Annotated in this window: 56 protein-coding genes and 2 pseudogenes (1 of these 58 running past the window's edge); 21 read left to right on the forward strand and 37 right to left on the reverse strand. The window is 67.8% G+C overall.

All coding sequences use genetic code 11. From position 1 onward, the window contains the following. The 12 genes from AC1D2E_RS14150 to AC1D2E_RS14205 all read right to left on the reverse strand — a co-directional run. Positions 1-655, reverse strand: a 655-nt coding sequence (locus AC1D2E_RS14150) for an ATP-binding cassette domain-containing protein (RefSeq protein WP_478197980.1), incomplete at its 3' end; no start/stop codon positions are given. A 5-nt stretch (positions 656-660) separates the two neighbouring features. After that, positions 661-1,653, reverse strand: coding sequence for an ABC transporter ATP-binding protein (locus tag AC1D2E_RS14155; RefSeq protein WP_478197981.1), 993 nt, complete (start codon positions 1,651-1,653; stop codon positions 661-663). 8 nt (positions 1,654-1,661) lie between these two features. Beyond that, entirely contained in the window at positions 1,662-2,537 is an 876-nt protein-coding gene (locus tag AC1D2E_RS14160) for an ABC transporter permease (protein WP_478197982.1), read from the reverse strand. After that, positions 2,534-3,493, reverse strand: coding sequence for an ABC transporter permease (locus AC1D2E_RS14165; protein WP_478197983.1), 960 nt, complete (start codon positions 3,491-3,493; stop codon positions 2,534-2,536). Before AC1D2E_RS14165 ends, AC1D2E_RS14160 begins: the two co-directional genes overlap by 4 nt. A gap of 367 nt (positions 3,494-3,860) precedes the next feature. Then, complete coding sequence (locus AC1D2E_RS14170) at positions 3,861-4,937, reverse strand: tartrate dehydrogenase (protein WP_478197984.1); 1,077 nt, start codon at positions 4,935-4,937, stop codon at positions 3,861-3,863. A gap of 447 nt (positions 4,938-5,384) precedes the next feature. Beyond that, positions 5,385-6,362: a formylglycine-generating enzyme family protein gene (locus tag AC1D2E_RS14175; RefSeq protein WP_478197985.1), complete on the reverse strand. Its 978-nt coding sequence runs from the start codon at positions 6,360-6,362 to the stop codon at positions 5,385-5,387. Between the two features lie 255 nt (positions 6,363-6,617). Then, positions 6,618-7,169 (reverse strand): OmpA/MotB family protein, encoded by a 552-nt coding sequence (locus AC1D2E_RS14180; RefSeq protein ID WP_478197986.1) that lies wholly within the window; start codon positions 7,167-7,169, stop codon positions 6,618-6,620. A 183-nt stretch (positions 7,170-7,352) separates the two neighbouring features. Beyond that, positions 7,353-8,381 carry a 2Fe-2S iron-sulfur cluster-binding protein gene (locus AC1D2E_RS14185; protein WP_478197987.1) on the reverse strand — a complete coding sequence of 343 codons (1,029 nt, stop codon included), beginning with the start codon at positions 8,379-8,381 and terminating at the stop codon, positions 7,353-7,355. After that, positions 8,378-9,379, reverse strand: a complete 1,002-nt coding sequence (locus AC1D2E_RS14190; protein ID WP_478197988.1) for a PdxA family dehydrogenase — start codon at positions 9,377-9,379, stop codon at positions 8,378-8,380. The genes AC1D2E_RS14185 and AC1D2E_RS14190 overlap by 4 nt, the downstream gene beginning before the upstream one ends. Further along, a complete protein-coding gene (locus AC1D2E_RS14195; protein WP_478197989.1) occupies positions 9,376-9,840 on the reverse strand; it encodes an aromatic-ring-hydroxylating dioxygenase subunit beta in 465 nt (154 codons plus the stop codon). The genes AC1D2E_RS14190 and AC1D2E_RS14195 overlap by 4 nt, the downstream gene beginning before the upstream one ends. A 19-nt stretch (positions 9,841-9,859) precedes the next feature. After that, positions 9,860-11,098: a Rieske 2Fe-2S domain-containing protein gene (locus tag AC1D2E_RS14200; protein ID WP_478197990.1), complete on the reverse strand. Its 1,239-nt coding sequence runs from the start codon at positions 11,096-11,098 to the stop codon at positions 9,860-9,862. Positions 11,099-11,102: 4 nt separating this feature from the next. Beyond that, positions 11,103-12,071: a Bug family tripartite tricarboxylate transporter substrate binding protein gene (locus AC1D2E_RS14205; RefSeq protein WP_478197991.1), complete on the reverse strand. Its 969-nt coding sequence runs from the start codon at positions 12,069-12,071 to the stop codon at positions 11,103-11,105. Positions 12,072-12,155: 84 nt separating this feature from the next. Between AC1D2E_RS14205 and AC1D2E_RS14210 the strand changes: the two genes are divergently transcribed. Next, complete coding sequence (locus AC1D2E_RS14210; protein WP_478197992.1) at positions 12,156-12,956, forward strand: IclR family transcriptional regulator domain-containing protein; 801 nt, start codon at positions 12,156-12,158, stop codon at positions 12,954-12,956. Here AC1D2E_RS14210 and AC1D2E_RS14215 read toward each other — a convergent pair. After that, positions 12,931-14,388: an MFS transporter gene (locus tag AC1D2E_RS14215; RefSeq protein ID WP_478197993.1), complete on the reverse strand. Its 1,458-nt coding sequence runs from the start codon at positions 14,386-14,388 to the stop codon at positions 12,931-12,933. The genes AC1D2E_RS14210 and AC1D2E_RS14215 overlap by 26 nt on opposite strands. Before the next feature lie 89 nt (positions 14,389-14,477). On the opposite strand from AC1D2E_RS14215, the gene AC1D2E_RS14220 reads away from it, so the two are divergent. Continuing rightward, positions 14,478-15,449, forward strand: a complete 972-nt coding sequence (locus AC1D2E_RS14220) for a LysR family transcriptional regulator (RefSeq protein WP_478197994.1) — start codon at positions 14,478-14,480, stop codon at positions 15,447-15,449. A gap of 103 nt (positions 15,450-15,552) precedes the next feature. On the opposite strand, the gene AC1D2E_RS14225 is transcribed toward AC1D2E_RS14220, so the two are convergent. The 8 genes from AC1D2E_RS14225 to AC1D2E_RS14260 all read right to left on the reverse strand — a co-directional run bounded on the left by AC1D2E_RS14225 (position 15,553) and on the right by AC1D2E_RS14260 (position 23,112). Continuing rightward, entirely contained in the window at positions 15,553-15,858 is a 306-nt protein-coding gene (locus tag AC1D2E_RS14225; RefSeq protein ID WP_478197995.1) for a Dabb family protein, read from the reverse strand. Between the two features lie 9 nt (positions 15,859-15,867). After that, a complete protein-coding gene (locus tag AC1D2E_RS14230) occupies positions 15,868-16,173 on the reverse strand; it encodes a YciI family protein (protein WP_478197996.1) in 306 nt (101 codons plus the stop codon). Between the two features lie 66 nt (positions 16,174-16,239). Continuing rightward, entirely contained in the window at positions 16,240-17,211 is a 972-nt protein-coding gene (locus tag AC1D2E_RS14235) for a sugar ABC transporter substrate-binding protein (RefSeq protein ID WP_478197997.1), read from the reverse strand. After that, positions 17,208-18,221, reverse strand: a complete 1,014-nt coding sequence (locus AC1D2E_RS14240) for an ABC transporter permease (protein WP_478197998.1) — start codon at positions 18,219-18,221, stop codon at positions 17,208-17,210. Before AC1D2E_RS14240 ends, AC1D2E_RS14235 begins: the two co-directional genes overlap by 4 nt. An 8-nt stretch (positions 18,222-18,229) precedes the next feature. Then, positions 18,230-19,216, reverse strand: coding sequence for an ABC transporter permease (locus tag AC1D2E_RS14245; protein WP_478197999.1), 987 nt, complete (start codon positions 19,214-19,216; stop codon positions 18,230-18,232). Continuing rightward, positions 19,209-20,738 (reverse strand): sugar ABC transporter ATP-binding protein, encoded by a 1,530-nt coding sequence (locus tag AC1D2E_RS14250; RefSeq protein WP_478175276.1) that lies wholly within the window; start codon positions 20,736-20,738, stop codon positions 19,209-19,211. The genes AC1D2E_RS14245 and AC1D2E_RS14250 overlap by 8 nt, the downstream gene beginning before the upstream one ends. Beyond that, a complete protein-coding gene (locus AC1D2E_RS14255; protein WP_478198000.1) occupies positions 20,735-22,189 on the reverse strand; it encodes an amidohydrolase family protein in 1,455 nt (484 codons plus the stop codon). The genes AC1D2E_RS14250 and AC1D2E_RS14255 overlap by 4 nt, the downstream gene beginning before the upstream one ends. Then, positions 22,189-23,112 carry an intradiol ring-cleavage dioxygenase gene (locus tag AC1D2E_RS14260; RefSeq protein WP_478198001.1) on the reverse strand — a complete coding sequence of 308 codons (924 nt, stop codon included), beginning with the start codon at positions 23,110-23,112 and terminating at the stop codon, positions 22,189-22,191. Before AC1D2E_RS14260 ends, AC1D2E_RS14255 begins: the two co-directional genes overlap by 1 nt. Before the next feature lie 359 nt (positions 23,113-23,471). Here AC1D2E_RS14260 and AC1D2E_RS14265 point away from each other — a divergent pair, with 359 nt between their 5' ends. Next, a complete protein-coding gene (locus AC1D2E_RS14265) occupies positions 23,472-24,446 on the forward strand; it encodes a LysR family transcriptional regulator (protein ID WP_478198002.1) in 975 nt (324 codons plus the stop codon). On the opposite strand, the gene AC1D2E_RS14270 is transcribed toward AC1D2E_RS14265, so the two are convergent. The 8 genes from AC1D2E_RS14270 to badH form a co-directional block, all read right to left on the reverse strand. Further along, a complete protein-coding gene (locus AC1D2E_RS14270) occupies positions 24,436-25,308 on the reverse strand; it encodes an NAD(P)-dependent oxidoreductase (protein WP_478198003.1) in 873 nt (290 codons plus the stop codon). The genes AC1D2E_RS14265 and AC1D2E_RS14270 overlap by 11 nt on opposite strands. Before the next feature lie 395 nt (positions 25,309-25,703). After that, on the reverse strand, positions 25,704-26,015 hold the full coding sequence (locus AC1D2E_RS14275; protein ID WP_478198030.1) for an SWIB/MDM2 domain-containing protein: 312 nt from the start codon (positions 26,013-26,015) through the stop codon (positions 25,704-25,706). A 100-nt stretch (positions 26,016-26,115) separates the two neighbouring features. Continuing rightward, positions 26,116-26,892, reverse strand: a complete 777-nt coding sequence (locus AC1D2E_RS14280) for an enoyl-CoA hydratase (RefSeq protein WP_478198004.1) — start codon at positions 26,890-26,892, stop codon at positions 26,116-26,118. Positions 26,893-26,903: 11 nt separating this feature from the next. Then, complete coding sequence (locus AC1D2E_RS14285; protein ID WP_478198005.1) at positions 26,904-27,896, reverse strand: Bug family tripartite tricarboxylate transporter substrate binding protein; 993 nt, start codon at positions 27,894-27,896, stop codon at positions 26,904-26,906. Between the two features lie 45 nt (positions 27,897-27,941). Beyond that, entirely contained in the window at positions 27,942-29,585 is a 1,644-nt protein-coding gene (aliA, locus tag AC1D2E_RS14290) for a cyclohexanecarboxylate-CoA ligase (RefSeq protein ID WP_478198006.1), read from the reverse strand. Between the two features lie 42 nt (positions 29,586-29,627). Then, complete coding sequence (gene aliB / locus AC1D2E_RS14295) at positions 29,628-30,779, reverse strand: cyclohexanecarboxyl-CoA dehydrogenase (RefSeq protein ID WP_478198007.1); 1,152 nt, start codon at positions 30,777-30,779, stop codon at positions 29,628-29,630. Between the two features lie 80 nt (positions 30,780-30,859). After that, the gene (gene badI / locus AC1D2E_RS14300) at positions 30,860-31,642 is read right to left on the reverse strand and encodes a 2-ketocyclohexanecarboxyl-CoA hydrolase (RefSeq protein ID WP_478198008.1); all 783 of its coding nucleotides are present in this window, start codon (positions 31,640-31,642) and stop codon (positions 30,860-30,862) included. 40 nt (positions 31,643-31,682) lie between these two features. Further along, positions 31,683-32,450, reverse strand: coding sequence for a 2-hydroxycyclohexanecarboxyl-CoA dehydrogenase (gene badH / locus AC1D2E_RS14305; protein ID WP_478175266.1), 768 nt, complete (start codon positions 32,448-32,450; stop codon positions 31,683-31,685). Positions 32,451-32,589: 139 nt separating this feature from the next. On the opposite strand from badH, the gene AC1D2E_RS14310 reads away from it, so the two are divergent. Next, entirely contained in the window at positions 32,590-33,093 is a 504-nt protein-coding gene (locus tag AC1D2E_RS14310; RefSeq protein WP_478175265.1) for a MarR family winged helix-turn-helix transcriptional regulator, read from the forward strand. 94 nt (positions 33,094-33,187) lie between these two features. Here the strand turns inward: AC1D2E_RS14310 and AC1D2E_RS14315 are convergent, their stop codons facing one another. Together AC1D2E_RS14315 and AC1D2E_RS14320 are read right to left on the reverse strand one after the other, a co-directional pair. Further along, complete coding sequence (locus AC1D2E_RS14315) at positions 33,188-34,819, reverse strand: long-chain fatty acid--CoA ligase (protein ID WP_478198009.1); 1,632 nt, start codon at positions 34,817-34,819, stop codon at positions 33,188-33,190. Positions 34,820-34,931: 112 nt separating this feature from the next. Further along, positions 34,932-35,639, reverse strand: coding sequence for a TetR/AcrR family transcriptional regulator (locus AC1D2E_RS14320; RefSeq protein WP_478198010.1), 708 nt, complete (start codon positions 35,637-35,639; stop codon positions 34,932-34,934). A gap of 169 nt (positions 35,640-35,808) precedes the next feature. Here AC1D2E_RS14320 and AC1D2E_RS14325 point away from each other — a divergent pair, with 169 nt between their 5' ends. From AC1D2E_RS14325 to AC1D2E_RS14405, 17 genes and pseudogenes are all read left to right on the forward strand, one after another. Next, positions 35,809-36,675: a fumarylacetoacetate hydrolase family protein gene (locus tag AC1D2E_RS14325; RefSeq protein ID WP_478198011.1), complete on the forward strand. Its 867-nt coding sequence runs from the start codon at positions 35,809-35,811 to the stop codon at positions 36,673-36,675. Between the two features lie 3 nt (positions 36,676-36,678). Continuing rightward, entirely contained in the window at positions 36,679-37,491 is an 813-nt protein-coding gene (locus AC1D2E_RS14330; protein WP_478198012.1) for an alpha/beta fold hydrolase, read from the forward strand. Continuing rightward, positions 37,479-38,768 carry a metal-dependent hydrolase family protein gene (locus tag AC1D2E_RS14335; protein ID WP_478198013.1) on the forward strand — a complete coding sequence of 430 codons (1,290 nt, stop codon included), beginning with the start codon at positions 37,479-37,481 and terminating at the stop codon, positions 38,766-38,768. The genes AC1D2E_RS14330 and AC1D2E_RS14335 overlap by 13 nt, the downstream gene beginning before the upstream one ends. A gap of 10 nt (positions 38,769-38,778) precedes the next feature. Next, positions 38,779-40,062 (forward strand): metal-dependent hydrolase family protein, encoded by a 1,284-nt coding sequence (locus AC1D2E_RS14340; RefSeq protein ID WP_478198014.1) that lies wholly within the window; start codon positions 38,779-38,781, stop codon positions 40,060-40,062. Further along, the gene (locus tag AC1D2E_RS14345) at positions 40,059-41,000 is read left to right on the forward strand and encodes a branched-chain amino acid ABC transporter permease (protein WP_478198015.1); all 942 of its coding nucleotides are present in this window, start codon (positions 40,059-40,061) and stop codon (positions 40,998-41,000) included. The genes AC1D2E_RS14340 and AC1D2E_RS14345 overlap by 4 nt, the downstream gene beginning before the upstream one ends. Before the next feature lie 23 nt (positions 41,001-41,023). After that, the gene (locus AC1D2E_RS14350; RefSeq protein ID WP_478198016.1) at positions 41,024-42,148 is read left to right on the forward strand and encodes a branched-chain amino acid ABC transporter permease; all 1,125 of its coding nucleotides are present in this window, start codon (positions 41,024-41,026) and stop codon (positions 42,146-42,148) included. A gap of 16 nt (positions 42,149-42,164) precedes the next feature. Further along, positions 42,165-43,418 (forward strand): ABC transporter substrate-binding protein, encoded by a 1,254-nt coding sequence (locus tag AC1D2E_RS14355; RefSeq protein ID WP_478175256.1) that lies wholly within the window; start codon positions 42,165-42,167, stop codon positions 43,416-43,418. Positions 43,419-43,542: 124 nt separating this feature from the next. Then, positions 43,543-44,361, forward strand: coding sequence for an ABC transporter ATP-binding protein (locus AC1D2E_RS14360; protein ID WP_478198017.1), 819 nt, complete (start codon positions 43,543-43,545; stop codon positions 44,359-44,361). Continuing rightward, positions 44,361-44,858, forward strand: a pseudogene (locus AC1D2E_RS14365) (ABC transporter ATP-binding protein); the annotation flags it as partial. The gene AC1D2E_RS14360 and the pseudogene AC1D2E_RS14365, both read left to right, overlap by 1 nt. A gap of 495 nt (positions 44,859-45,353) precedes the next feature. Further along, entirely contained in the window at positions 45,354-46,601 is a 1,248-nt protein-coding gene (locus tag AC1D2E_RS14370) for a Tm-1-like ATP-binding domain-containing protein (protein WP_478198031.1), read from the forward strand. A gap of 28 nt (positions 46,602-46,629) precedes the next feature. After that, entirely contained in the window at positions 46,630-47,460 is an 831-nt protein-coding gene (locus AC1D2E_RS14375) for a phosphoenolpyruvate hydrolase family protein (RefSeq protein WP_478198018.1), read from the forward strand. Positions 47,461-47,473: 13 nt separating this feature from the next. Next, the gene (locus AC1D2E_RS14380) at positions 47,474-49,162 is read left to right on the forward strand and encodes a flotillin family protein (RefSeq protein ID WP_478198019.1); all 1,689 of its coding nucleotides are present in this window, start codon (positions 47,474-47,476) and stop codon (positions 49,160-49,162) included. Between the two features lie 3 nt (positions 49,163-49,165). Continuing rightward, on the forward strand, positions 49,166-49,603 hold the full coding sequence (locus AC1D2E_RS14385) for an SRPBCC family protein (protein WP_478198020.1): 438 nt from the start codon (positions 49,166-49,168) through the stop codon (positions 49,601-49,603). 3 nt (positions 49,604-49,606) lie between these two features. Then, positions 49,607-51,082, forward strand: coding sequence for an SRPBCC family protein (locus tag AC1D2E_RS14390; protein WP_478198021.1), 1,476 nt, complete (start codon positions 49,607-49,609; stop codon positions 51,080-51,082). Between the two features lie 26 nt (positions 51,083-51,108). Next, entirely contained in the window at positions 51,109-51,486 is a 378-nt protein-coding gene (locus AC1D2E_RS14395; RefSeq protein ID WP_478198022.1) for a VOC family protein, read from the forward strand. 57 nt (positions 51,487-51,543) lie between these two features. Further along, positions 51,544-51,984: a hypothetical protein gene (locus AC1D2E_RS14400; RefSeq protein ID WP_478198023.1), complete on the forward strand. Its 441-nt coding sequence runs from the start codon at positions 51,544-51,546 to the stop codon at positions 51,982-51,984. A 13-nt stretch (positions 51,985-51,997) separates the two neighbouring features. Beyond that, a complete protein-coding gene (locus tag AC1D2E_RS14405) occupies positions 51,998-52,390 on the forward strand; it encodes a hypothetical protein (RefSeq protein WP_478198024.1) in 393 nt (130 codons plus the stop codon). Between the two features lie 195 nt (positions 52,391-52,585). Here AC1D2E_RS14405 and AC1D2E_RS14410 read toward each other — a convergent pair whose 3' ends face one another. The 6 genes and pseudogenes from AC1D2E_RS14410 to AC1D2E_RS14435 form a co-directional block, all read right to left on the reverse strand. Continuing rightward, complete coding sequence (locus AC1D2E_RS14410; RefSeq protein ID WP_478198025.1) at positions 52,586-53,416, reverse strand: AP2 domain-containing protein; 831 nt, start codon at positions 53,414-53,416, stop codon at positions 52,586-52,588. 65 nt (positions 53,417-53,481) lie between these two features. After that, entirely contained in the window at positions 53,482-54,057 is a 576-nt protein-coding gene (locus AC1D2E_RS14415; RefSeq protein WP_478198026.1) for a hypothetical protein, read from the reverse strand. Positions 54,058-54,119: 62 nt separating this feature from the next. Then, entirely contained in the window at positions 54,120-54,509 is a 390-nt protein-coding gene (locus AC1D2E_RS14420) for a hypothetical protein (RefSeq protein WP_478198027.1), read from the reverse strand. A 665-nt stretch (positions 54,510-55,174) separates the two neighbouring features. After that, entirely contained in the window at positions 55,175-55,420 is a 246-nt protein-coding gene (locus tag AC1D2E_RS14425) for a hypothetical protein (RefSeq protein ID WP_478198028.1), read from the reverse strand. A gap of 15 nt (positions 55,421-55,435) precedes the next feature. Further along, positions 55,436-55,708 carry a hypothetical protein gene (locus AC1D2E_RS14430; protein ID WP_478198029.1) on the reverse strand — a complete coding sequence of 91 codons (273 nt, stop codon included), beginning with the start codon at positions 55,706-55,708 and terminating at the stop codon, positions 55,436-55,438. Next, positions 55,705-56,042 (reverse strand): annotated as a pseudogene (locus AC1D2E_RS14435) (hypothetical protein) (its annotated part continues 943 nt past the right edge of the window); the annotation flags it as partial. The gene AC1D2E_RS14430 and the pseudogene AC1D2E_RS14435, both read right to left, overlap by 4 nt.

A 56,042-nucleotide genomic window follows, 5' to 3' on the forward strand; every position in this document is an offset into this window, starting at 1 on the left:
GTTGCTGCAGGTCCTGCATCAGGTTGAGCACCTGGGCCTGCACCGAGACGTCGAGCGCGCTGACCGGCTCGTCGGCCACGATCAGCTTGGGCCGCGTGATCAGGGCCCGCGCGATCGCGATGCGCTGCCGCTGGCCACCGGAGAACTCGTGGGGGTACTTGTCCATGTCGGTGCTGCGCAGGCCGACGGCGGCGAGCGACTCGGCCGCGCGCTCGCGCTGCTCTTTTCGCGTTGACGCTTCGGCCAAGGCGTCGAGCGGCTCGGCGACGATGCGGGCCACGGTCTGGCGCGGATCGAGCGAGCCGTAGGGGTCCTGGAACACCATCTGGAAATCGCGCCGCGCGGTGCGCAGCTCGGCCTTCGACAAGGCATTCAGGTCGCGGCCCTCCAGCCGCACGCTGCCGGAGGTGGGCGCGTCGAGCGCCATCACGAGGCGCGCGATGGTCGACTTGCCCGAGCCCGATTCGCCGACGATGCCGAGGCTGCGTCCGGGCTGGACGCTGAAGCTGACGCCGTTGAGCGCCTTGACCAGCGGCGGCGGCGCGAAGAGCGTCTCGCGCGGCAGCGCGTAATGGCGCACGAGGTCGGTCACCTGCAGCAGCGCGGCGCCGTCTGCCGAGCCGGATCGGACCGTGGGTGGGAGTGTGGGGTTCATGGCAGTCACGCGCAGGCCGCAGCGCCTTGCGCCGCCACTTCGTCGAGCCGAAGGCAGCGCACGGCATGGCCGCTGGGCTGCACGGTCAGCGGCGGCGGGTGGGTCTGGCAGGCCGCCACGGTGAAGCCGCAGCGGCCGGCGAAGGGACAGCCCGGCGGCAGGTCCACCAGTTCGGGCACGCTGCCGCGGATGGTGGCGAGCCGCTCGCCGCGCGGCGCGCCGATCACCGGCCGGGCCGCGAACAGGCCGCGGGTGTAGGGGTGGGCGCGCTCGGCGAAGACCGCGGCGGTCGGGCCGCTCTCGACCATGCTGCCGCCGTACATCACGAGCATGCGCCGCACGCTGTTGGCGATCACGCCGAGGTCGTGCGAGATCAGGATCAGCGCCATGCCCATTTCCGCGACCAGGCCCTGGATCAGGTCCAGCACCTGCTTCTGGATGGTCACGTCGAGCGCGGTGGTGGGCTCGTCGGCAATCAGCAGGTCCGGGCCGCAGGCCAGCGCCATCGCGATGCCGATGCGTTGCCGCTGGCCGCCCGAAAACTGGTGCGGATAGGCGTCGAGCCGCGAGGCCGCATCGGGAATGCCGACCCGCTCGAGCAGGCCCAGCGCCTCCTTGCGCGCCTCGGCCTTCGACACGCCGCGATGCAGCCGCAGCGGCTCTCCGACTTGGCGCGCGATCGTGTGCAGCGGGTTCAGCGCCGTCATCGGCTCCTGGAAGATCATGCCGATGCGGTTGCCGCGGATGCCGCACATCGTCTTCTCCGGCAGCCCGACGAGCTCCTGGCCGTCGAGGCGGATGCTGCCCGTCACCCGGGCGTTGCCCGGCAGCAGCCCCATGAGCGACATGACGGTGATCGACTTTCCGCAGCCGGATTCGCCGACGATGCCCAGCGTCTCGCCGCGCTCGAGCGAAAAGGAGATGCCGCGCACGGCTTCGGCCGGGCCGCGCTGGGTCTGCAGCTGCACGCGGAGGTCGTTGACTTCGAGAAGTGGCATGTCGGGTTTCAGCGGGCGCGTGCGAGGCGCGGGTCCAGAAGGTCGCGCAGTCCGTCGCCGAGCAGGTTCAGGCCCAGCACCGCGAATGCGATCGCCAGGCCGGGGAAGACGGCCAGCAGCGGCTGCTGGAACATCAGCGTCTGCGCCTCGCTGAGCATGCGGCCCCAAGAGGGCTGCGGCGGCTGGGTGCCGAGACCGAGATACGACAGCGCCGCCTCGGCCAGGATCGCGATCGCGAAGCGGATGGTGATCTGCACGATCAGCACGGCGGAGATGTTCGGCAGCACGTGCTGCAGCGTGATCGCCAGCGGCCCCTTGCCGCAGGCGCGCGCGGCGGCGATGTACTCGCGCGACCAGATCGCGTTGGCCGAGGCGCGGGTGATGCGCGCGAAGGTCGGGATGTTGTAGATGCCGATGGCGACGATCGCGTTGACGATGCCGGCGCCGAACACCGCCGTCATCATGATGGCCGAGAGGATGGCCGGGAAGGCGAGCGAGAAATCGGCGAAGCGCATGATGGCTTCCTCGACCCAGCCGCGCCGCGCCGCCGCGATCAGACCCAGCGCGGTGCCGACCACCAGCCCGATGCCCACGGCGATCACGCCGACCAGGATCGACGCCCGCGCACCGACCAGCAGCAGCGAGGCGACGTCGCGCCCGAAGGCGTCGGTGCCCAGCCAGTGGCTGGCCGATGGCGCCTGCATCTTGTTCGCCATGTCCATCGCATAGGGTGACCAGGGCGTCCAGACCAGCGAGACGGCCGCGGCCAGGATCAGCAGCAGGCTCAGGACGGCGCCGATCGTGAAGCTGCGGTGCTGCAGCGCGCGGCGCCAGAAGCCCGGCGCCTTGGGCGCACCTGCGCCCGGGAGTGCAATGGCGCTCATATGTCGCTGGCCTTGATGCGCGGGTCGATCACCGCATAGAGCACGTCGACCACGAAATTGACGAACACGACCAGCGCCGCCAGCAGCATCACGCAGTTGCGCACCACGATCAGGTCGCGGTTGCTGATGGCCTGGAAGATCAAGCGGCCGAGGCCCGGCAGGTAGAACACGTTCTCGATCACGATGGTGCCGGCCAGCAGCTCGGAGAACTGCATGCCCATCACGGTGACGACCGGAATGAGCGCGTTGCGCAGCACGTGCAGCCAGAGCACCGCGCGCTGCGACACCCCCTTGGCGCGCGCGGTGCGCACGAAGTCCTCGCGCATCACCTCGAGCACCGCCGAGCGCGTGATGCGCGCCAGGATCGCGGACTGCACCACGGCCAGCGACAGGGCCGGCAGCAGCAGCGACTTGAGGCCGCCCAGCACGCCCGCGGCACCTTCGCCCCAGCCGTCGAAGCCGCCCGCGGAGAACCACTGCAGCTTCACGGAGAACAGGAGGATCAGCAGGATGGCGAACCAGAAGTTCGGAACGGCGATGCCCACCTGCGTCAGGCTCATCAGGCCGACGTCGCCGAGCTTGTTGTGGCGCGCCGCGGCCGTCACGCCGACGAACAGCGCCAGCGCCGTGGTGAGGCTCATCGCCAGCACCGCCAGTGGAATGGTGAGCGCGAGCCGCTCCAGGATCAGGTCGAGCACCGGCGAGCCGTAGGCGTAGCTGTCGCCGAGCTTGCCGGTCAAGAGGCCGCCGATCCAGTGCCAGTAGCGCGTCCAGGCCGGCTGGTCCAGGCCCAGCTTGGTGGCCAGCGCGGCCACCGCGTCGGGCGAGGCGTCCGGGCCCATGAGCATTTGCGCAGCATTGCCGGGCAGGATCTCGAGCACGAGGAAGACGATGACCGAAGCGCCGATCAGCGTCCCGACCAGCGTGGCCAGTCGCTTGAGCAGGAAGAGTCCCATCCTAGTTCTCCACCACGCGATCGCGTGACGCGCGATGCATGAGACTTCGCCGAGTTTCGGATCGGGCGTTCGGGGCGCGTGTCGAGGCCACCGGGTGGCCCCCTCCGCGAATGTCCCCCGGCTTCGCCTCCTCCTTTATTTCGCTGCGGGGGCCACCCGATGCCCTCGGCACGGGTAAGCACGTGGGGCACCGGCCGATCAACAACTGCCGTACTGGATCACGCCGATGGTGTGCTCTGCGCAGCGAAATCAAGGAGGAGGCCGCAGGCCGGGGGACATTCGCGGAGCAGAGTACGCCGTCGGCGTGAGCCCGCCCCAGCTCATCCAGGCCGCATCGAATCGAGAAGCTCGCATTCATCCTAGTGCGTCATATGCAGCTTGCGATGGCGCGGCCGACATCGACCGTGCTGGCGGTGCCACCCATGTCGCGAGTCCGCGGGCCGTCGGTCAGCACCGTCTCGATGGCGGCGAGGATCGACGCCGAGGCCTGCGCATAGACACTGTCGCCGTTGCCCAGGTGGTCCAGCATCAAGGCGGCGGACCAGATCTGGCCGATCGGATTGGCCACGCCCTTGCCGGCGATGTCGGGCGCGGAGCCGTGCACCGGCTCGAACAGCGACGGGAAGCGGCGCTCGGGGTTCAGGTTGGCGGACGGCGCGATGCCGATGGTCCCGGTGCAGGCGGGGCCCAGGTCGGACAGGATGTCGCCGAAGAGGTTGGAGGCCACGACGACATCGAACCAGTCGGGGTGCTGCACGAAGTGCGCGCACAGGATGTCGATGTGGAACTTGCTGGTCGCGATGTCGGGATAGCGCCTGGCCATCTCCGCCAGCCGCTCGTCCCAGTACGGCATGGTGACCGAGATGCCGTTCGACTTGGTGGCCGCCACCAGGTTCTTGCGCGGCCGCTTGCTGGCGAGCTCGTAGGCGTATTGAAGGATCCGGTCGACGCCGACGCGCGTGAACACGGCCTCCTGGATCGCCATTTCGCGGGGCGTGCCTTCGAACAGCCGGCCGCCCACCGAGGTGTACTCGCCCTCGGTGTTCTCGCGCACCACGAGGAAGTCGATGTCGCCTGGCTTGCGATGCGCGAGCGGTCCGGGCACGCCGGGCATCAGGCGCACCGGACGCAGGTTCACGTACTGGTCGAACTCCCTGCGGATCTTGATCAGCAGGCCCCAGACCGCGACGTGGTCGGGCACCTTGTCCGGCGCACCGACCGCGCCGAAGTAGATCGCGTCGTGCCCCCCGATGCGCTCGGCCCAGTCCACGGGCATCATCAGCCCGTGGCGGACGTAGTGCTCGGAGCCCCAGTCGAAATGGTCGAAGACGAACTCGATGCCGAAGCGGCGCCCCACGGCGTCGAGCACACGAAGGCCTTCTGGCACCACTTCGATTCCGATGCCATCTCCCGGGACGACGGCGATTCTGTGTTTTCGTTGCATCGATCAAGCACCCGCTTCTTCAAGACTGTTTCGATTCCAGCGCCCGCGCTGCAAAGCGGGCATTCCTCGAAGAAGTCTAGAACCCGGGCCGCGCGGCCCGATCGGGGTTGATACGTAATTTGCCTTGCCAAAATCAGAAGGCTTGCGCGTGAGACTTAAGAATGAAATCCCTAATTTGCGCTGGAGGAATTGTGGGTTGGCGTTCTGATTATTAGAAGGCTAGAGCCGGGGCCGGGGCCGGCTATTTGTCGGCCGGCGACTCTCTCGCACGGCGCAGGTTGTCGCGCATCGTCGCGAGCTCGGCGCGCATCGGTCAGCGCAGTACGCCCTCGGCGACTGGCGGCGTCGTCGCGGAGTTCGTAGGTCGAGCCGTTGTAGCCGCCGGCCTGCAGTTCGAAGGCAGCGCGGAGCGTTCCTGCTTCCCCGGAGGCCTGAGCCTTGGTTCGTTCACTTGGTGCGTTCCTGCCGCACGATGCATCGGAAGCCCAGGTGCGAGGTCGATGTATCGACGGGTTGCGGCATGCGCGCGGCGGGCCTATAGCGCCTGCAATAGTTCGGCGCGCACAGGTGCGAGCCGCCCTTCATCACCTTGCGCGGGATCGGGATGTCCGGCATGCCGGGATCGAAGCTTTGCTCCTTCGCGGCGCCGCGCGGGTTCACGGGGATGCAGCAGGCCTTGAGCTTCTCGTCCGGGTGGCGCGGCGCGTACCAGGTGTCGGTCCACTCCCAGACGTTGCCGATCATGTCGTACAGGCCGTAGGCGTTGGCCGCGAAGCTGCGCACCGGCGAGGTCCCCGTGAAGCCGTCCTCGGCCAGGTTCTGCCAGGGGAACTCGCCCTGAAAGGTGTTGGCCTGGTGAACGCCGCCGGGCACGAGTGCACTGCCCCAGGCGTATTCGGCGCCTTCGAGCCCGCCGCGCGCGGCGAACTCCCATTCGGCTTCGGTCGCGATCTCTTTGCCGGCCCACTTCGCATACGCCTCGACATCGCTCCATGCGAGGTGCACCACGGGATGGTCGTCCTTGCCGACGATGCTGCTGCCCACCCCCTGCGGCTGGCGCCAGTTGGCGTCGGGGACGAACTGCCACCACTGGAAGTGATCGCGCAGGCTCACGCGGCCGGGCGGCGCCACGAAGACCGAGGAAGCGGCCTTGAGCATCTCGGGCAGCGCGCCCGGGTAGTCCTTGGGATCGGGTGGTATCTCGCAGAAGGTGACGTGGCCAGTGGCTTCGACGAAGGCTCTGAACTGCGCGTTGGTGACCGGCGTCGCATCCATCCAGAAGCCGTCGACCGTCACGCGGTGCGCCGGCTTCTCTTCCGGGTAGTGATGGTCGGACCCCATGCGGAAGGTGCCGCCAGGGATCCACAGCATGCCCGGGTGCGGCGCTGCGAGGACGTCGGTCGATGCGGAAGTTTCAGTCGTCATGCGGTGGGTCGGAACTTGAGGCCGGTGTCGCAGCAGAGGCTGCCCCTTGCGGCCATGTCGAGCAGTGAATCGTCGCGCTTGCAGTTCATGCGACGATAGCCGAATTTCGGCGACGTGATCGCAGTCATTGCGGCGACTGGGCCCGCGGGGCGTCGAGCCGACCGGGCGCCCCGTGGCCGCGCCCCAACCCATCTCGGCGACGGGAAGGGTCGGTCAGTCGTCAGTCAGGCACCGAGCCGCGTTTGAGTCAAAGCCTTACGGCCGACTGGCCGCCGAGATCACGATCTCGACGCGGCGGTTCTTCGCCTTGCCTTGCGGCGTGTCGTTGCTCGCCACCGGCCGTGCATCGCCGAAGCCCTGCGCCGAGATCGAGTTCTGCGGCACGCCCTTCGAGGTGAGGAAGCGCGCGACGTTGTCCGCCCGTGCCGACGAGAGCTCGAGATTGGACGGGAAGCGGGACCGAAGCTCCGGACCGATCGGCACGTTGTCGGTGAAGCCCTGAACGATGATCTGCTGGCCGGGCAGGTTTGAAAGCGTCGGCGCGATCTTGCCCAGCGTCTGTTCACCCTTGGGGCTGAGCGTCCAGCCGCCCTCGGGGAAGAGGATCTCGTTGACCATCGTCACCTTGAGCTCGTTCTGCAACTGCGTGATCTGGGCCTGGTCGCTGCTCAGCTCGCCCGAGAGCTTCTGGTTGAGCGCCGCGTAGGTGTCGGCCTTCTGCACCTCGGTGTTGTAGGTCTGCTTGGTGACGCAGCCCGCTGCCACCACCGCGGCGCACAGCGCCAGGACGAACTTGGTTGATTTCATTGCTTTCTCCGCTCTTGTGGAACAAACACGATGGAATCCCGAGACATCCGGCCCGCGATCGGACATCGGGGCAATGGCGGGCGAAGTCGCGCTACGCCACGGCCGCCATTCAAAGGCTCTACGAAGTGCTGCGAGTGTCTTCCGTTCGACGACGGGTTGCTATACGACTTTGGTCCTATCCGGTCAGGCCGTCGCCGACGTCGACACGGCGGGCCCGTCCACGAACACGTCGGCATGGAAGGCGGCCCCATCGAGGCCGCAGCGTTGCACCGCCATCTCGCGCACGGCATGGACCATTCCCGGTGCGCCGCAGGCGTAGACCTCGTGCCCCGCCAGATCCGGGCAGTGCGCAGCCAGCGCTTCGTCGACCCGGCCGGCATAGGCGTCGTCGGGCGCCTGCGCCACGCCCTCGCTCAGCGCGGCGACGAAGCGGAAGTCCGGCCACTGGCGCTGCCACCGTGCCACGGCCGGGCGCAGGTAGAGGCCCTCGGCCCGGCGCGCGCCCCAGATCAGCGTGATCGGCCGCGCGATCCGGCGCTTGGCCATGTCGTCGATCAGGGACTTGACCGGCGCGAAGCCCGTGCCGCCGGCGACGAAGACCAGCGGCCGCGTCGACGCGCTGTCGAGCGTGACGGCGCCGAAGGGCAGTTCGATGTCCAGCAGCTCGCCCGGCTGCAAGCCGGGCACGCGGGCGCTGAAGGCGCCGCCGGGCACGTGCCGGATGTGCAGCGTCAGCGCGTCGCTCTCGTGCGGCGCATTGGCCATCGAGTAGCAGCGCGTCGTGCCGTTGCCGACGTCGATCTGCAGGTACTGCCCGGCGTGGAACTTGGCGCGCTGCCCGGCCGGCAGGCGCAGTTGCAGCACCGAGACGTCGGGCGCCGCAAGCTGGTTCCTGAACACCTTGGCCTGGAAGCGCTTGCGCGCCGCCGGGTCGACCCGGTGCCACGAGACGGGCGCGATCGCCAGGTCCGTGCGTGGCGCGCACATGCACAAGAGCAGCTGGTCCGGCAGGCAGGCCTCGTTGCGCATCGATGCGCCGCCGAGGCCCGCGACCTCGCCGGCCTCGACCCGTCCGGCACAGTTGCCGCAGACGCCCTTGCGGCACGAATAGGGCAGCTCGATGCCGGCGCGCAGCGCGGCATCGAGCACGGATTCGGAGTCGGCGCAGTCGAACGCGATGTCGCTGTCCGCGATGGCCACGCGATGGGTCATGACATTTTCTTTTCTGAAAGTTGGGGCGCCTGGCTTGGCGCAGCCGAGAGCAGCGCGAGGGTTCGCAGCAGCGCGGTGCAGTCGGCGATGCCGCGGCCGGCGATGTCCATCGCGCTGCCGTGGCCCACGCTCGACAGCAGCACGTCGGCACCGATGCTGAGTGCGCTCGCGGCGTTCGGCGCCAGCAGCTTGATCGGGATGTGGCCCTGGTCGTGCAGCATCGCCACATACAGGTCGTGCCGGCGTTGCGCCAGCAGCATGCCCGCGCCGCAGGGGCCGTCGACGCGCAGGCCCTCGGCCCGCAGCGCACGCACGGCGGGCTCGACGATGGCGGCATCCTCCGACCCGAACAGTCCGCCTTCGGAGGCATGCGGATTGATGCCGAAGACGCCGATCGAAGGCGCGGGCACGCCCAGCAGCGCGCAGGCACGCGCGCCCGCCCGCGCCGCCGCGGCCACCCGCGCCGGCGTGAGCCGGTCGAGCGCGCTGCGCACGCTTTCGTGCAGGGTCGCGTGCACGATCCGGAGGCCGCCGCCGACCAGCATCAGGAACACCGAATCCTCCGGCACCGCGCAGACCCGTGCGACCAGCGAGGGGTAGCCGCTGAAGGCGATGCCGGCGCGATGGATCGCGGTCTCGTGATGCGGACAGGCGATCACCGCGTCGACCTCGCCGCGCCGGCAGGCCTCGATCGCCGCCGTCRCCGAGGCGACGGCCGACGCGCCCGCTGCGGCGTCGATGCGGCCGGGCTGGGCGGACTCGGCCGGGAGGTCTCCGGCGTCGACGACGCGCAGCTCGCGAAGCAGCACGCTGCAACCGAGCATCGCCGCCGTGCGTTCCAGCACGCTGGTGGGGCCATACACGGTGATGCCGGCGCGTGCCTCGGCCGGCAGCGCCGCCAGGGCCTTGAGCGCGATCTCGGGGCCGATGCCGTTGGGGTCGCCGGCCGCCAGCGCCAGGCGGCGCGGCGGCGCGTGGGTTCGGGCGCGCGCGCTCACAGCGGCAAGGCGAGCAGCGTGTCCGTCACCGTGCTATCGCAGACGGCCACGCGCGACTGCAGCAGCAGCCGCCCGTCCTGCCGCACGAAGCGGTCCTGGTAGACGCCGGTGGCGAACACGTCGGTCTGGCCGCCGGCCATGATGCGCGCCACCAGGAAGGGGGTGCGCGCTTCCGCCTGCTGCTCCTCGGACTTCAGCAGCAGCGGCATGCCGAGAATGTGGCGGTAGCGCTGGCGCTCGTAGATGTTGGCTTCGCGCAGGGCCGCGATGCGGTCTTCGAGCATGGCGCGCGAGTCGGCATAGACGATGCCGGCGGGCAGGCCCTCGCGCTCGTTCTCGATGTGCGTGATGCGGTAGTCGGCGTCGTCGGCGAAGAAGTCGGGCCATCGTTCGAGCGCATCGCTGTCGATGGCATCGGCGTAGGCGGCATGGAAGGCGCAGAGCGCCAGCAGGTCGATCATGGTGTGGCTTCCTCTGCAATCAGGCGCGCATGTGGTGGCGATAGGCCTTCCAGAAGCCCCGCACCGAGGCTTCGGTGGCGCGTCCCTCGCTCGAAGCGGCGCCGCCGCCGCCCATCTCGACGACCGCATCGTGGTCGCGCGCGCCGGCAATGCCGCGCTGCACGAAGCCGCCGACCGCACCGTCCTCCATCGAGATGAAGCCGGCCGGGCCGATCAGGTTCGATTGCTTGAGCCGCACCTTGCGCTGCGCGGGCGTGTCGTCGGCGTAGCCCAGGTAGGTCCAGTTGAGCTCGGTGCGCTCCACGCCCTTGGGCAGCACCTGCCGCACCGCCAGGCAGTTCTGGATCTGCTGCAGCACGAAGCCGGGGAAGACCGAGAGGATCTGCAGCGTCACGCCGTCGCCGTACTCGGTGAAGCCGGCCAGCAGGCTCGGGTCCTTGAGCCGGTAGCGGTCGGTGTCCGAACGCAGGCCCTGCTCCTTGTACGAGGCGTCCTTCTCGGCGGCGGGGTCGATCATCGAATAGCTCACGTGGTGGCCGCCGCTTTGGTCGACGATCACGCCGCCCTTCTGCGACAGGCGGTTGAGTTCGAAGGTGGTGAAGAACAGGTGGAGCAGGCTCGCGTGGTAGCTGTCCTTGACGTTCTCCACGTACAGCTTCCAGTTGTTCGGCAACGCCTGCGTGAAGCGGCCGATGACTTCGACCGGCTTGTGCAGCACGCGCTCGATGCGCGCGCAGATCTCGTCGCCGAGGTACTCCTCGATGCCGGGCACGTCCTCGCTGAAGCTGCCGAAGACCAGGCCGCAGAAGGTCGCGACGCGCAGCTTGCGCGGGCCGTGTTCTTCCTTGCAGAAGCCGGCCGGCATGCCGCCCTGCCCCTTGACGCCCTTCTCGAAGGCGATGCCCGTGAGATCGCCCTGGCGGCTGTAGCTCCAGGCGTGGTAGACGCACTGGAAGTTCTCGGCGCGGCCGGACTTCTCGAGCGCGATCAGCGCGCCGCGGTGCGCGCAGCGGTTCTCGAAGGCGTAGATCTCGCCGTCGTCGTCGCGCACGACCACCACGGGCGTCTCGCCGGCGAAGGTGGTGCGGTAGCTGCCGCTCGCGGGCAGTTCGGCGTCGAGGCACAGGTAGTTCCAGACTTCGCCGCGGAAGATGCGGGCCTGTTCCTCGGCCGCGGTCGGCCCATCGCTGTAGAGCGCGAAGGGAATGCGCGTGAGGCCGGGGCCGGCCCAGTGGATCGGTTGGGTGTCTTGCGTCATGGTGTCAGTCCAGGGTGACGTTGGCGTTCTTGATGACCTTGGCCCACTTGGCGGATTCGGCCTGGATGAACTGGCCGGTCCGCGCGCTGTCCCAGCCGCGCGGCTCGGCGCCCTGTTCGGCGAACTGCCGCTTGACGTCCGGCAGCGCGAGCGCGTCGGCAAAGGCCTTCTGTGTCGCCTGCACCTTGGCGGCAGGCGTTGCGGGCGGCGCCACCAGGGCGAACCAGGTCACGGCGTTCATGGCCGGCAGCTTCTGCTCGGCAAAGGTGGGCACGTCAGGCAGGGCGCGCGAGCGCTGCTCGTCGGCGATCGCGAGGATTCGCACCTTGCCGCTCTGGTGGAAGGGCAGCGACGAGCTCAGGTTGTCGAAGAAGACGTCGATCTGCCCGCCGATCAGGTCGACCAGCGCCGGCGCCGTGCCCTTGTACGGCACATGGACCATCTCGGTCCCGGTCAGCTGCATGAACATGCTGGCGGTCAGGTGCGAGGTGGTCCCGTTGCCTTGCGAGCCGTAGCTGAGCTTGCCCGGATTCGCCTTCAGGTAGGCGATGAGTTCGGGCACGCTGTGCACCGGCAGCTTGGGATTCACCACCAGCACGTTCGGCACGGTGGCGATCATCGTGACCGGCACCCACTTCGCGGGATCGAAGCTCAGCTTGCGATAGAGGTGCTGGTTGATCGCGATCGGCGCCGGCGGCGACGCCAGCAGCGTCTCGCCGTCGGGCGGGGCATTGAAGACCGACTCGGCCCCGATGTTGCCGCCGGCGCCGGTGCGGTTCTCGATCACGACGCCGGCCGGAAAGCTGTCGCGCAGCTTCGCGGCCACCACGCGCGGAAGGATGTCGGCGGTGCCGCCGGCCGGGAAGGGAACCACGATTCTCAAGGGTTTGCCGGGCTGTGCCGCTGCGGCGCCGGCCAGGAAGGCGGCGGCCAGGCAGGCCGCGCCAAGGCGCCGGGCGAAGGGTTTGAACATGTCTCAGGATCTCCGTGTCAGTCGTTCATCGGGGGAACTGCAGTGTCTTGATTCAACGCAAGGCAAACAAGCTAGATTTGCGCTATGCGCAAAAATGACGTCGCTCCGACCTCCACCCCGGAGCCTGTGGACAAGAACTTCGTGGCCTCGCTGCAAAAGGGGATGGAGGTCCTGACCTGTTTCGGTCGCCAGCACAACCGCCTGACCGTGTCCGAGGTGGCACGGCTCACCGGCGGCTCGCCGGCCTCGGCCCGGCGGTCGCTGCTGACCTTGCGTGCCCTGGGCTACCTGGAGAGCGACGGCAAGCGTTTCTGGCTGTTGCCCAAGGTCCTGCTGGTCGCGCACGCCTACCTGGCGTCGCGGCCCACGCCGTCGCTGGCGCAGCCCCTGCTCGACGCGCTGTCGGAGCGCACGCGCGAATCCGCCTCGCTCGGGACGCTGCTGGAGGACGACGCGATCATCATTGCGCGCTCGACGGCGCGGCGCAGCCTCAGCACCGGCCTGGGCATCGGATCGAGGCTGCCGGCGTACTGCTCGGCGCTCGGGCGCGTTTTGCTGGCCAGCCTGCCGGTCGACGAGGCCGAGCGGCGCGTGCGCGCAATGCCGCGCCGCGGCCTCACGCCGCGCACGGTGTTCGAAGCCGATGCCGTGCTGGCCTTGATCGCGCGTTGCCGCGACGAGGGCTATGCCGGCAACGACGGTGAACTCGAGCTGGGCGTGCGCTCGATGGCGGTGCCGGTGTTCGACCGCGGCGGCGCGACGGTGGCCGGCATGAGCATCGCGGTTCGCGCCGAGCGGATGGAATTCATCGAGTTCCGGGACGCCTTTCTGCCGGCGCTGCGCAAGGCCAGTGCCACGCTCACGGCACGGCTCTATCCGGAGTGAGCCGAAGCCCCTGTTCGTTCATCGCGTTCATCGAGCGCCCTCCTCCTTGCGGCAGCCACCGGCAGGCCAGCAGCGCCAGGACGACGGCCCCGGCCGCGCAGCCGAACACCGGCTGCAGTCCGTGGCCCAGTGCATCCAGGGGCGACAGCTCTTCTTTCATGCGGTGGGCCAGCAGCACGGCCAGCAGCGCCACGCCGGACGCTCCGCCGAGGCTGCGCAGCATGATCGGCGCCGCCGTCGCGATGCCCATGTGCTGTGCGGGCGAGACGCGCTGCGCCACCACGGTGATGATCGGAAAGAGCAGCCCCAGCCCCAGGCCCAGCGGCATCACGCTGGCCGACAGCGCCAGCGGCTGGTGCGCAAGCCCGCGCAGCACGGCGACCATGCTGCCGAAAGACAGCAGCATCAGCAAGCAGGCCGCGCGCGCCAATACGGCGGCCGGCGTCTGCGCGCGCAGCAGCTTGCCGCTGGCCACGGCCGCGATCGTGATGCCTGCCATCAGGGGCAGCAAATGCCAGGCCGAGCCCGTGGGCGACAGGTGCAAGCCGGCTTGCAGGTACTGCGGGAGGAACACCACCGCGGTGTAGAGCGCGATGCCGGTCGTGAGCCCGATGAAGCTCACTGCCGCATAGGCCGGCCGGGCGAACAGCGACAGCGGCAGCAAAGGATGCGCCGCGCGATGCTGGCGCCAGAGGAAGGCCAGGGTGAACTTGGCCCCCAGCGCCAGCAACAGCCAGAGCGAGACGCGCTCGGGCAGGTTCAGCTTCCCGTGCTGCGTGGCCAGCAGCAGGCTGACGAGCGCGGTCATGAGCAGCACGGCGCCGAGCCAGTCGATGCGAGGACGGGGGCCCTGCTGCGCCGACGCCGGCTTCGACGGCAAGGTCAGGGCCAGCACGCCCCAGGCCAATGCCGCCAGCGGGATGTTCAGCCAGAAAGCCCAGTGCCACGACAAATGCTGCACCAGTGCGCCGCCCACGAGCGGGCCGAACAGGGTCGAGACGCCGTAGGCCGCGCCCAGCAAGGCCTGATAGCGGCCGCGCTCCTCGGGCGCGACCAGGTCGGGCACGGTCAGCATGGTCAAGGTCATCAGGCCGCCTCCGCCCGCGCCCTGCAGCGCCCGCGCGAGCACCAGCTGGCGCACGTCCTGGCTCGCTCCGCAGGCAAGCGAACCCAGCAGGAACAGGCCGATCGCCAGCAGCAGCATCGGCTTTTTGCCCAGCACGTCGGCCAGCCGGCCGTACAACAGGATGACCACGGTGGCGGCCAGAAGGTAGGCGGAGAACGCCCACGCCAGCGGCCATGCGCCGACGAGTTCATGCGCCATCACGGGCAGCGCCGTCGACAGGATGGTCTGGTCCAGCGCGGCCAGGACCAGCGTCAGCGCGAGCATGGCGAAGGGCAGCAGCGGGGGCGATTCATTGGGGCTTTTCAAGGGAAGTGCTTTCGACCGGGGCAAGGGGCGCCAGTGTCGGCAGCGGTATGGATTTTGTACAGTGCAATAAATTGAACATATGATTTCGCGTGACGAAAACATACGACCTCAATCTGCTGACCGCGCTCGACGCCCTCCTCGGCACCGGCAGCGTGACGGCCGCCGCCACGCGCATGCACCTGAGCACGCCCGCCATGAGCCACACCCTGGCGCGCATCCGCGAAGCCTTCGGCGACCCGATCCTGGTACGGGCGGGCCGCAAGCTCGTGCCCACGCCGCGCGCGCTGGCACTGGTGGAGCCGGTGCGCGCGCTGCTGGCCCAGGCGCAGGCGCTGCGCGCACCGGTCGATGCGCAAGGCCTGGCGGCGGTCAAACGGCGCTTCGTCGTTCGGGCACCCGAGGGGATCGCGGTGGTGTTCGGGGCCAGCCTGTCGCGCGCACTGGAGATCGACATGCCGCTGGCCACCTTGCAGTTCCTGCCTGAAACGCACGTCGACCCGGGCGCCTTGCGCGAAGGGCGGCTCGACCTCGACGTCGGCAGCTTCCGGAGCACCGACCCCGAGACCGAGACCCAGGTGCTGTCGCAGCAGACGCTGGTGGGAGCGGTTCGCACCGGTCACCCGTTGCTGAAGCCGGGCAAGAAGAAGAACCCCATGACGGCGCAACGCTTTGCCGCCGCGCGCCATGTCGGCGTCACGCCGCGTTCGGGCGAAGTCTCCGCAGTCGACACAGCCCTGGAGCAACTCGGGCTCGAACGGCACGTGGCGCTGCTCGTGCCCAGTTCCTTCTCTGCGCTGATCGCCGCCTCGCGCACGGACCTCGTGGCCAGCGTGTCCGAGCGCACGGCGCGCGGGATGGCGGCCTCGCTCGGACTGCAGGTGTTCGAGTTGCCGGTCTCCGTGCCGTCCGAGACCATGCGCATGGCCTGGCACCCGCGTCAGGGCGCCGACCCCGCGCATCAATGGCTGCGCGAGCGCATGCAGCGGGTGCTCAATGAACCGCGCTGGATCGTTCCGTCGGTCGCATCGCTGGCGACGGGAGCGAAGAAGGGCGTCGTTTGAGCGACCTTCGGTGATGCCGCCAGAGAGAATCAGCGTGCCGGCCGGGATCAAAGAACACCGCGCAGCCGACGGCCGCGCGATCGGGAGGGAAAAGGGGCGCGCTTCAGTGCGCCGCGTAGTCGACCTGGTGCCGCGCGATGCGCAGGTCGCCGATCTCCTCGCGCACGCGCAGGTGCGCGGGGTGCGTGGCGTAAGAGGCGAGTGATTCCTGGCTGTCGAACTCGCTGTACAGCACGACGTCGCAGGCGTAGTCGGCATGGCTCAGGTCGACGCCGACTTCCAGGTGCAGCAGCCCCGGGATCTGGCCGCGCAGGCCCTCGAACTTGCCTCGGACCAGGTGGATGGCGCGGGCCTTCTCCTCGGCGGAGTCGCCGCGCAGGTTCCACATGACGATGTGCTTGAAGGTCATGGGTCGGACTCAGGCCGCGGGTGGGAAGCCGGCCTTCTGCGGCCACAGGTTCACGAAGGGCCGCACCGAGGCGCTCTGGTAGACGCCGGCTCGCGTGAAGGGCTCGTCGGCCTGCCAGCGCTCGGCTGCGGCGCGGTCGGGGAAGTCGATGGCCAGCAGGCTGCCGATCATGGTCTGGCCGTCGTCGCTGGTCAGCGGGCCGGCGAAGGCGATGCGGTCGGCCACCGCGGCGAGGTAGGCCTTGTGCTCGGGCCGCACGCGCAGGCGCAGTTCGCCGGCATCGGCACGGTCCAGGAGATGGAAAACGAAAATCACGGGAATGCTCCGAAGAGGATGGATGAAGGGCGCACGGCTCGCCGCAGCGGGCCGCGCGCCGCGGGCTCACTTCTTGGCGATGGCGTCTTCCCACTTGGGGCAAGTGCGTGACTCGACGGGCGTCTCGTACTGCGCCACGTTGTCCTTGGCGATCACGGTCGCAGGGAAGACCACGTCCTTCTCGACCGGCAGCTTGCGCAGTTCGCGGATGGTGGTCATGGTCGACACGCAGCCCTGCAGGAAGCCGTTGTAATCGCCCGATGCGAGCATCTTGCCGGCCTTGATCGCGTCGATGGCTTCGTTGGTGCCGTTGATGCCCACCACCAGCGCCTTGCGGCCCGCGCCGTCGAGCGCCTCGATCACGCCCGAGGCCATGGCGTCGTTGGCGGCGAACACGCCGTCGATCTTGGGCTGCGACTGCATCAGGTTCTCCATCACCTGCAGCGCCTGCAGGCGCTGGTAGTTGCCCGGCTGCGAGGCCACCACCTTGACGCCCGGCGAGGCCTTGACGGCGTCGTTGAAGCCGCGCACGCGGTCGATGCTGGTGAGCGAGCCCTTCACGCCTTCGAGCACCACGAGGTTGCCCGTGCCTCCCATGGCCTTGATCAGGAACTTGCCGGTCTCCAACCCCAGCTGGTAGTCACTGGCGCCAACGAAGGCGATGAAGTTGCCGGTCTCGCTGCGGTCGGTCACGTTGACGACGGGGATCTTGGCCGCGTTGATCTTGCCGACGGCCGGGCCCATGGCCTTGTAGTCGACCGGCGTGAACACGATCGCGTCGGGCTTCTTGATGATCACGTCCTCGATCTGGCTCATCTGCTCGGGGATACTGTCGGGTTTGGTCGGCACGTAATGCGTGACCTTCGCATTGAGCTGCTTGGCGGCCGAGTCGGCGCCCAGGCGCACGGCCTGGAAGAAGGGGTTGGTCTGGTTCTTGGTGAACACCGCGATGCGTTCACCGCTCTGAGCCTGCGCCAGCGAGGCGCCGCCCAGGACGAGGGCCAGCAGGGCGAGCCGGAGGGTTGCCTTCATCTTCATTTTCTGTCTCCTTTGCGAGTGAGGTTGTCGAGAAATACCGCCAGTACGACGATCACGCCCGTGACCACGGGTTGCCAGTTCGAGCTGATCGCCAAGAGGTTCATCCCGTTGAGCACCAGGGTCAGGATCAGCGCGCCGACCAGCGTGCCGAAGACCGAGCCGACGCCGCCGAACAGCGAGGTGCCGCCGATCAGCACGGCCGCGATAGCCGGCAGGGTGAGTGCTTCGCCGATGTCGCCTTCGGCCGAGTTGAGCCGTGCGAGGAAGATCAGGCTGGCCAGCCCGGCCATCGCGCCGCTCACGGCGTAGACCAGCACCAGGCGGCTCTTCACCGGCACGCCCGAGAGGCGCGCGGCCTCGGGGTTGGCGCCCACGGCGTAGATCTCCTGGCCCCAGCGCGTGCGCTGTGCAAATACCACGCCGACGAACAGGAAGGCCACCATCAGGTAGACCGGGATCGGGATGCCCAGCCAGTGGCCGCTGCCGACGGAGCGGAAGGCCGCGGGGAAGCCGTGGATGATCTCGCCCTTCATGAACCAGTAGGTCACGCCGTGCAGGATCCAGAGCATCCCGTAGGTCGCGATGAAGGGCGGAAGCCGCAGCAGCGTGATCATCATGCCGTTGGCGATGCCGATCAGCAGGCCGCAGCCGAGCCCGGCGAACACGGCCAGCGTGATCGAGCCCGTGGCTTTCATCAGCGTAGCGGCCAGGCAGGCGCTCATTGCGACGTTCGCACCCACCGAGAGGTCGAGGCCCGCGGTGAGGATCACCAGCGTCACGCCCGAGGCCAGCAGGAACAGCAGCGCCGCCTGCCGCAGCACGTTGACGATGTTGGTAGCGGTGAGGAAGGCGTCGCTCGCGAGGCTCAGCGCCAGGCAGAGCAGTCCGAGCGCCAGCAGCCGGAAGGCCACGCTGCGCACCGGATCCGGCAGCGATTGCCACAGGCCTTGCAGGCCCTGTGCGCCCTGTGCCGAAGCCGCGGTGTTCGAGGGAAGGGAGGGGGTCTTCATCACAGTGCTCACGATTGCTTCCCGCGGAACGCGTCGATCATCAACGCGAGGATGACGAGCAGGCCGATGGCCGACACCTGCACCGCCGAGCTCACGCCCAGCAGGTTGAGCCCGTTGCGCAGGACCCCCACCGCCAGCACACCGATCAGGGTGCCGAGCAGCCAGCCCTTGCCCTTTTCGAACGAGGTGCCACCGACCGCGACCGCGGCGATGGCGTCGAACTCCATGCCCAGCGCGGCGGTGGGATGGCCCGAGCTGATGCGCGCCGTCAGCAGCAGCGCCGCCAGGCCGGCCATGAGGCCGCCGATGACGTACACCGCCACCAGGTAGAGGCGCGTGCGCACGCCGGCCAGCGTCAGCGCCTCTCGGTTGCCGCCGAGCGCGAAGACGTTGGCGCCGAAGCGCGTGTGATACAGCACCACATGGAACACCGCATAGGCGATGCCGGCAATCCAGATGGGCGCGGGCACACCGAGGAAGGCGCCGCTGTAGAACATCTGCACCGAGGCCGGGATGCCGACGACGCTCTGACCGTCGGTCACCACCAGCGCCAGGCCCTGCGCCGCACCCAGCGTGCCCAGCGTCGCGACGAAGGGCGGGATGCCCAGGCGCGAGACCAGCGTGCCGTTGACCAAGCCGAAGGCCAGGCCCACGCCCAGTGCGGCCAGCAGAGCGAGGCTCACTCCGCCGGTGTCGACCGCCACCGTGGCCAGCACCACGTTGGCTAGCGTCAGCACCGCGCCCATCGAGAGGTCCAGGCCCTCGGTCATGATGATCAGCGTCATCGGCAGTGCGAGCAGCAGCAGGATGGTCGACTGCACCGCGACGTTGACCAGGTTGGCCACGTCGAGGAAGTTCTCGGTCGAGAACGCAAAGACCGCGCACAGGATGATCAGCATCATCAGTGCGCCACTGGCACTGCCGGCGTGCTTCAGCCGCACGATCAGCTTGCCGACGCCCTCGATGGGCTCGGCGCGCACGGTCATCTCATGCATGGTGCATCCCCAATGTCAGAATCGCTTCCTCGCTCATGGCGTCGCGGGCGAGTTCGCCGGCCACGCGCCCTTCGCGCATCACGTAGGTGCGGTCGCAGACGTTGACGATCTCGGAGAGCTCCGAGGAAATCATCAGCACCGCCGCACCCTTCTTCACCAGCCCGTCGATCAGGCTGAAGATCTCGGCCTTGGCGCCCACGTCGATGCCGCGCGTGGGCTCGTCGAAGATGAAGAGCCGCGCCTCGGCGCTGAGCCACTTGCCGATCACCACCTTCTGCTGGTTGCCGCCCGAGAGCACGCCCACGCGGCGGTCCGGCCCGGGCGTGGCGATGCGCAGCCGCGCGATCAGCTCGCGTGCCTGAGCCGCCGCCTTCGACGGCGAGAACAGGCCGCTCGGGAACAGCCTTGGCAGGCTCGCGAGCACCAGGTTCTCGCCCACCGAGCGGATCAGCGCCAGGCCCTGCGCCTTGCGGCTTTCGGGGATCAGCGCGGCGCCGAGCCGGCGTGCGTGCGTGGGGCCGCCGGTCTGGGGCCGGCCGAAGATCTCGATGCTGCCGGACGCGGTCGCGTCGGCGCCGAAGATGGCGCGCGCGACCTCGGTGCGGCCCGAGCCCACCAGCCCGGCCAGCCCGACGATCTCGCCGGCGCGCACGTTGAGGCTCACGTCCTGGATGCCCGAGCGCGCGCTCACGCCCTGCAGGCGCAGCGCCATCTCGCCGGGCTCGGTGCAGTAGGTGCGGCTGTACGACATGTCGACCTTGCGGCCGACCATCAGGCTCACCAGCTCGTCGGGCGCTGTCTCGCCGGGCATGCGAAAGCCCACCTTCTTTCCGTCGCGCAGCACGGTGATGCGGTCGCCCATCGAGAAGACCTCGGCCATGCGGTGGCTGATGTAGACCATCGCCACGCCCTGGCGCTTGAGCGTCTCGATCATCGCGAACAGCTTCTCGGTCTCGTTGTCCGAGAGCGCGGCCGTGGGCTCGTCGAGCACCACGATGCGCGCTTTCTGCGACAGCGCCTTGGCGATCTCGACCATCTGCTGCTGCGCCACGCCCAGCGTCGCGACCACGGTGTTGGGGTCGAGCGTCATGCCGAGCTGGTCCATGATCGCCTGCGCCTCGCGCCGCATGCGCGCATGGTCGACCAGGCCGGGCAGCCGGCTCTTGGGCTCGCGGCCGAGGAAGATGTTCTGCGCCACGCTGAGATAGGGCACCAGCGTGAACTCCTGGAAGATCACMGCGATGCCCAGGCGCTGCGCATCGGCCGGGCCGCCGATCACGACCGGTGCGCCCTGGTAGAAGAATTCGCCCGCGTCGGCGGTGTGCGCGCCGCACAGCACTTTCATGAGCGTCGATTTGCCGGCGCCGTTCTCGCCGAGCAACATGTGCACTTCGCCGCAGTGCAGCTCGAAGGACACGTCGTCCAGCGCCTGCACGCCGGTGAAGCGCTTGCTGATGCCGCGCAGTTCCAGGATGGGGACGCGCGGCGTGGCCGGCGCAGCGGGATCGTGTGGGGTGGTCATGCAGTCTCCGTTCTTGTGTGAGAGGTGGGGCGCGCCGGCTGCCAGCCCACGCCGGCGGCCAGGCGTTGCCCCGATGCGCGCAGCGCGGGCAGCCAGGCCTCAGGGTCCATCGGCCGGCCCGCGTCGTCGACCAGCATGCCGTGCCGCTTGCGCCACCGGCCCGCGACCATTACCGAGTCGATGTTGGCGAGGCTGGCCTGCATCAGCACGGTGCTGACCGGGTCGTGCACCGGCTGCATGTTGGGCAGCCGCGCATCGATGAGGATCAGGTCGGCCTGCTTGCCGGGCGTGAGCGAGCCGATGCGGTCTTGCTGGCCCAGCATGCGGGCGCCTTCCACAGTGACCCAGCGAAGTGCTTCATACGTTTGCAGCGTGGTGGTCGGCGGGATCACGGGGCCGTCGGCTGCAGCCGCGGCGCGGAAGGCTGCGTTGTCGAGCGCGCGCTGGTGCACGAGCGCGATGCGCGCGGCGGTCAGCATCTCGCCCGACAGGCCCGATTCGAGGTCGACGCCGATCGAGGGCGACACGCCGCGTTCACGCAGCCGCCCGACGATCGGGTGACCGTGGCCCTGCGTCATCTCGTTCTCGGGCGTCAGCGAGAAGCTCATGCCCAGCGCGACGAAGCGGTCGAGCTGCGCATCGCTCAGGCCGTTGCCGTGCACGATGTTGATGTTCGGGCCGAGCAGGCCTTCGCGCTCGAGCACCGTCCAGCCTTCGGGTGCACGCGCAGCGCCGCCGCCCTGGTGCATCGAGGCGGTCAGCCCCAGCTCGCGGGCCAGCGCGAAGTCGGCCACCGCGACCTCGAGCGTCGAGTAGTGCGGGCCCAACACCGCCATGCCCAGGCTCAGCAGGCCATCGGCCGCGAAACGCGGGTCAGCCTGCAGCCGCGCGATCTCGCTGCACGGGTGCGCGACCTCCCAGAAAGGCGGCTCGCCGGGGCGCGGGTCGGGCTTGGGGCTGCCGTGGAAGAAGGCTGCGCGAATGCCGCTCTGCGCCAGCGCATCGACGGCCGCATCGGTGTGCGCGGGCGTCGGGTTGTTGTGGCACCAGTCGACCAGCGTGGTGGTGCCGGCATTCAACTGGTTGAGCGCGCCGGCATAGGTTCCGATGCGGACGTCCTCGGGCGTGAACAGCGTGCCCAGGCCCGCATGCATCCAGCGAAAATATTCCATCAGCGTCCAGTTGCTGGCCATGCCGCGCAACGCGGTCTGCCAGGTGTGCATATGCGCATTGACCAGGCCGGGAAACACGATGAAGCCGCGGCCATCGATGACGGTGTCGGCTGCATCAGCCGGCGGCGCATCGTGCAGCGCGCCGACCGATGCGATGCGGCCGTCGACGATCTCGATACGGGCGTTCTCGATCACGCCCAGCGTGTCGTCCATCGACACGACCGTGGCGCCTGCGATGCGCGTGCGAGTGCGCATGCGCAGAGGCATCGGCGTGGACATCAGGCCGACGCCTCGCGTGCGGTGGTACCGGCGGCACGCGCTGCAGCGGGCGCAGCGACCGGGTTCAGCACGAAGCGGAAGTCCAGCGTGTAGAAGGGCACGGCGCTGCTGCCGCCGTCGGGCGTGGCGCCGGGTGCATGTTCGATCCAGTCGGCGATCAGCGAGGAGCGCACGCCGAACACCGCGTCGGAGTCGAGGTAGCGGTCGCCGTTGCGGAACACGTGCGTGATGAGCCGCTCGAAGCCCGGCGCGGTGATCATGAAATGCAGGTGCGCGGGCCGCCACGGGTGGCGCCCCAGCGCCTCGAGCATCTTGCCGACCGGGCCATCGTGCGGGATCGGGTAGGCCTCGGCGCGGATGGTCTTGAAGTGGAAGTCACCGTTCGCGTCGGCGTTGAGCGTGGCGCGCGCGCGGAGCTCGTGCTCGCCGTTCTCGCGGGCGTACTGCACGTCGTAGTTGCCGGCCGCATCGGCCTGCCACACCTGCAGTTCGGCGTTGGGAATGGGCTGGCCGTCGGTGCCGACGATGCTGCCGCGCACGAAGCAGGGCTCGCCCTCGGCGCCGTTCGCGACGTCGCCGCCCAGCGGCACGTGCGGCGAGCCCTCGACGTGAAAGGGGCCGAAGACGGTGGCCTCGGTGCAGCCCTGCGGCTTCTTGTTGTTGAGCGCAGTCACCAGCATCGAGAGGCCCAGCGTGTCCGAGAGCAGGATGAATTCCTGCCGCACGTCGGTCGTGATGTGGCCCACGTCGGTCAGGAACTGGATGCCCTTGAACCACTCCTCTTCGGTCAATTCGACCTCGCGGGCGAAGGCATGGAGGTGCTGCACCAGGCTGGTCATGATGGCCCGGACGCGTGCGTCCTTGGCGTCGGCGTGCATCGCGATCACCGCACGCGTGATGTTGTCTTCGTTCAAATTTCGCATTGAAGTCTCCTTGTTCTGTGGCTGGTGCGAACTTTAGAAATCCTTGCGTTGCGCACCAAGTGGGCTTGGCGAAAACGTCATTTCCACGGCAAGGAAAAGGAAGGGTTTTCCCTTGTGTTGCGCCACCGCTCTGCGAAGGGGGGGTGGCCATTGCTCGCAATGAGCAATGGCATCCCCGCATGATCGAGGCGACGCGGCTAACATGCGGCCTCTTTGAGAAGCGCTGCCGTTGTGTCCGGGGCGCCCCGCGCGAATCCGGCTGCATCGAGACAGCGGCTGCGGGAATGGAATGACTGTTGCAGCCAGCGGAAGCGTGCATCGCACGAAGCCGCGGGACTGCCAAATGATCTGGAGACGAAGTGGACCGTTGGACGGCGATGGAACTACTGGTGCAGACCGCCGAGTTGGGCAGCATGTCGCGTGCTGCCGAGGCGCTGGGTCTGTCGAACGCGGCTGCGAGCCGGCATCTGGCGGCGCTGGAGGAACGGCTGGGTGCGCGCCTGATCCAGCGCAGTACGCGGCGCCTGACCCKGACCGAGGTGGGCGAGAACTTCTACCGCAGCTGCAAGAGCGTGCTGGCCGACCTGAAGGATGCGGAGTCGGCGGCGAGTGCCACCACGCTGAACCCGACCGGCACGCTGCGCATCACGGCGTCGCTGTCGTTCTCGGTCCATCACATCTCGCCGCTGCTTCGCGAGTACACCAACCGCTACCCGAACGTGACGGTGCACGTGGAGGCGGCCAACCGTTACTACGATCTGATCGACAACAACATCGACGTGGCGATCCGCACGCGCGAGTACGAGAACGAATCGAACATCACGATCCGCCGGCTCGCGGCCACGCGCCGCATCCTGGCCGCGTCGCCCGGTTACCTCAATGCCTTCGGCATGCCCCTGAGCGTGGACGAACTCGAGCACCGGCCGCTGCTGCTCTACACCTACAGCAACAACCCGAACGAGCTCACCTTCCGCCGTCGCGACGACACGAGGAGCGTGAAGATCAAGGGGCTGCTGGAGTCGAACGACGGCCAGGTGCTGCGCACCGCCGCGCTCGACGGCATGGGCATCGTGGTGCAGCCCAAGTACATCCTCTATGACGACCTGGTCGCGGGCCGGCTGGTGTCGGTGCTGGACGACTGGGATCTGCCGCAGCTGAGCATCAACATCGCCTTCCAGAACCGGCGTCACATGTCGGCGAAGGTCCGCACCTTCATCGACTTCCTGGTCGAGCACTTCGAGCGGATGGACTACGACCGCAAGTGGACCAGCTTCGACCAGCCCATGGAAGTGCGTACGCCCGTGGCGGACGCGGGCGCCGCCGCTAAGCAGTAGCGATGCCCGCGCCGCGTGCTGCGACGCGGATGATGGCCGCGTAGTCGAGTTCGGCGTCGCCCTGCGCCACGGCGGCATGCAGCATCTGGCCGACGCTGGCGGTGAGGGCCAGCGGCACATGGAACTGCGCACCGGCTTCGAGGATCAGGCCCACGTCCTTCTGCATCTGGTCGACCGTGAAGGTCGGCGTGTAGTCGCGTTCGCGCAGTTGCACCGCCTTGGCCTTGACGATGGGCGAACCGACCGCGCTGGCGCCGATCACATCCCACATCTGGCGCCAGTCGAGCCCGCCCTTCTCTCCCAGGATCAGCGCTTCGGACAGCATGCCGCTGGTGGCGGCGATCATCAGGTTGACAATCAGCTTCATCAGCCGCGCCTGGTCTTCGCCGCCGACATAGAACTGCGTCGGGCCGAAGGTCTGCAGCAGCGGCTTCACGCGCGCATAGGCATCGGCCGGACCCGACGCCATCACGGTGAGCTGCGCCATCTCGGCCATCTTGTTGTTGCCCGAGAYGGCGGCGCGCACGTGCGCGATGCCCTTGGCAGCGCAGACGGCCGCCGCCGTGGCACTGGCCTGCAATGAAACGGTGCTGGTGTCGACGTAGACGGTGCCCGCGGCTGCATGCTGTACGACCTCGTCAGCGACTGCGAGAAAGGCGGCATCGTGCGGCAGTGACGAGATCACCACCTCCGCCGCGGCCACCGCGGCCCGCAGCGAATCCTTCAAGGCCAGACCGGCACGGCGGGCCCCGGCCTGCGCGGCCTCGCTGCGGTCGTACACGAACACGGTGTGGCCGGCGGCCACGAGATGGCGGGCCATCGGCAGGCCCATCTTTCCGGCGCCGATCATTGCGATGTTCACGTTGAGTCCCTTGTTTTGCGTGTTCCGAGCATGCGTGCATCGGTGAGGGCGCGCACGGCGTGCGCTAGACGACGCTGAAATGGTACGCAAGCAAGGACGGCGTGGCACTTCTCAGATGCGATCAGAAATGGAGAACTCTTTTCCATTTCTGAAGCATCGGGGTGGGACTGGTGAGTCGCCTGCGCCCGTGGTCAACACGGCCCCCTGGGTGCCTCGCCCTGTGATTCCGGCCCGCGGCGTGTTCGGTCAACCGGGCCAATGAAGCGCGAGGGGTCGATCGTGTCGACGGTGTTGTCGAGTTGACGCTCGATCTCCGCCGCTCACACACCCGGCCGAGAGGCGCCGCGCCTTCAGTTCATCCTCTCTGGATTTCGAGCCTTCGGCGCGTCCTGGCGTCAGCTCAGATGCTTGCCGATGAGCCCTGCGATCTCGAACATCGTCACCTGGTCCTTGCCGAAGACAGGCTTGAGCTTGGCGTCGGCGTTCACGTTGCGCTTGTTCGTCGCATCCTGAAGATTGTGTGCCTTGATGTAGACCCAGAGCTGCTTCACCACCTCGGTACGCGCCAACGGCGCGGAGCCGATCACGGCGGCCAGTTCGGCGCTCGGCGTCAGGGCCTTCATGAAGGCCGGATTGGCCGCACGCTTTGCCGGCGCTTTGTTCGCGGGCGCTGCAGTCGCGGTGGGTGCGGATTTTGCTGTTGCMATTGCTTCTTTGTGTCGATCTTGAAAGCTGCCTATGGTACCGGGTCGCAGCTGCGACCCCAAGCGATTCCCTCAAAGTGGCCCGCATGAACACAACCGATTCTCACCGGTGCCTGAACACCGGCTTGCGCTTGGACAGAAAGGCGTGCATGCCTTCGTGCGCATCCTCGCTGGCAAAACGCGCATGGAGTTGCCGCCGCTCGAAGCCGATGCCCTCCGAAAGCGGGAGCTCCCAGGCGCGGTTCACGGACTCCTTGATCGCCATCAACGCCGGCAGCGAGAAGGCCGCAATGCGGGCCGCCAGATCGATGGTCTCGGCCAGCAGTCGCTCGTCCGCCACCACCCGCGAGACCAGGCCGCAGCGGTCGGCTTCTGCCGCATCCAGCATGCGGCCCGACAGGCACATGTCCATGGCCTTGGCCTTGCCGATGGCGCGCGGCAGGCGCTGGGTGCCCCCGGCGCCGGGCAGCATGGCGAGCTTGATCTCCGGCAAGGCGAAGCGGGCGGATTCGGCGGCGATGATCATGTCGCACGCCATCGCCAGTTCGCAGCCTCCGCCCATGGCGAAGCCAGCCACCGCCGCGATCACCGGCTTGCGCACGCGCCGGATGGTTTCCCAGTTGCGTGTGATGAAGTCGCTCTGGTACACATCCATGTAGCTCCAGTCCGCCATCGCCGAAATGTCGGCCCCGGCCGCGAAGGCCTTGTCGTTGCCGGTGATGACGATGGCGCCGATGTCCGCATCGGCATCGGCGGCGAGCAGCGCTGCGCCCAGAGCGTCCATCAGCGCATCGTCGAGCGCGTTCATCTGCTGCGGCCTGTTCAGCGTGATGATGCTCACCCGGCCGCGCGCCGCCACCAGGATGGGTTGTTCTTGCATGGCAGGCGCGCTCAGTCCACGACGATCTTCTGTTCCTTGATCAGCGCGGACAACAGCGTGCCCTCGTTGATCAGCAGCTTGCGGAAGTCCGCCGTGTCCATCGCGATCGGCTCGGCACCGAGGTCGGCATAGCGAACCTTGACGGCCGGCTGCGCCAATGCCTTGCCCAGTTCGCGGCTCATGCGGGCCATGATGTCGGGGGAAGTCCCGTTGGGCGCCCACAGGCCGAACCAGATGTCGAGGTTGGCCCCCGGAAAGCCCTGCTCGCTCACGGTCGGGACCTCGGGAAAGAACGGGGAGCGCCGGGTGCTCACGACGCCCAGCAGCTTGACCTTGCCGGTGCGAATGTGCGGGAAGGCGATGCCCGGATCGCAGACGAAGTCCGCCTGGCCCGACAGCACATCCTGCAGCGCAGGGGCCGCGCCGCGATACGGGATGTGGGTGATGTAGGTGCCGGTGGCCTGCTTGAACAGTTCGCAGGCGAGGTGCGGCGCCGTGCCGGCACCGGCCGACGCGTAGGACAGCGTGCCCGGCTTGGCCTTGGCCAGCGCCACCAGTTCCCGAACGTCCCTGGCGGCCATCTGGGGCTTCGCGACCAGGTACATCTGGGTCCGTCCCACACTGGCCACCGGCGTCAGGTCGCGCGAAGGCAAAATGTTCGACTTGAACAGCGAGGGGTTGGCCGTTTCCACCGAGGTGGGCGCGATCAGGAAGGTGTGGCCGTCCGGCGCGGCACGCACCACTTCCGAGGCCGCGATGTTGCCGCTTGCGCCGGGCTTGTTGTCGATGATGACCGTTTGGCCCAGCGATTCGGAGAGGGCTTGCGACAGGATGCGCGCCATGACATCGGTGGTGCCGCCCGGCGCGAAGCCGACGACCACGCGGATGGGCTTCGTGGGCCAGTGGCCGGCCGTCTGCGCCTGCGCGGAACAGCCGATGCCGAACAGGGCGAAAGCGGCGAGCGCCAGGCCCCGGCGTGCGGCCGTTGCGGTATGAATGAACATGGTCTTGTCTCCTTGGATGGGTGGGAAGGCGTGAGGCGTGGCCGCTCAGGCTGCGCTCTCGCGCAGCAGCTCGCGCAGCTTGAATTTCTGGATCTTTCCGGACGGCGTGGAAGGCATCGCGTCGCGCACGACCAGACGTTCCGGGATGTACTGGAGCGCCACCTTCTGCCCTTTCAGGAACTGCACGATCGAGGGCAGGTCGACGCTGTGACCCGTCCTGGGCACCACCACCGCGCAGGCCCGCTCGCCAAGGCGCTCGTCGGGGTAGGCCACGATGGCGGCCATGGCGATGTCAGGGTGGCGGTAGAGCAGCGACTCGATCTCGATCACCGGAATGTTTTCGCCGCCGCGAATGATCACGTCCTTGCTGCGGCCGGTGATGCGGATGTACCCCTGCGCATCGATGCGTGCCAGGTCACCGGTGTCGAACCAGTCGTCGGCGTCGGTGCCGTTGAGATGCGGACGCCGCAGATAGCCGCCGAAGTTGGAGCAGGAGCGTACAAGCAGCCTTCCGGGCTGATCGGGTTGCAGCGCCCGGTCGTACTCGTCGACCACCTTGAGTTCGACGCCGGGCAGCGCAAGCCCATCGGTCGTGGCGGCGCGTGAATCGTCGTCATCCAGCCGGATCAGGGTGACCGCGCCGTTTTCGGTCATGCCCCAGGCGGACACGATCTTGGTGCCCAGCACCTGGCGCGCCTGCTCCACCAGCGGGCCCGGAATCGGCGCGCCGGCACACAGGAAGGTCCGCAGGCTCGGTACCTCCTGGCCCGTTTCGGCGACGGTCCTGGCAAGGTCCGTCAGGAACGGCGTGGAGGCCATCGTGAAGGTGGCTCCCTCGGCCCGGATCAATTCGATCGCCCGCTTCGGCTCCCAGATGTCCTGCAGCGCCGCGCTGGCCTTGAGCATGATCGGCATCATCAGCCCGTACATGAAGCCGGTCTGGTGCGCCATCGGCGAAGCCATCAGCACCACGTCGCCGGCGCCCAGGCGCAGGCGCTGCGCATAGGGAATGATGTTCGCCATCGTGGTGTTGGCCGAGTGCATCACGCCCTTGGGTTCGCCGGTGGTGCCCGAGGTGTAGATCAGCTGCATCACGTCATCCGGGCCGGGTCGGCTGCGCGTGAGGATGTCGTGCGCGTCGGGCTCGTTCTCCCAGGCCGGCCCGCTGAGCAGCGCCTCGAAGCTGTCGGCGCCCGCGCCGTCGACCACCACGATCTGCTTGAGGTCCGGCAAGGCCGGTTGCAGCTCGATCAGCATGCGCTCGAAGTCGAAGCCTCTGAAGGTCTTCGGCACGATCACCACCTTGGCTTCGCCGTGCTTGAGCATGAACGACAGCTCGCGCTCGCGGAAGATGTGCATGAGCGGATTCATCACCGCGCCGATGCGCGAGCAGGCGAGGTAGGTCAGCGTGAACTGCCACCAGTTGGGCAGCTGGCAAGCCACCACGTCATTGCGGCCCACGCCCAGGCGGGAAAGCCCGACCGCGATGCGATCGGCCATGCGGGCCATTTCGCGGTAGGTGAAGCGCATGGTGGCGCCCTCTTCCACCCGGAGCGCCGTCAAGGCGAGCTTGTCGGGGCAGGCCGCCAGGCAGGCGTCGAGGTCATCGTTGAGGGTGCGGTCATGCCAGAGGCCCTGCGCCACCATCCGGGCGCGGCGCGGGGGCAGCAATACGGCGTCGAATTCCATGGTCTTGTCTCCTCTTTGTCGTGGGCGTTGTCGTCGATGGAATCAGGCGGGCACCGCGTCGCGGCCGGCGCGGGTGCGCGCCACGATGGTCTTCATGATCTGGGCCGTGCCGTCGCCGATCTGGAAGCCCAGCACGTCGCGCAGGCGCTGCTCCATCGCGCCGCGGTCATAGCCGCCGTGGCCGAACATCAGCAGGCACTGGTGGATTGCGTCGTAGGCCAGCTTGGGCGCCCACCACTTGCACATGGCCGCCTCGGCCGTGTGCGGCGCGCCCTTGTCTTTCAGCCACAGCGTCTGCAGGCACAGCAGCCGGGCGGCGGTGATCTGGGTGTCGAAATCCGCCAGCGGGTGCGACACGCCCTGGAAGGCCGACAGCGGCTTGCCGAAGGCCTCGCGCTGGGCGACGTACTCCCAGGTTTCCTCCAGGGCCGCGCGGGCCACGGCCAGGACCTGCAGGCCGATGAGCGCGCGCGAGTAGTCGAAGCCTTGCATCACCTGCACGAAGCCCTTGTTCTCGGCGCCGAGTTGGTGGCTCACCGGCACGCGTACGTTCTCGAAGAACAACGAGCCGCGGCCGATCGCGCGCTGGCCGTGGCAATCGAAGCGGTTGCGGGTCACGCCCGGCAGGTCCATCGGCACCAGCAGCGCGGTCACGCCGTGGGCGGCCGATTCGACCGAGCCGGTGCGGCCGAACACGACCGCCGCATCGGCCTGGTCGGCGGCCGAGATCGAGGTCTTCTCGCCGTTGATCACGTACTCGTCGCCCACACGCTCCATGCGCAGACGCAGCTTCGCCGCGTCGGAGCCGCCGCGTGGCTCGGTCAGGGCGATGGCGAACAGCGCCTCGCCCCGCGTCAGCTTCTGCAGCCACGGCTGGACGACCTCGGGCCTGCCGTGCTGCGAGAGGATCTGGCCGTTGAGCGAGGCGAGCAGGTTGATGTAGGACATGCTCAGGTCGGCGCGCGCGATCTCCTCGTGGATCACGCCGGCGGCCAGGCAACCCATGCCCTGGGCGCCATGTGCCTCGGAGAGCTCCGGCGCGATGAATCCCATCTCGCCCATTTCGCGCATCAGGCGACGATCCAGCGCGCGGTTCTTGTCGCGCTCCAGAAATCCGGGCGCGATGCGTTCGGTCGCGAAGCGGCGCGCATGGTCGCCGAGCGTGGTCAGGTCTTCGTCAAGGTACGGGTTCATGACATGTCTCCATGGGTGCGCCGGGCCGCGGCGCGATGCGCCGGGCGTTGCGGGGGTTTCGAAAGGCGGTGGACGGGGCTTTACTTGGTGTACTTGCGGAAGTCGGGCTTGCGCTTTTCCTTCAGGGCGTTGACGCCTTCACGCGATTCCTCGGTGTCGTAATAGAGCTTGAGCGCGTACATGCCCATGCCGGCGATACCGCTCTGATGCGCCGTGTCCATGTTGAAGCTGCGCTTGGCGATGGCGATCGCCGTGGGGCTGCGCTCGCAGATTTCCTCGGCCCACTTCTGCACCTCGGCGTCGAGCTGGTCGTGCGGCACCACCGCGTTGGCCAGGCCCATGGCCACGGCCTCGGCGCCGTTGTAGCGGCGATTGAGATACCAGATCTCGCGCGCCTTCTTCTCGCCGACCACGCGGGCCAGGAAGGCGGTCCCGTAGCCCGGATCGACCGAGCCCATCTTGGGGCCGACCTGGCCGAAGATGGCCTTCTCGGACGCGATCGTCAGGTCGCAGATCGTGCACAGCACGTTGCCGCCGCCGATCGCATAGCCCTGCACGCGGGCGATCACCGGCTTGGGCACATTGCGGATCGCGTCGTGCAGTTCTTCCATCGGCAGGCCGATGGTGCCGCGTCCGTCATAGTTGCCGTCGTGGGCGGACTGGTCGCCGCCGGTGCAAAAGGCCCGGTCACCGGCGCCGGCCAGCACGATGGCGCCCACGCCGCGGTCGTAGCCGGCGCGGTTCAGCGCCTTGATGAGTTCGTCGCAGGTCTGGCCGCGAAACGAGTTCATCTTCTCGGGCCGGTTGATGGTGATCCAGGCCACGGCGTTGCGTACTTCGTAGAGGATGTCTTCGAATTCCATGATGTTCTCTCTGTGTGTTGAAGGGGGTTCAGGCCGGGGCTCAGCCGTTCATGGTCAGGCCGCCGGAGACGCTCAGCACCTGGCCGGTGACGAAGGCCGCGTCATCGCTGGCAAAGAAGAGGATGGCGCCCGGCAGGTCGTCCGGCTGGCCGATGCGGCCCAGCGGAATCGAGCGCGTGAAGGCCTCCATCAGCTTCTCGGGATTGCCCGCGCCTTCCTTGTATTCGGCGAACAAGGCCGTGTCGGTCGGCCCCGGGCACACGACGTTGACGGTGATGCCGTGGCGCGAATGCTCGCGGGCGATGGTTTTCGAGAAGGCCACCAGCCCGCCCTTGCAGGCGGCGTACACCGCTTCGCCGGAGGAGCCGACGCGCGCCGCGTCGGACGCGATGTTGACGATGCGGCCGGCCTTGCGCGCCGCCATGCCGGGCAGCACCGCGTGGTGCATGTGCAAGGCGCCGGTGAGGTTGATGGCGATCAGCTTGTCCCACTGCGCCGGCTCGGTCTTGGTGAAGGGCTTGAACACGTCCCAGCCGGCGTTGTTGACCAGCACGTCGATCGGACCGAAACGCTGCGCCACGGCGGCCACCGCGGCATCGACGCCGGCGCGCTCGGTGATGTCGCAGCGGAAGGCCTCGGCCTGCCCGCCATCGGCGCGAATCCGGGCCGCGACCTGCTCCGCCGTGTCGAGGTTCAGGTCGAACACCGCCACCTTGGCGCCTTCGCGTCCGAAGCGGCGGCAGGTCGCGCCGCCGATCCCGCCACCGCCGCCGGTGACCACCACTGTCTTGCCTTCGAATCTTTGCATGAGGTTCTCCAATCAGGTTTCAAGCTTGCTATCGTCTGACGGCTGCATCCTTGGTTCGGATTGCTTTTACGTCAATGTATTTACCTATTTTAGGATGCCGGTCTGGCGCTTGCATAGCAATTTTTCAACGAGAAATATCATGGTTACCCCTAATGAAAACAGCGAAACAGCCCGGATGGAGCTTGCCAATCGCGTTTTCTTCAGACTGTATCAATGTGCCAATATGTTGCACAAAACAGGTACCCGAGCGGTCGAGGCCGAAGGGCTGACCACGCAGCAGTGGGCGGTGCTCGGAGCGCTGTCCAGGCCGGCGGTGAGCGATGGGATGAGCGTGGGAGATCTCGCGCGGTATCTCAAGGTGAGCCGGCAGAATCTCTCCGGGCTGCTGAGCCGGATGGAGCGCGACGGCCACATCGGCACCGCGCCCGACGGACGCGACCGGCGCTCGCGCCTGGTCACCATGACCGAATCAGGGCGGCATGTGTGGCTGGTGGAAGCCCAGCCGAAGATTCACGGCTACTACGAGAAAGTCCTCGACGGCTTTTCCGTCAACGACGTCACGCACACCCTGCACTACCTGCTCAAGATCCTCGAGAACATGCAGCGGGTGGACGATGAACAGGGTGGCGTGCCGGAGCCATGAACCCAGGGCGCCCGCCTCGTCGAGGAACAAGGTGCCGCCGTGGTCCCATGCGCACCACGGCACCGGCCGCCAGGCAGGCGCGGCACCCGGGGCTTCAGTCCGGCGACTGCGACACCCGCTCGCGGTACATCTCGCGCAGCCGGGTCTTCAGGAACTTGCCGGTGGCGGTCTTGGGGATCGCCTCGACCCACTCGAAGTCGTCGGGCAGCTGGAAGCGCGCCAGCTTCGGCCGCAGGAATTCGCGCAGCCCCGCCGCGTCGAGTCCAGCGCCCGGACGCCGCACCACCACCACCAGCGGCCGCTCGCCCCATTTCGGATGCGGGATCGCGACCACCGCGGCCTCGGCGACCGCGGGATGGCCCATGGCCAGGTTCTCGAGCTCGACCGAACTGATCCATTCGCCGCCCGACTTGATCATGTCCTTGCTGCGGTCGACCAGGTGCATGTAGCCCTTGGGGTCGATGGTCCCGATGTCGCCGGTGCGCAGCCAGCCGTCGGCGGTGAACTTGCCCGGATCGTTCGGCGTCGCGTGGTAGGACCCCGTGACCCACGGTCCGCGCACCTGGACTTCGCCGGCCGACTTGCCGTCCCAGGGCTGCAGGCCCTCGGCTTCGTCGACGATGCGCATCTCGACCAGCGGCGTGGCGATGCCCTGCATGGCGCGCACCGCATGCTGCTCTTCGGGCGGCAGCGCGAGGTGCTCGGGCCGGATGACCGGCACGCTGCCCAGCGGCGAGGTCTCGGTCATGCCCCAGCCCTGCACGATGCGCATGTCGTGCTGCGCGAAGTTGGCGATCATCGAGGTCGGCACCGCCGCGCCGCCGACCAGCATCCGCATGCCCTTCACGAGCTTGCGTTCGCGCGTTGGATTCACGAGCGATTGCCAGATCATCATCCAGATGGTGGGCACGCCGAGCGCCATGGTGGCCTGCCCCTCCTCCATCAGGTCGAGCAGGTCCTCGCCGCCGAGATGCGGGCCGGGCAGGATCTGGCCGGCGCCGACCATCATGGCCGAGAAGGGAACGGCCCAGGCATTGGCATGGAACATCGGCGTGACCATCATGACCTGGTCGCGCACCGACAGCGCGAACAGGTCGGGGATGCAGCCGGTGATGGCATGCAGCACCATCGAGCGGTGCGAATAGACGACGCCCTTCGGCCGTCCGGTGGTGCCCGAGGTGTAGCACATGCCGACGGCCTCGTTCTCGTCCTGCTCCGGGTATTGGTAGCCGCTGGCGTCGCCTTCGATGAAGTCCTCGTAGCTCTGCATGCCGGCAGGCAGCGGCGCGCCGCCGAAGGGCACGACGACGACGCGCGGCTGCTGCTTGAGCAAGGGCGACACGCGCTCCCAGATCGGCAGCAGCACGTCGTCGACGACCAGCACCCGGTCGCCGGCGTCGTCCATGATGTAGGCGATGTCCTCGGGCGAGAGCCGCAGGTTGAGGGTATGGAGCACCGCGCCTGCCGCCGGGATGCCGAAGTAGCACTCCAGGTGCCAGGCGTGGTTCCAGCTCATCGTCGCGACTGCTTCTCCCCGCGCGATGCCGGCCTTGGCGCGCAAGGCCTGCGCCAGCTGCCGGGCCCGGCGCCGGATCTCGCCGTAGCTGCGGCGGTAGGTCGACTTGTCGGGCAGGCGTCCCAGCACGCCGCGGTCGCCGAAGTAGGTTCCGGCACGCTCGAGGATCTGGTTGGTGCTGAGCTGCACCGGCATCATGGTGGACTTCATCGGGGTGTCTCCGTGGCTGCTTGTCGCAATCGAATCCGGACCGCGCCGCATGATAGGACGAGGCCGGCCTCGGCCGCCAGGGGAGCCAGGGATTTCGAGCAGTCTTCCTGCCTCAACTGCGCTTCGCGGCCGAGGCGCCCGACTTGGCGGTCCTGGGCCTGGACGGGCGCGGACGGACCGGCTTCTGCTCGGCGTCGCGCAGCGCCGCATCGATCAGGGCGTCGGCCATCCACAGCGCCGTGCGTTCGACCTCCCGATCGCCCAGGCCCCAGATGTCCTTGAGGATCACGTAGGGCTCGATGCCGTAGACCACCGACAGCGCGTGGTGCAGCCGGTCGCGCACGGCCGGGCTCATCAAGGGCGCCAGCGGCTCGATCGCGTGCTCGAGGATCCGCACGCGATGGCCGCGCCGGTAGGGCTCCTCCTCCAGCAGCCCGGCGCGCTCGAGCCCCCACTGCTCCAGCGAGAGCTGGGCGGCGGCACGCAGCTGTGCCTCGAACTCCTTGAAGCGCGGGAAGGTCTGCAGGAACAGCTCGTGTACGCGGTCGCGGCCGTTGGGGTTGGCGGACGCCAGCTTGCGCACCGGCCCGAGCGAGCTGTCGATCACCGCGGTGACCAGCGCGCTGCGGCTCGGGAAATAGCGGTAGGCCGTGGCCCGCGACACCTTCGAGCGCGCCGCCGCCTCGGCCACCGAGGGAATGTGACCGCTCTCCTGGATGATGGTCATGGCGGTGTCGAGCAGCAGCCGGAAGGTGGCGGCCCGGACGCCGCGCTCAGGAGGCGTCGGCGGTTCGCTCAGCTTGTGTTTCAGTCTCGCCATCGGGTTTGTACGGGCCTTGAGGTGCCTGCGGTCTATTGTGAACAGCGGATGCCGGATCGTATGATGCAGCCATCCCGATTTGAGACGCAAGTCTCAAACATGACTTCCTGGACTTCGAGGCCGCCGGTGCACACCGGCCGGACCGCGAGGCGATATGGAGACAAAGTCGATGCGCCTGGCAAGCTGGAGTTGGGGTGGACGCGACCACGTGGGCACGATCTCGCCGGACGGGCGGGAGGCCACGCCGCTGGGCGTGCGCGACCCATCGCTCGGGACCTTGCCGCTGATCCAGGCGCTGGCACGCGGCGAGTCGCTGCCGCAGCCTTCGGGGACGCGGCTGCCGGTCGAGGTGGTCACGCTGCGCGCGCCGCTGCCGCGTCCGCTGCGCAGTCTCTTCTGCGTCGGGCGCAACTACCGTGCGCATGCGGCCGAGCTGGCCGGCTCGGTGTTCCGCGCCGCGATGCCCGAGACCGATCCCTGGCCGATCGTCTTCGGCAAGCTCGGCGAATGCGTCGTCGGGCCGCACGATACGGTGCGCCTGCCCTCGCCGGCCGCATCGATCCAGATCGACTACGAATCCGAGCTCGCGGTCGTCATCGGCCGCGGCGGGCGCGACATCCTCGCCACCCACGCGATGGACCATGTGTTCGGCTACACGGTGATCAACGACGTCACGGCGCGCGACGTCCAGATGCGCCACCAGCAGTGGGACCTGGGCAAGAGCTTCGACACCTTCTGTCCGATGGGCCCCTGGATCGTCACTGCCGACGAGATGGACGGACGCGCGACACGCGTGCGCGGCTGGGTCAACGGCGCGCCGCGCCAGGACGGCCAGACGCGCGACATGATCTTCGACATCCCGACCTTGATCGAGACCTGTTCGCGCGGCATCACGCTCTACCCGGGCGACGTGATCGCCACCGGCACGCCCTCCGGCGTGGGGATGGGCCTGAAGCCGCCGCAATGGCTGCGCTCGGGCGACGTGGTGCGTATCGAGGTCGACGGCATCGGCGTCATCGAGAACCGTTTCGAGTAGGCCATGGGCTTCCAGTTGATCGACCGCATCGCGGTGGAAGAAGAAGGCGAAGGCCCGGCCGTCGTTTGCGTGCACGGGCTCGGCGGCAGCTCCAACACCTACACGCCGCTGATGCCGGCGCTGGCGCGGCATCGCGTCATCCGGGTCGACCTGCCGGGCAGCGGCCGGTCGCAGCGCGCCGAGGGTGCGTTGTCGATCGAGCGCTATGTCGCGACGATGCTCGACGTCTGCGATCGCCTCAAGGTCACCCGCGCGCACTGGATCGGCCATTCGATGGGCACCATCGTCTGCCAGCACGTCGCTGCCTTGCATCCGAAGCGGGTCGCGAGCGTGGCGCTGTTCGGTCCGCTGATCGCGCCGCCCGATGCGGCGCGCACCGCGATGACCGCACGGGCCGCCAAGGCGCGCGAAGGCGCGGCCGGCATGCAGGAGATCACCCAGGCGCTGCTGCAGGGCGCCATCTCGGCCGATACCCGCCAGCGGCTGCCCGTGGCCGTGGCCTATGTGCGAGAAAGCCTGATGCGCCAGGACGGCGAGGCCTATGCGCGCAGCTGCGAAGCCCTGGCCGGCGCCCAGGCCGCCGCGGTCGAGCAGATCGAAGCACCGGTGTTGCTGGTGACCGGAGATGAAGACGGCGTGGCGCCGCCGCAGGCCGTGCGCGCGATGGCCGAGCGGCTGCACCGCGCAGAAAGCAAGCGCGTGGTGGTGCTGCCACGCTGCGGCCACTGGACCCCGATCGAGYGGCCCGAGGAGTGCCAGCGCGAGCTGCGCGACTTCCTCGCGACCCATGCAAGGAGCCTGACATGGCCGACGTGATGTTCACCAACGTGCGGATCTTCGACGGCGGCGGCGAGGCGCCCTTCAGCGGCGACGTGCTGGTGCAGGGCAATCGCATCGCGCGCGTCGTCAAGACCGGCTACGGCGCGCGCCCGGCGCCGGTGTCCGGCGCGCAGGTGATCGACGGCGCCGGCGCCTTCCTGATGCCGGGCATGGTCGAGGCCCACACGCATTTCTCGTGGAACGACCAGCCGAGTCTCGACGCGATCCAGCGCATGCCGCCCGAGGAGCACATCCTGTGGTGCGCCGAGGTCGCGAAGCGCTACCTCGACATGGGCTGGACCAGCTGCGTCGGCGCCGCCACCGCCAAGCCGCGGCTCGACGTCGTGATCCGCAACGCCATCAACGACGGCACCATCGTCGGCCCGCGCTACCTCGCGGCCAGCCAGGAGATTACGGTGCCCGGCGGCCTCGGCGACACCACGCGGCCGCACCTGCCGCAGCCCGAGTTCGCCTTCGGCGCGATCGTCAGCGGTGCCGAAGAGATGCGCCGCTGCGTGCGGATGTTCGCCAAGTACGGCGTCGACTCCGTGAAGATCAATCTCTCGGGCGAGTCGATCACCGGCATGCCGAGCGAGATGAGCCAGTTCACCGAGGAGGAGATCACGGTCTGCGTGCAGGAGGCCAAGGCCTGGGGCAAGCGCGTGGCGGCGCATGCGCGCTCCACCTGGTCGATCAAGCAGTGCGTCAAGCAGGGCATCGAGGTGATCTACCACGCCAGCTTCACCGACAGCGAGGCGCTYGACATGCTCGAGGCCCACAAGACCGAGCACTTCATCGCGCCGGGCCTGGCCTGGCTGATCAACACCTGCCATCACGCGAGCCGATGGGGCCTCACCGAGGAGGTGACGCGGAAGATGGGTTACCACCGCGAGCTCGAGGCGGCGATCGAGAGCATGCGCGCGCTGCGCAAGCGCGGCATCCGCATCCTGCCGGGCGGCGACTACGGCTTCGCCTGGACGCCGCACGGCACCAACGCGAAGGACCTCGAGTACTTCGTCAAGTACGTCGGCATGAGCACCATGGAGGCGCTGCTGTCGGCCACCGCCTGGGGCGGCCCGATGATGCGCATGGGCAAGGTGCTCGGCTACATCCGCGAGGGCTGCCTGGCCGACATCCTGCTGATCGACGGCGATCCGCTGGCCGACATCACGGTGCTGCAGGACAAGGCCCGCATCCTGGCCGTCATGAAGGACGGCGAGTTCCATCGCGCGCCACCGCTGCGCTCGGCGCGCACCACGCGCTGGGCCGCCTAGGAGAACCGCCATGGCCGACGTCGTCTTCACCAACGTCCGCATCCTCGACGGCACGGGGCAGAACCCCTACAGCGGCAGCGTTCTGGTGCGCGGCAACCGCATCCGCCAGGTCGGCCGCAGCACGGCGCCGATCGCGCCCGGCGGCGCCGCCGTGATCGACGGCGCCGGCGCCACCTTGATGCCCGGCATGTGCGAGGCCCATACGCACTTCTCGTGGAACGACGCCGCCACGCTGGCCGAGATCCAGACCCTGCCGCTCGAGGAGCACGTGCTGTGGTGCGCCAAGGTCGCGCGGCGCTACCTCGAGGCCGGCTTCACTTCCTGCGTCGGCGCCGCCTGCGCCAAGCCGCGGCTCGACGTCGTGATCCGCAACGCGATCAACGCCGGCCAGATCCCCGGCCCTCGCTACCTCGCGGCCAGCCAGGAGATCACGGTGCTCGGCGGCCTCGGCGACGAGACCCTGCCGCACCTGCCCTTCCCCGAGTTCAGCTTCGGCGTCAACATCTCGGGGCCCGAGGAGATGCGCAAGGCGGTGCGGCTGTTCCTCAAGTACGGTGTCGACTCGATCAAGCTCAACCTCTCGGGCGACAACTTCACGCCGCAGTCGCCGTCCGAGACCTCCTGGATGATGGACGAGGAAGTCGAGGCTGCGATGCGCGAGGTGCGCATCCGCGGCAAGCGCGGCATCGCCCATGCGCGCTCGTCCGAGAGCGTCAAGCAGGCGCTGCGACACGGCATCGACCTGATCTACCACGCGAGCTTCGCCGACAACGAGGCGCTCGACATGCTCGAGGCCGCCAAGGACCGGGTCTTCGTCGCTCCCGGCATCGCGATCCTCTACGCCATGCTGTACGAGGCCGAGCCCTACGGCATCACGCACGACATGGCGGTCGGCATGGGCTACGAGACCGAATGGGAGGCGGCCATCGTGTCGCTCGCGAAGATGCACAAGCGCGGCATCCGCGTGCTGCCCGGCGGCGACTACGGCTTCGCCTTCACGCCCCATTGCCAGAACGCGCGCGACCTCGAGTTCTTCGTCAAGTACCTGGGCTTCACGCCGATGGAGGCGATCCGAGCGACCACGCTGTATGGCGGCCAGATCATGATGCGGCCCGACGAACTCGGCTGCGTCAAGGAAGGCTATCTCGCCGACCTGATGCTGGTCGACGGCGATCCGCTGGCCAACCTGTCGATCCTGCGCGACCCGAAGCGCATCCTCGCGGTGATGAAGGACGGCGAGTTCGCCAAGGCGCCCGAGATCGCCTCGCAGCGGGCCTGGGGGCGCGCCGCATGAGCCGAAAGAGCCTGGCGCTGTGGCTGCTGTTCGGCCTGCCGATCGCGGCTTTCGTGGTCTGGGCAGTCGCCGACAACGCGACGCTGTTCTTCAAGACCCTGCTCAACGGCATGACGCTGGCGTCGCTGTACTTCCTGGTCGCCAGCGGCTTCACGCTGGTCTTCGGCCTGATGCGCAACGTCAATCTCGCGCACGGCTCGCTCTACCTGTTCGGTGCCTACGTCGGTTGGTTCGTCGGCGAGCGCACCGGCTCCTGGGTGCTGGCGGTCGTCGCCGGCTTCCTCGCCGCCGCGGTGATGGGCCTGCTGATGCAACTGCTGGTGTTCCGCCACATGCAGGGCCAGGACCTGCGGCAGACGCTGGTCACGATCGGCCTGTCGATCGTGCTGGCCGACCTGATGCTCTGGATCTGGGGCGCCGAGATCTATACCTTCGACCCGCCGGCCTGGATCTACGGTTCGACCACCCTGCCCCTGGTCGCCAAGTTCCCGACCTATCGCCTCGTCGTGCTGCTGGCCTCGATCGCGATCGGCGTCGGGCTCTGGCTGCTGCTGGCCCGCACGCGCATCGGCATGATGATCCGCGCCGGCGTCGACGACCGCGCCATGCTGGCGGCCTCCGGCGTCAACGTGCAGCGGGTCTTCGCGCTGACCTTCGCGATCGGCGCCGGCCTGGCCGGGCTGGCCGGCGTGGTGGGCGGCACCGCGCTGTCGATCTCGCCCGGCGAGGACATCCGCTACCTGCTGGCCTCGCTGGTGGTGGTGATCGTCGGCGGCATGGGCAGCGTGGTCGGGGCCGCCATCGGCGCCCTGCTGATCGGCCTGGCCGAGCAGTTCGGCCTGGCCTACGCCCCGACCTACAGCGTGGTCTTCACCTTCGTGATCATGGTGGTGGCGCTGGCCTTCAAGCCGCGCGGCCTGATGGGGAAGAGCACATGAGCGCGGCGCGCTGGCGGCGGGCCATGAATGGTTCTGCGGCCGCGGCCGCGCGCGGCGGGCGCGACACGCGCGCGCCGGTGCTGCTGCACCCGGCCGCGGCATCCGGCCGTTCCGATGCGCAGGCGGCGGTCTGGTCGGGGTGGCGCTCCGCACTGCGTGCCGTCAGGCTGCGCCACCTGCTGGTCATCGCCTTCGTGCTGGCCTACCCCTTCTTCGCCACGCCCTTCTTCACCTTCCAGATCGGCGCCCAGTCGCTGGCGCTCGGGCTGATCGCGCTGTCGCTGACCTTCCTCGGCGGCTATGGCGGCATGGTGTCGCTGGCGCAGATGACGGTCGCGGGCTTCGCCGCCTACATGCTGGCGATCTTCGGCACCAGCAGCAATCTCGCGATCAGCCTGGGCTGGCCCTGGTGGCTGGCGCTGGTCGTGGCGGTCTCGCTGGCGACCGTCGTGGCGGCGGGCATCGGCTGGCTGTCGGTGCGCACCGAGGGCATCTACACCATCATGATCACGCTCGCGGTGGGCGTGGCCTTCTTCTACCTGGCGCAGCAGAACTACACGCTCTTCAACGGCTTCCAGGGCTTCAGCCGCATCGCGCCGCCGACCGTGTTCGCGCTCGACCTGCACGAGCCCATGCCCTTCTACTTCCTGGTGCTGGCCTGTGCGCTCGGCGGCTATTTCTTCGTCAAGCACCTGGTCCGGGCACCTTTCGGCATCGCGCTGCAGGGCATCCGCGACAACCCGCGCCGCATGCAGGCGCTGGGCTACAACGTGACCGCGCACCGGGTCGCCGCCTATGCGGTGGCCGGTTTCCTGGCCGCGGTGGGCGGCGTGCTGATGGTCTGGTACAACGGCCGGATCTCGCCCGGGACCGTCGGCACCGGCGCGATGATCAACATTCTCATCATCGCCGTGCTCGGCGGCATGAAGCACCCGATCGGCGCCTTCGTCGGCGCCATCGTGTTCGTGCTGCTGCAGAACTTCGCCATCGACCTGGTCGACCGCGAACGCTTCAATCTCGTGATCGGCGGCGTCTTCCTCGCGATCGTGCTGTTTTCCCCGGACGGCTTGCTGGGCCTCTGGCAGAGCCTGCGCCACCGTCTGGGCGCCTCTTTCACCCCCCGCGGCCGTGGCCGCATTCATCGATGACAAGAAGGAGCGAGACATGAGCAGAGGCAACGGAATTTTCGGTCGCAGCATCCTGGCTGGCGCGGCACTGGTTGCGATGGGCGGCCTGGCGCAGGCCCAGGAGACCTTGAAGATCGGCTTGCTGGCCACGCTGGAGGGCCCGTTCGCGGCGCCCGGCCAGGACAGCATGCGCGGCGCCGACCTGGCGCTGAAGGAAAAGAACGGCATGGCCGGGGGCAAGAAGATCGAGTTCGTCAAGGTCTCTTCCGACGCCACGCCGGACAAGGCGGTCAACGCCACGCGCAAGGCCGTCGAGCAGGACAAGGTGCAGATCATGATCGGCCCGCTGTCGGGCGACGAAGGCATCGCGGTCAAGAACTAYGCGAAGACGCAGCCGAACATCACCTTCGTCAACGGCTCGTCCGGCGCGCAGGCGACGACGCTTTCGGACCCGGCGCCGAACTTCTACCGCTTCAACACCGAGGGCGCGCAGTGGATGGTCGGCCTGGGCGAACATGCGCTCTCGAAGGGCTACAAGAAGACCTTCCTGATCGCCGAGGACTACGGCTTCCCCTACTCGCAGGTCCAGGGCTTCATGGCCAGCTATTGCGCCAAGGGCGGCAAGGTGGTCGACAAGGCCTGGGTGCCGCTGGGCACCAAGGACTACGCCTCGGTGATCGCCAAGATCCCGAAGGACGTCGATGCGCTGGTGGTGGTGCTGGGCGGCTCCGACGCGGTCAACTTCCTGACCCAGTACGAGCAGGCCGGCGGCGACAAGCCGATGGTCGGCGGCTCGATCACGGTCGACCAGACGGTGCTGAACTTCAAGGGCAAGCGGCGTGAATCACTGCTCGGCACCGCCTCGGCCGGGCCGATGGCCGACTCGATCGACACGCCCGAGTGGAAGAAGTTCGTGGCCGACTACAAGGCCACCTTCAAGGACGGCTTCCCGAGTCCGTCGCTGTTCGCCTACCTGTACTACATCAACACCAAGGCGGCGCTCGACGGCCTCGACGCGGTCAAGGGCGACCTCTCGAACGGCCAGAAGGCCTACCGCGAAGCGCTGCAGAAGACCAGCTTCAAGGGCCCGGCCGGCGAGGTCAGGATCGACGCCAACCGCAACGGTGTCGGCACCACCTACATCACCGAGGTAGCGAAGGCGCCCGACGGCTCCTTCTACAACAAGGTCGTGAAGTCGGTGCCGAACATCACGCAGACGCTGGGACTGCCCGAGGCGGAATTCAAGAAGATGGGCCTGGGCTCGCGCGACGTCCCTGACTGCAGGAAATGACCACCCCCGTTGCTTGCTCACTGCGTGTAGCCGCCTCCCCCCTCGCGGGGGCAGCACCAGCGGCCCGGCAAAGCCGGTTCCGCGGTGTTTCCCGAAGGGGCCTGGCATCGCCGGAAACCTGAGAATGGCCACGATCACCCCGCTCAGGCCGGCCGCGGCGCGCGGCGGCACGGCTGCCGGCGACGGCGCGCAGCTGCTCTCGGGCGACGCGCTGCGGCTGGACGGGGTGACGCGTGCCTTCGGCGCGCTGCGGGCGGTCGACGACGTTTCGCTCACCGTCACGGCCGGGCAGAAGTACGCGATCCTCGGCTCCAACGGGGCCGGCAAGACCACGCTCTTCAACGCCATCACGGGCGACTTCCCGCCGACCGCGGGGCGCATCCATTTCTTCGGCGAGGACATCACCGAGCTGCCGCCGCACGACCGCATTCGCAAGGGCCTGCGCCGCACCTACCAGTCCTCGCTGCTGTTTCGCGACCTGACGGTGCGCGACAACCTGTTCCTGGCGGTGCGCGGTGTCGCCAGCGGCCGCTTCAGTTTCATGCGCGCGCGGGCCGGCCATGCCTCGACGCGAGCGACCCACGACCTGCTCGAGCGCTCGCGCCTGAGCCATATTGCGGATGAACGCGTCGCCAACCTGGCGCACGGGCAGCAGCGGCAGCTGGAGATCGGCATGGCGCTGGCCGGCGCGCCGCGCCTGATCCTGTTCGACGAGCCGGCCGCGGGCCTGTCGCCGGTCGAGCGGCGCGAACTGGTCGCGCTGCTGGGTTCGCTGCCGGCGCACATGAGCTTCGTGCTGATCGAGCACGACCTCGACATCGCGCTGCGCGTGGTCGACCGGGTCACCGTGATGCACAACGGCCGGGTGCTGCGCACCGGCACGCCGGCCGAGATCGAGACCGACGCGCAGGTGCAGGCGATCTACATGGGGAGCAGGCACTGATGGCATGGTTCGGCACCGACCGCGAAGTCGCCGCGCCCGGCGGCGCGCCCATCCTCGCCATCGATTCGCTCGATGTGTACTACGGCGGTGCCCACGCACTGCAAGGCGTCGGCTTGACGCTCGAACGCGGCGTGCTGGGCATCGTCGGGCGCAACGGCATGGGCAAGACCACGCTGTGCAATGCGATCACCGGCCTGGTGCCGGCGCGCGGCAGCATCCGGCTCGCGGGCGAGGAGATCCTCGGCCTGGCGCCGAACGAGATCACGAAGCGCGGCATCGCCTACGTGCCCCAGGGCCGCCGGGTCTGGCCCTCGCTGTCGGTCGACGAGACCTTGCGGCTGGTGGCCAGCCGGCGGCGCGAGGTCGACCGCGTCTATGCGATGTTTCCGCGGCTGGCCGAACGCCGCGGCCATGGCGGCGCACAGCTGTCGGGCGGCGAGCAGCAGATGCTGGCGATCGGGCGTGCCCTGCTGCTGAACCCGAGGCTGCTCGTGATGGACGAGCCCACCGAAGGCCTGGCGCCGATGATCGTCGAGCAGGTGGCGCAGTCGCTGCGCGAGCTGGTGGCCGAAGGCCGCATCGCGGTGCTGCTGATCGAACAGAACCTCGGCGTCGCGATCTCGGTGGCCGACCGCATCGGCCTGATGGTCAACGGCCGCATCGCGCGGCAGATGCCGGCGGCCGAGCTGGCGGCCGACCGCGCGCTGCAGGAGCGGCTGCTCGGCGTGCGCTCGGGCGGCCACGGCGAGGAGGAAGACGAGGCGGCGCCCGTGGACGACGATCGCCCGGCGGCCACGCAGGTCTTCACGGTGCGCCGCGCGCACGGCGACGGCGCCCCCTCGCTCGACGACCTGGCGCCGAGCACGGTGCGCGGCTTCACGCGCTGGAATGCCGGGGGCGCCGCGGCGCCGGTGGCCGACATCGTCCGCCTCGCTGCGGCACCGATGGCGTCCGAAGCGGCAGCCGCCCCGCCGGCCGCCGACTCGCCGCGCGTGTTCGAGTTCCCGGTCGCCGCCAGCAGCGAGCGTTCTGCCTACGTGGCCGGCACCTTCGACACCAAGGGCCGCGAGCTGGCCTACCTGCGCCAGTGCCTCGAGAAACTGGGCCTGCGCGTGGTCACGGTCGACCTGTCCACCTCGGGCAAGCCCTCGCCGGCCAGCGTGCACCCGCGCGAAGTGGCGCGCCATCATCCGCAGGGCGAGTCGGCGGTGTTCGGCAACGACCGGGGAAGTGCCATGGCGGCCATGGCGCTGGCCTTCGAGGCCTTCCTCGGCACGCGCCGCGACCTCGGTGGCCTCATCTCGGCCGGCGGTTCGGGCGGCACCTCGATGGCGACGCAGGGCATGCGCGCGCTGCCGATCGGCCTGCCCAAGATGATGGTCTCGACCATGGCCAGCGGCGACACGCGGCCCTATGTCGGACCGAGCGACATCTGCATGATGTACTCGGTCACCGACGTGCAGGGCATCCATCGCATCAGCGAGCTGGTGCTGGCCAATGCGGCCCACGCGCTGGCCGGGATGATCGCGCATCCGCCGGCGGCATCCGCCGTCACCAAGGCGGCGATCGGGCTGACCATGTTCGGCGTCACCACGCCCTGCGTCCAGGCGGTCACGCACCGGCTCGAAGACCAATGGGACTGCCTGGTGTTCCACGCCACCGGCGTCGGCGGCCAGTCGATGGAGAAGCTGGCCGAGTCGGGCCTGATCGCCGGCGCGATCGATGTCTCGACCACCGAGATCGCGGACCAGATCGTCGGCGGCGTGCTGTCGGCCGGTCCGACCCGGCTCGATGTGTTCGCCCGCCATGCGCTGCCCTACGTGGGCTCCTGCGGCGCCCTCGACATGGTGAACTTCGGCGCCTGGGACACGGTGCCCGAACGCTTCAAGGGCCGGCGGCTCTATCGCCACAACCCGACCGTCACGCTGATGCGGACCTCGGCCGACGAGTGCCGGGCGATCGGCGAGTTCATCGCCACGAAGCTCAATGCGATGCGCGGCCCAGTGCGCTTCCTGATCCCCGAGGGCGGCGTCTCGGCGATCGACCGCCCAGGCCAGCCCTTCCACGACCCGGAGGCAGACCAGCAGCTCTTCGGCAGCATCGAGCGCGCCTTCCGTGCCGGCCCGGACCGCAAGCTGATCCGGCTGCCGCTGCACATCAACGACGAGGCCTTCGCCGAGGCCCTGGTCTCGGCCTGGCACGAGGTCTCGCGGGCGCCGGTCGGCGCGCGGCGGGCCTGAACGAAAGCGATACGAGGAGGAACGAACAATGGCCCGCATCTCCCGCTCGACCCTGCTGGCGCGGCTGCGCGCCAAGATCGACGCCGGCCGGCCGATCATCGGCGGCGGCGCCGGCACCGGCCTGTCGGCCAAGTGCGAGGAGGCCGGCGGCATCGACCTGATCGTGATCTACAACTCGGGCCGCTACCGCATGGCCGGTCGCGGCTCGCTGGCGGGCCTGATGGCCTACGGCAATGCCAACGAGATCGTCTGCGAGATGGCGCGCGAGGTGCTGCCGGTCGTCAAGCACACGCCGGTGCTGGCCGGCGTCAACGGCACCGACCCGTTCATGATTCCCGACGAATTCCTCGGCCGGCTGGTGTCGCTGGGCTTCTCGGGCGTGCAGAACTTCCCGACCGTCGGCCTCATCGACGGCGTCTTCCGCGCCAATCTCGAAGAGACCGGCATGGGCTATGGGCTCGAGGTGGAACTGATCTCCCGCGCCCGCGCGCTCGACCTGCTGACCACGCCCTACGTGTTCTGCGAGGCCGACGCCCGCGCCATGGCGGCGGCCGGTGCCGACGTCGTCGTCTGCCACCTCGGCCTCACCACCGGCGGTGCCATCGGCGCCGGCACCGCGCTCACGCTGGCCGACTGCGTGCCGCGCATCAATGCCTGGGCGGCGGCGGCGCACGAAGTCAATCCCGAGGCGATCGTGCTGTGCCACGGCGGCCCGATCGCCACGCCGGAGGACGCGCAGTACGTGCTTGCGCGCTGCCCCGCATGCCACGGTTTCTACGGCGCGAGTTCGATGGAGCGGCTACCGACCGAGGCGGCGCTCACAGAGACCACGCGACGCTTCGTTCAGATCACGCGATAAGGAGACCAGATCCATGTCAGGCGCTCAATTCGGCAACTTCATCCTCGCCCTGATCGTGGTCGCGATCGTCGTCGCGATCGCGGTCTGGCTGCTGCACTGGCTGTACCTGCGCAGTTCCAAGGAGCGCTCCTTCGTCCGCACCGGCCTGGGCGGGCAGAAGGTGGTGCTGGGCGGCGGCGCCTTCGTGCTGCCGATCGTGCACGACGTCATCCCGGTCAACATGAACACGCTGCGCCTCGAGGTCAACCGCGGGCGCGACAAGGCGCTGATCACCAAGGACCGGATGCGGGTCGACGTGATCGCCGAGTTCTACGTGCGGGTGGCGACCAGCGAGGAAGCGGTCGCGGCGGCAGCGCAGACGCTGGGCCTGCGGACCATGGAGCCCGAGCAGCTCAAGGAACTGGTGGAGGGCAAGTTCGTCGACGCGCTGCGCACCGCGGCCGCCGAGATGACGATGGAAGAGCTGCACGAGAAGCGCGGCGCCTACGTGAAGCGGGTGCGCGATGCCGTCTCCGAGGACCTGACCAAGAACGGCCTCGAGCTCGAAGCCGCCTCGCTGACCCAGCTCGACCAGACCGGCATGGAGTTCTTCAACCCCAGCAACGCCTTCGACGCCGAGGGCCTGACCCGGCTCACCGAGCAGATCGAGCACCGCAAGAAGCAGCGCAACGACGTCGAGCAGGACACCCTGATCGCGATCCGCAACAAGAACCTCGAGGCCGAGAAGCTGTCGCTCGACATCGACCGCGAAGGCGAGCACGCCCGGCTGGCCCAGCAGCGCGAGCTCGAGATCGCGCGGGCCCGCCAGCGGGCCGAGGTGTCGGCCGAGCGGGCGCTGCGCGAGCAGGACGCCGAGGCGGCGCAGATCGCCGCCAGGCAGAGCATCGACCAGGCCCGCATTCGCGCCGAGCAGACGCTGGAGGAAGAGCGCATCGGCAAGGAGCGCGCGATCCAGGGTGCCGAGATCGAGCGCCGCATGTCGCTCGAACTGGCCGAGCAGCAGCGCGCAATCTCGGTCGCGCGCGAGAGCAAGGCCCAGAGCGAGGCCCAGGCCGAGGCCGAGATCGCGCGGGCGCTGGCCGTGTCGGCCGAGGAGAAGGTGTTCACCGCGCGCGAGGTCGAGATGGCCGAGCGCAAGAAGGCGATCGAGCTGATCGGCGCCCAGCAGATCGCCGAGCGCGACGCCCTGCGGCTCACGTCGGCCGCACAGGCCGAGAGCGACGCCAGTGCCGCCCGCGGCGCCGCGGTGCGCGCGCAGGCCGAAGCCGACGCCGACGCCGACAAGATCCGCTCGATGGCGATGCGGGTGCGTGCCGAGATCGAGGCCGATGCCGCGCGCATGATGAACGAGTCGCACAACATGCTGACGCCCGAGGCCCGCATGTCGGCGCTGCGCATGAAGCTGGTCGAGAAGGCCGAGGCCATCATCCGCGAGTCGGTGCGGCCGCTGGAGCGCATCGAGGGCATCAAGATCCTGCACGTGGACGGGCTCGGCGGTTCGTCGGGCGACGGCGCGCGCAGCGGCGACGGCGGCGGCTTCGCCGACGGCCTGGTCAACTCGGCGCTGCGCTTCCGCGCCCAGGCGCCGCTGGTCGACCAGTTGCTGCGCGAGATCGGCATCGAGGGCGGCGACATCCAGCGCCTGGTCGGCGACGTGAGTGGCTCGCATGCCGCCCTGCCCTCGACCGCGCCGAAGGAATAGCGCATGGTGAATGTCTACGTCTCCAGCGTGATCGACGCCAGCGCCGACAGCGTGTGGAGCCGCGTGCGCGACTTCAACGGCCTGCCGCAATGGCATCCGGCCATCGCCGACAGCCGGATCGAGAACGGCCAGCCGGCCGACCGCGTCGGCTGCATCCGCCACTTCCACCTGAAGGACGGCGGCATGATCCGCGAGAAGCTGCTGGCGCTCTCCGACTACGACTACAGCTGCACCTACGAGATCCTCGAGAGCCCGATGGGGGTCTCGAACTATGTCGCCACCCTCAAGCTCACGCCGGTGACCGACGGCGGGCGCTGCTTCGCCGAATGGAGCGCCGAGTTCGAGTGCGAGGCAGGCCGCGAGCGCGAACTGACGGAGTCGATCGGCAATGGGGTCTTCCAGGCCGGCTTCGATGCGCTGAAGCGGCGCTCGCTGCGCTGAGCCATGCGCCAGAGAGTTGTCCGCTCCGCGATCATCGATGCGCCCATCGAACGCGTCTGGGCGGTGCTGCGCGACTTCAACAGCCACGACCAGTGGCACAGCGCGATCGCGGACAGCCACATCGAGGGCGGCGAGCGCAGCGACCAGGTCGGCTGCGTGCGCAACTTCAGGCTCAAGGACGGCAACCACCTCCGCGAGCAGCTGCTGACCCTGTCGGACAGCGAGCACAAGAGCACCTACTGCATCGTCGAGGCCAGCCTGCCGCTGCAGCGCTACGTGGCCACCGTGGCCTTGAAGCCGGTGACCGACGGCAACCGGACCTTCTGGCATTGGGAGTCGAGCTTCGCGACCCCGCCGGGCATGGAGCGCGAGCTGCGCGATGCCGTGGCGCAGGGCGTCTACGAGACCGGGTTCGAGGACATGCGGCGCTACCTGCGCGGCGGCGTCGACCGGCGCGCTTCGGCCGTTGCCGCGATGCCGACGGCGCTCCCGGTGCCGACGCGGCGGATCGCGCTGGCGCGCTATGGCGGCCCGGACGTGCTGCGGCCGCAAGACGCCGAGGCCGCCGCGCCCGGCGCCGGCGAAATCCGTATCCGCCAGCGTGCGGTCGGGGTCAACTTCATCGACGTCTACCTGCGGCGCGGCTGGGTGCCGGCCATGCTGCCGGTCTCCGCGGAGTCGCCGGGCGTGCTCGGCATGGAGGCGGCCGGCGGTGTGCTCGACCTCGGGCCCGGAGTCAGCGGCTTCCTGCCCGGGGATCGCGTGGCCTACCTCGGCCCCGTGCCGGGCGCCTACTGCGGGGTGCGCAGCGTGCCGGCCGACTGGGTGGTGCGGCTGCCGCCCGAGATCGAGGACGAGACGGCGGCCGCCCTGCTGCTCAAGGGCATCACGGCCGACTACCTGCTGCACGATCTCGGCCATGTGCAGCGCGGCACCCGGCTGCTGGTGCATGCGGCGGCCGGCGGCGTCGGCCTGCTGGTCTGCGCCTGGGCACGACGTCTCGGTGCCGTGGTGATCGGCACGGTGTCGAGCGAGGACAAGGCGCGGGTGGCGCGCGCGCACGGCTGCGAGCACGTGATCGTGACCCGCGACTACCGCTTCGCCGATGCGGTGCAGCGTGTCTGCGGCGGTGCCGACGTGCTGATCGACGGCCTCGGCGATGCGGCGCGCGACGAGAACCTGGCCGCCCTTGCACGCCGCGGCCACTGGATCAGCCTGGGCCAGGCCAGCGGCCCGCTGCAGCCGCTGGCGCCCGACGCGCTGGTGGCCAAGTCGCTGAGCTTCTCGCGGCCCGTGGTGTTCGACTACGTGTCGACCCCGGCGCAACTCGCCGAACGTGCGCAGCGGGTCTGGAGCGCGCTCGCCGATGGCGCGATCCAGCTGCCGCCGATCGAGCGCTTCTCGCTCGACGCGGCGGCGCAGGCGCATGAACGGCTCGAATCGCGCAGCAGCATCGGCGCGCTGGTGCTGCTGCCATGACACCCGAACAGGAAGGAGCACACGCCATGATCGTCGGCATGAACCATTTCACCGTCACCGCGGAGGACGAAGAGAAGACGCTGGCCTTCTACTGCGGCCTGCTCGGCCTGCGCGTCGGCCATCGGCCGGACCTCGGCTTTCCGGGCGCCTGGCTTTACGGCAGCGGACCGCAGGCCGTGCTGCACCTGTACTTCGGCAGGCCGGTGCCGGCGCAGCGCACCGGGGTCATCGACCACATGGCGTTCACGGCGCAGGACCTGCGCGCCGTCAAGGCCCGCTTCGACCAGAGCGGCATCCCGTACGAACTGCGGCAACAGGCCGGCGCGGGCACCTGGCAGCTGTTCTGCCACGACCCCAGCGGGGCCAAGGTCGAGCTCGATTTCGACGCGTCAGAGACGGTGTAGATGGAGTGTGGATCGCCCCAAGTATTCAGGCACATCCACAAATCGGAGTCGCCGGCCTTGTTGTCAACCACGAAGGGCTGGCCCAGGTCGACCGCCAACTGCTGGCTGACCAGCCTCGCCACCGATCCCTCACTCGCGGATGCGACCTTGGGCGCGCTGCCCGCGACCATCGACGGGATGAATGCGCGGGGCCAGTACATGAACGAGCGAGGCGCACAGACCGGCGCCGACGAGTTTCGGTACCGCGACGACGTGACGGAGATCCAGATCGATGACGGGCGGCTGCACGCCCTCGGGGTGATCTCCCAGCAAATCCAGACCATCAGTCCGGAGTGGGTCAGCGAATCGGGCACGTGGCTTCAACCCGATGCGGCCGATCTGCTCCTGGTCGGGCTGCACGCCATCCAGCAGCTCGCGCGCCGGGTCGAGGCGCTGCAGGAGCGCATCGCGTTGCTGGAGCCTGAAACCAGGGGTGATAGCGGGGATGCGAACTCGTGATGAGATCTCCGAAATGGCGCAGATCGAACTTGACCCGGTGAGCATCGTCATTGAGCTGGCCGCGTACCTTTTCTCGGACGAGATGGCGCGGATCGTCGGCACCTACGCCGTGATCTGGGTCTGCTCGACCGTCGGCGCGTACTACGCGCTGGGCGCGCGCGACACATTGAGACCATCGTCCCGTGTGGTCTTCTTCCTGGTGGTCAGCGTGGTCGCGCTGCTGCTGACTGTTCCGCTGGCGATGCTGGGTGCGGCCCACTTGCCGGCGGATGTGGACGACCGCTGGCTCTTCGCGCCGATGGCGCTCTGCATCGGTCTCGTGGGCGATCGCTGGCCGAGGATTGGCGTCGCGGTGTGGCGGTGGTTGCGCCAGAGATTTTTTGTTCATCAAGGAGTCGACCCGTGATTGCTAGCCTTCTCGTCGGGGCGAACGTCGTGATCTGCATCGCGATCATGGGAGTCTGCGTTCGCCGTCAGGGCATGGTCCACCCCGGAATGCGGGCCAGACTATCGAACACCCTGCTCGGCACCGGGGCGCTGATCCTGGCGCCGTCGCCGGTCTGGGGTCACAAGCCCGGGTGGCCGTGCGTATTGTTCGCCTTCATCGTGCTCGTTTGCCTGGTGCTGGATTCGCATCGACCGCCGTTGGGCGCCTCGACGCGGCCGGAGGCGGGCCAATGTCCATAGCTTGAAGCACCTCCGCGTGTCGCAACGTCCCTTGGCTCGCACCTCGCTGGAAGCTGCCAGCCAACTGCTCCAACTGCCTCTCTCGTTCAGCGATAGCCCTCGCCTTGGCTTGCTCTTCGCCGTACTCTCTGAATGAAAAGAACTTCGTGATTTTCGACGCGCCGGCCGGCCTCGTCGTGGCGACCCAATAGGCCGATCGCCCCTTGGCCGCCTTCATGTAGTGGACACCCGGCACGCCACTGCTGTTGTTGCGCTTGACGATCGTGGCGCGTGCCGCGGGGGGTGGGGGCGCGACCTCGCATGGACGAGGCGACAGCATCCGAACGGACTGTTCGGCCGGATGCGGCACCGTCAGTCCCGGCAATTGAAGCAACTGCTTTTGGCGCTCCTTGATGGCCAGCAGCTTGGCTTGGTCGCCGTAACGGCCGACGCTGAACGACTTGCTCAATACTCTTCCAGGGCCAACTTCCGTCTTGGCCGTCCAGAGCCACGGCGTCCCGTCCGGCCATCGACGACAAGTGACGCCGACAATGCCGCTGGTGTTGGTGCTCAGGAGCGTTTGGGCTTTTTCCTGACGGGCGACCGGTGGGTGTGTTCTGACGATCTCGTCGCGCCATGCCTGTGCCATCAAGAGTGCTGCCTCTTTGCCGCCGCAGGTGCTATGCGAAAAGGTCTTTCGCAACGTCAAGCCCGCGCGCTTGATCACGACAGTCCAGTGCCTGTCGAAGGTCACGATGCCATACATGGGGGCGGGCCTGCGTGGGACGCGCGTCATGGCGTCAGACGCGGCAGGCTCAGATCCGCCGGCGGTCACGGCGTCGGGCAAGCCTGAACAAGGTCGAATTGCACGGGCTGCGGCGTGCTTGGCTCGGTTGCATCGGTGATCACTTGCGTGCAACTGAGGTTGTCCCGCCAGACAAAGTCGACGAGGTAAACGTGGCCGGCGGCGGGGCGAAATCTCGTGACAAGCGGCCCACAACTGCCAGTGCTGATCGGGAGGGTGCGCGGCGTGTTCACTTGCTGCCAGTTGCCGATAGCCTTCACCTGAACGCCTTCGCGAGGGTCCAGCTCGTGCTCGATATAGGGCTGTGTCTTGAACAACGCGCTGCGCGTTCTTTCGTTCATGCGGGCGATCCAGGGGAAGACCACGCCACGCCCGCTGTAGGCCACGTTCCCTACCGTCTCGAAGCCTTGGCACGCCTCGCTGGCCGTGCTGACCGAATAGACGACGGCGTGGCCCRCGCCGGAACTGCGCAACACGAGCTTTGCTGCGCCTGGGGTGACTTCCCGAAGGCTGTCATCCAAAGCGCGCTCGTCTGCGGCAGYGGTTTGGGGATTGATGTCCCGGTAGGCGCAGCCGCCGAGCAATGAGAGTGCAGTCAACATCAAGACTGCGAGATGGATGTCGCTAGCGCGCTCTCGCAAAGTTGAAAGATTTCTCATCTTTTCTACTTTCGCTTTAAGCCCCGCGCTGCGAGCTCATCTTTCAATTCGAGAAATATATTTAGGCCAGGATCAGGCCGTCCTATTAATCTCATTCGCGCTGAATAGCCAAAAAACATCACAATAAAGAGTCCCAGCCCCATCATGACGAACCCAACCACTCGATTGATCGACAAAAGTATCGGAATTGCAATTAAAGAGCCTCCGACGAAGAAGGCCAGATGCTCAAACAAAGTCCACCACCAATATTGCGTTCGCGGTGGAAGAACGCTCAAAATCAGCAGGGAACAATAACCCAAAGCCACCAGCCAGTACAGCAATTCACCCAGCTGCGGCTTGAAAAACCAAGGAAAAACCAAACCCAGCACGGCGAGCAACTTGAGAAAGTATTTCATGCAATGCGCCAATTTTTATTGGTGGACGTAGCCGTCAATTTTTTTAACTATTGAGGTCATTAGAGGCTTCGCTTGTCGTTCGGATATTTCAAAGAGCACCGATTTTGGAACTCCAGTCTTACGGGATACCGCATCTATCGCTATATCGGTAGCAATGTCTAAAGACACTTTCCCTGCACTGGGCCGCAAGAGCTGCTCCTTAGCGTTTGCGGATGCCGCCGCCTCCGAGTAAGAACAGCACGGCGACTATCATCAATTGGGCCGCGGCGTGCCCTTTCGACGCCTTCCTTCAATATTTTAAGCAACATACACACCCAAGAAGTAAGTGAACAAAATCGCGAGCACATAGGCAGTTCTCGGGACTTTGTTTTCTCCATTAAGGTAATGGAAATTTCCGGAGTACGCCGGCATGTCCTTGTTTTTCCAGAATCCCCAAGCAATCCATCCCCACATCATTGAAAATGCAATCCAGCTGAAAAAATTAAATGCATCAAACGCCCTCATGAGGGTGGCGGTCTTAATCGTTCCCAAGATCAGGATAAGGAAAAAAGGAATTGATCTAAGGTTCATCATTATCGGAAGTGGTTGTAGCACGCGCGCGATCGACAAATGCTTGACATCCGCTTGCAAGATCGATCGTTGCTGCAACTCGATTTGCTACAGCTTCATTCAATCCATAGACCATAGATTCGCGTCATGTATTGTGTTGCTGCGAACTGTAATGTTTCCTTGACAACAGATGAATTGAAATTTCCGTCGATTGCGCCGCTGACCGAAGAAGTGGCCGGGCCAATTATTCCGGCTATTGTTCCGGCGACGCCGACCGGCGGCACCATCGTTGTAACGGTTGCATGGTAATTGATGTCATCGATAATTTTCTTCTCGACAGCCTTGACATACAAATCAAACACGAACCATCTCGATCTTCATTTTTGAAGAATTGCGGCCACAAAATAGATCGACATCATTGAAATGACGTACAACATTCTGGCAATCTGATTACCTCCATCGGCGTAGCGAAAAGGGCCTGCTGCCGGAAGGTCTTTGTTATTCTGGTAGGCATAGATTATCCAAATAATCCAGCCTCCTGCGGCAAACCAGCCCAGAGACTCCAGAAGTCTCCCTTGAACAACCAAAATTCCGGATTTGCCGACAATCCCAAGCACGGTAATTAGCAGAACGGTTTGCTTTGCGTTCAATTTTTATCCGATGCAATTTCTTTTTGACCTCGGTCGACAAACGCTTGCCATCCGCCAGCCAAATCAACCAGCGCCGTCACTCTGTTTGCCATCGCTTCTGATAGACCATAGATTCGATTCAGATACTGAGCCGCTGCCGCCTGAGTCCCTTCTTTTATTATCGCCTTAAGACCTTGATCTTCAAGAATTCCGGATGCCACAGACGTAAGCGGACCAACTAATTGGGAAATGGCCCCCGCCACACCTAGCGGAGATGCAATAGAAACAATGGTGGCCCCTTGGTTAATTCCATCCAAGATATTCTTGTCGATAGCCTTGACATACGATTGAGTTG

It is taken from the genome of Variovorax sp. P1_H2 (genome assembly GCF_056405295.1).

Excerpts from the sequence above, each read along its gene's own strand:
- aliA (WP_478198006.1), bottom strand. The coding sequence starts at position 29,585 with ATGGAATTCGACGCCGTATTGCTGCCCCCGCGCCGCGCCCGGATGGTG.
- badH (WP_478175266.1), bottom strand. The coding sequence starts at position 32,450 with ATGCAAAGATTCGAAGGCAAGACAGTGGTGGTCACCGGCGGCGGTGGC.
- badI (WP_478198008.1), bottom strand. The coding sequence starts at position 31,642 with ATGGAATTCGAAGACATCCTCTACGAAGTACGCAACGCCGTGGCCTGG.
- AC1D2E_RS14285 (WP_478198005.1), bottom strand. The coding sequence starts at position 27,896 with ATGTTCATTCATACCGCAACGGCCGCACGCCGGGGCCTGGCGCTCGCC.
- AC1D2E_RS14280 (WP_478198004.1), bottom strand. The coding sequence starts at position 26,892 with ATGCAAGAACAACCCATCCTGGTGGCGGCGCGCGGCCGGGTGAGCATC.
- aliB (WP_478198007.1), bottom strand. The coding sequence starts at position 30,779 with ATGAACCCGTACCTTGACGAAGACCTGACCACGCTCGGCGACCATGCG.
- AC1D2E_RS14245 (WP_478197999.1), bottom strand. The coding sequence starts at position 19,216 with ATGCATGAGATGACCGTGCGCGCCGAGCCCATCGAGGGCGTCGGCAAG.
- AC1D2E_RS14310 (WP_478175265.1), top strand. The coding sequence starts at position 32,590 with ATGGTTACCCCTAATGAAAACAGCGAAACAGCCCGGATGGAGCTTGCC.
- AC1D2E_RS14175 (WP_478197985.1), bottom strand. The coding sequence starts at position 6,362 with ATGACGACTGAAACTTCCGCATCGACCGACGTCCTCGCAGCGCCGCAC.
- AC1D2E_RS14410 (WP_478198025.1), bottom strand. The coding sequence starts at position 53,416 with ATGTATGGCATCGTGACCTTCGACAGGCACTGGACTGTCGTGATCAAG.
- AC1D2E_RS14155 (WP_478197981.1), bottom strand. The coding sequence starts at position 1,653 with ATGCCACTTCTCGAAGTCAACGACCTCCGCGTGCAGCTGCAGACCCAG.
- AC1D2E_RS14375 (WP_478198018.1), top strand. The coding sequence starts at position 46,630 with ATGGCCCGCATCTCCCGCTCGACCCTGCTGGCGCGGCTGCGCGCCAAG.
- AC1D2E_RS14240 (WP_478197998.1), bottom strand. The coding sequence starts at position 18,221 with ATGAAGACCCCCTCCCTTCCCTCGAACACCGCGGCTTCGGCACAGGGC.
- AC1D2E_RS14340 (WP_478198014.1), top strand. The coding sequence starts at position 38,779 with ATGGCCGACGTCGTCTTCACCAACGTCCGCATCCTCGACGGCACGGGG.
- AC1D2E_RS14170 (WP_478197984.1), bottom strand. The coding sequence starts at position 4,937 with ATGCAACGAAAACACAGAATCGCCGTCGTCCCGGGAGATGGCATCGGA.
- AC1D2E_RS14420 (WP_478198027.1), bottom strand. The coding sequence starts at position 54,509 with ATGAAATACTTTCTCAAGTTGCTCGCCGTGCTGGGTTTGGTTTTTCCT.
- AC1D2E_RS14380 (WP_478198019.1), top strand. The coding sequence starts at position 47,474 with ATGTCAGGCGCTCAATTCGGCAACTTCATCCTCGCCCTGATCGTGGTC.
- AC1D2E_RS14210 (WP_478197992.1), top strand. The coding sequence starts at position 12,156 with ATGCGCAAAAATGACGTCGCTCCGACCTCCACCCCGGAGCCTGTGGAC.
- AC1D2E_RS14205 (WP_478197991.1), bottom strand. The coding sequence starts at position 12,071 with ATGTTCAAACCCTTCGCCCGGCGCCTTGGCGCGGCCTGCCTGGCCGCC.
- AC1D2E_RS14180 (WP_478197986.1), bottom strand. The coding sequence starts at position 7,169 with ATGAAATCAACCAAGTTCGTCCTGGCGCTGTGCGCCGCGGTGGTGGCA.
- AC1D2E_RS14405 (WP_478198024.1), top strand. The coding sequence starts at position 51,998 with ATGGCGCAGATCGAACTTGACCCGGTGAGCATCGTCATTGAGCTGGCC.
- AC1D2E_RS14160 (WP_478197982.1), bottom strand. The coding sequence starts at position 2,537 with ATGAGCGCCATTGCACTCCCGGGCGCAGGTGCGCCCAAGGCGCCGGGC.
- AC1D2E_RS14200 (WP_478197990.1), bottom strand. The coding sequence starts at position 11,098 with ATGACGCAAGACACCCAACCGATCCACTGGGCCGGCCCCGGCCTCACG.
- AC1D2E_RS14315 (WP_478198009.1), bottom strand. The coding sequence starts at position 34,819 with ATGAAGTCCACCATGATGCCGGTGCAGCTCAGCACCAACCAGATCCTC.
- AC1D2E_RS14395 (WP_478198022.1), top strand. The coding sequence starts at position 51,109 with ATGATCGTCGGCATGAACCATTTCACCGTCACCGCGGAGGACGAAGAG.
- AC1D2E_RS14260 (WP_478198001.1), bottom strand. The coding sequence starts at position 23,112 with ATGCGAAATTTGAACGAAGACAACATCACGCGTGCGGTGATCGCGATG.
- AC1D2E_RS14390 (WP_478198021.1), top strand. The coding sequence starts at position 49,607 with ATGCGCCAGAGAGTTGTCCGCTCCGCGATCATCGATGCGCCCATCGAA.
- AC1D2E_RS14350 (WP_478198016.1), top strand. The coding sequence starts at position 41,024 with ATGAATGGTTCTGCGGCCGCGGCCGCGCGCGGCGGGCGCGACACGCGC.
- AC1D2E_RS14385 (WP_478198020.1), top strand. The coding sequence starts at position 49,166 with ATGGTGAATGTCTACGTCTCCAGCGTGATCGACGCCAGCGCCGACAGC.
- AC1D2E_RS14195 (WP_478197989.1), bottom strand. The coding sequence starts at position 9,840 with ATGATCGACCTGCTGGCGCTCTGCGCCTTCCATGCCGCCTACGCCGAT.
- AC1D2E_RS14360 (WP_478198017.1), top strand. The coding sequence starts at position 43,543 with ATGGCCACGATCACCCCGCTCAGGCCGGCCGCGGCGCGCGGCGGCACG.
- AC1D2E_RS14325 (WP_478198011.1), top strand. The coding sequence starts at position 35,809 with ATGCGCCTGGCAAGCTGGAGTTGGGGTGGACGCGACCACGTGGGCACG.
- AC1D2E_RS14165 (WP_478197983.1), bottom strand. The coding sequence starts at position 3,493 with ATGGGACTCTTCCTGCTCAAGCGACTGGCCACGCTGGTCGGGACGCTG.
- AC1D2E_RS14320 (WP_478198010.1), bottom strand. The coding sequence starts at position 35,639 with ATGGCGAGACTGAAACACAAGCTGAGCGAACCGCCGACGCCTCCTGAG.
- AC1D2E_RS14255 (WP_478198000.1), bottom strand. The coding sequence starts at position 22,189 with ATGTCCACGCCGATGCCTCTGCGCATGCGCACTCGCACGCGCATCGCA.
- AC1D2E_RS14225 (WP_478197995.1), bottom strand. The coding sequence starts at position 15,858 with ATGACCTTCAAGCACATCGTCATGTGGAACCTGCGCGGCGACTCCGCC.
- AC1D2E_RS14185 (WP_478197987.1), bottom strand. The coding sequence starts at position 8,381 with ATGACCCATCGCGTGGCCATCGCGGACAGCGACATCGCGTTCGACTGC.
- AC1D2E_RS14235 (WP_478197997.1), bottom strand. The coding sequence starts at position 17,211 with ATGAAGATGAAGGCAACCCTCCGGCTCGCCCTGCTGGCCCTCGTCCTG.
- AC1D2E_RS14345 (WP_478198015.1), top strand. The coding sequence starts at position 40,059 with ATGAGCCGAAAGAGCCTGGCGCTGTGGCTGCTGTTCGGCCTGCCGATC.